The sequence below is a fragment of the Streptomyces sp. 4N124 genome (assembly GCF_052245395.1).
In the GTDB taxonomy this organism is placed as follows: Bacteria; Actinomycetota; Actinomycetes; order Streptomycetales; family Streptomycetaceae; genus Streptomyces.
In genome coordinates this window covers 56187-111918 of record NZ_JBQQBS010000029.1, presented here as the reverse complement: position 1 = coordinate 111918, position 55732 = coordinate 56187, and the positions used below count along the sequence as shown (strand labels likewise).

The 55732-nt window shown below is 71.3% G+C and carries 52 protein-coding genes and 1 riboswitch (2 of these 53 only partly in view); of the genes, 25 read left to right on the top strand and 27 right to left on the bottom strand.

Annotated features, from left to right (window positions below; translation table 11 throughout):
* The 5 genes from ACTWQO_RS27320 to ACTWQO_RS27300 form a co-directional block, all read right to left on the bottom strand.
* Positions 1-1332: the 5' portion of a PhoX family protein gene (locus ACTWQO_RS27320; RefSeq protein WP_443240010.1), read on the bottom strand. 507 nt of this gene lie to the left of the window's left edge; the window shows 1332 of its 1839 coding nt (coding positions 1-1332); the start codon lies at positions 1330-1332; its stop codon lies beyond the left edge, outside the window.
* The gene (locus ACTWQO_RS27315; protein WP_443240009.1) at positions 1332-3497 is read right to left on the bottom strand and encodes a peptidoglycan recognition protein family protein; all 2166 of its coding nucleotides are present in this window, start codon (positions 3495-3497) and stop codon (positions 1332-1334) included. The genes ACTWQO_RS27320 and ACTWQO_RS27315 overlap by 1 nt, the downstream gene beginning before the upstream one ends.
* Before the next feature lie 9 nt (positions 3498-3506).
* A complete protein-coding gene (locus ACTWQO_RS27310) occupies positions 3507-3956 on the bottom strand; it encodes a hypothetical protein (protein ID WP_443240008.1) in 450 nt (149 codons plus the stop codon).
* 119 nt (positions 3957-4075) lie between these two features.
* Entirely contained in the window at positions 4076-4531 is a 456-nt protein-coding gene (locus ACTWQO_RS27305) for a hypothetical protein (protein WP_443240007.1), read from the bottom strand.
* Between the two features lie 98 nt (positions 4532-4629).
* Positions 4630-5523 (bottom strand): hypothetical protein, encoded by an 894-nt coding sequence (locus ACTWQO_RS27300; RefSeq protein ID WP_443240006.1) that lies wholly within the window; start codon positions 5521-5523, stop codon positions 4630-4632.
* A 121-nt stretch (positions 5524-5644) separates the two neighbouring features.
* Between ACTWQO_RS27300 and ACTWQO_RS27295 the strand changes: the two genes are divergently transcribed.
* Positions 5645-6658, top strand: coding sequence for a helix-turn-helix domain-containing protein (locus ACTWQO_RS27295; RefSeq protein WP_443240005.1), 1014 nt, complete (start codon positions 5645-5647; stop codon positions 6656-6658).
* A gap of 292 nt (positions 6659-6950) precedes the next feature.
* Here ACTWQO_RS27295 and ACTWQO_RS27290 read toward each other — a convergent pair whose 3' ends face one another.
* Positions 6951-7292 (bottom strand): hypothetical protein, encoded by a 342-nt coding sequence (locus ACTWQO_RS27290; RefSeq protein ID WP_443240004.1) that lies wholly within the window; start codon positions 7290-7292, stop codon positions 6951-6953.
* 87 nt (positions 7293-7379) lie between these two features.
* Positions 7380-8696: a protein kinase domain-containing protein gene (locus ACTWQO_RS27285; RefSeq protein WP_443240003.1), complete on the bottom strand. Its 1317-nt coding sequence runs from the start codon at positions 8694-8696 to the stop codon at positions 7380-7382.
* Here ACTWQO_RS27285 and ACTWQO_RS27280 point away from each other — a divergent pair.
* Positions 8628-9185: an ArsR/SmtB family transcription factor gene (locus tag ACTWQO_RS27280; RefSeq protein ID WP_443240024.1), complete on the top strand. Its 558-nt coding sequence runs from the start codon at positions 8628-8630 to the stop codon at positions 9183-9185. The two genes, ACTWQO_RS27285 and ACTWQO_RS27280, sit on opposite strands and share 69 nt — an antisense overlap.
* Before the next feature lie 158 nt (positions 9186-9343).
* Here the strand turns inward: ACTWQO_RS27280 and ACTWQO_RS27275 are convergent, their stop codons facing one another.
* The 4 genes from ACTWQO_RS27275 to ACTWQO_RS27260 form a co-directional block, all read right to left on the bottom strand.
* On the bottom strand, positions 9344-9733 hold the full coding sequence (locus ACTWQO_RS27275; protein ID WP_443240002.1) for a peptidase inhibitor family I36 protein: 390 nt from the start codon (positions 9731-9733) through the stop codon (positions 9344-9346).
* A gap of 98 nt (positions 9734-9831) precedes the next feature.
* A complete protein-coding gene (locus ACTWQO_RS27270) occupies positions 9832-11400 on the bottom strand; it encodes a protein kinase domain-containing protein (RefSeq protein WP_443240001.1) in 1569 nt (522 codons plus the stop codon).
* Entirely contained in the window at positions 11397-12143 is a 747-nt protein-coding gene (locus ACTWQO_RS27265) for an FHA domain-containing protein (protein WP_443240000.1), read from the bottom strand. The genes ACTWQO_RS27270 and ACTWQO_RS27265 overlap by 4 nt, the downstream gene beginning before the upstream one ends.
* A gap of 130 nt (positions 12144-12273) precedes the next feature.
* Positions 12274-12999, bottom strand: coding sequence for an RDD family protein (locus ACTWQO_RS27260; RefSeq protein WP_443239999.1), 726 nt, complete (start codon positions 12997-12999; stop codon positions 12274-12276).
* 242 nt (positions 13000-13241) lie between these two features.
* Between ACTWQO_RS27260 and ACTWQO_RS27255 the strand changes: the two genes are divergently transcribed.
* The 5 genes from ACTWQO_RS27255 (at position 13242) to ACTWQO_RS27235 (ending at position 18111) form a co-directional block, all read left to right on the top strand.
* A complete protein-coding gene (locus tag ACTWQO_RS27255) occupies positions 13242-14096 on the top strand; it encodes a bifunctional methylenetetrahydrofolate dehydrogenase/methenyltetrahydrofolate cyclohydrolase (protein ID WP_443239998.1) in 855 nt (284 codons plus the stop codon).
* A 31-nt stretch (positions 14097-14127) separates the two neighbouring features.
* A complete protein-coding gene (locus ACTWQO_RS27250) occupies positions 14128-14607 on the top strand; it encodes a DUF3017 domain-containing protein (RefSeq protein WP_443240023.1) in 480 nt (159 codons plus the stop codon).
* A 139-nt stretch (positions 14608-14746) separates the two neighbouring features.
* Positions 14747-15196: a helix-turn-helix domain-containing protein gene (locus ACTWQO_RS27245; RefSeq protein WP_443239997.1), complete on the top strand. Its 450-nt coding sequence runs from the start codon at positions 14747-14749 to the stop codon at positions 15194-15196.
* Between the two features lie 428 nt (positions 15197-15624).
* Positions 15625-16779, top strand: a complete 1155-nt coding sequence (locus ACTWQO_RS27240; RefSeq protein ID WP_443239996.1) for a DUF2690 domain-containing protein — start codon at positions 15625-15627, stop codon at positions 16777-16779.
* A 342-nt stretch (positions 16780-17121) separates the two neighbouring features.
* Positions 17122-18111, top strand: coding sequence for a malate dehydrogenase (locus ACTWQO_RS27235; RefSeq protein WP_301983426.1), 990 nt, complete (start codon positions 17122-17124; stop codon positions 18109-18111).
* Positions 18112-18169: 58 nt separating this feature from the next.
* On the opposite strand, the gene ACTWQO_RS27230 is transcribed toward ACTWQO_RS27235, so the two are convergent.
* The 5 genes from ACTWQO_RS27230 to ACTWQO_RS27210 all read right to left on the bottom strand — a co-directional run bounded on the left by ACTWQO_RS27230 (position 18170) and on the right by ACTWQO_RS27210 (position 26224).
* Positions 18170-21484, bottom strand: coding sequence for an SAV_2336 N-terminal domain-related protein (locus tag ACTWQO_RS27230; protein ID WP_443240022.1), 3315 nt, complete (start codon positions 21482-21484; stop codon positions 18170-18172).
* A 246-nt stretch (positions 21485-21730) separates the two neighbouring features.
* Positions 21731-22681 (bottom strand): AAA family ATPase, encoded by a 951-nt coding sequence (locus tag ACTWQO_RS27225; protein WP_443239995.1) that lies wholly within the window; start codon positions 22679-22681, stop codon positions 21731-21733.
* Entirely contained in the window at positions 22678-24819 is a 2142-nt protein-coding gene (locus ACTWQO_RS27220) for a VMAP-C domain-containing protein (protein WP_443239994.1), read from the bottom strand. The genes ACTWQO_RS27225 and ACTWQO_RS27220 overlap by 4 nt, the downstream gene beginning before the upstream one ends.
* A gap of 2 nt (positions 24820-24821) precedes the next feature.
* Positions 24822-25226, bottom strand: a complete 405-nt coding sequence (locus ACTWQO_RS27215; protein WP_443239993.1) for a CU044_2847 family protein — start codon at positions 25224-25226, stop codon at positions 24822-24824.
* Positions 25227-25312: 86 nt separating this feature from the next.
* Positions 25313-26224, bottom strand: a complete 912-nt coding sequence (locus ACTWQO_RS27210; protein ID WP_443239992.1) for a bifunctional helix-turn-helix transcriptional regulator/GNAT family N-acetyltransferase — start codon at positions 26222-26224, stop codon at positions 25313-25315.
* Between the two features lie 163 nt (positions 26225-26387).
* On the opposite strand from ACTWQO_RS27210, the gene ACTWQO_RS27205 reads away from it, so the two are divergent.
* The 3 genes from ACTWQO_RS27205 to ACTWQO_RS27195 are packed head-to-tail and all read left to right on the top strand — an operon-like array spanning position 26388 to position 29749.
* Positions 26388-28232 carry a hypothetical protein gene (locus tag ACTWQO_RS27205; RefSeq protein ID WP_443239991.1) on the top strand — a complete coding sequence of 615 codons (1845 nt, stop codon included), beginning with the start codon at positions 26388-26390 and terminating at the stop codon, positions 28230-28232.
* Positions 28219-28581, top strand: a complete 363-nt coding sequence (locus ACTWQO_RS27200) for a hypothetical protein (protein ID WP_443239990.1) — start codon at positions 28219-28221, stop codon at positions 28579-28581. The genes ACTWQO_RS27205 and ACTWQO_RS27200 overlap by 14 nt, the downstream gene beginning before the upstream one ends.
* Positions 28582-28591: 10 nt before the next feature.
* A complete protein-coding gene (locus ACTWQO_RS27195) occupies positions 28592-29749 on the top strand; it encodes a hypothetical protein (RefSeq protein WP_443239989.1) in 1158 nt (385 codons plus the stop codon).
* Positions 29750-29777: 28 nt separating this feature from the next.
* On the opposite strand, the gene ACTWQO_RS27190 is transcribed toward ACTWQO_RS27195, so the two are convergent.
* Positions 29778-30548, bottom strand: coding sequence for a hypothetical protein (locus ACTWQO_RS27190; protein ID WP_443239988.1), 771 nt, complete (start codon positions 30546-30548; stop codon positions 29778-29780).
* A gap of 193 nt (positions 30549-30741) precedes the next feature.
* Here ACTWQO_RS27190 and ACTWQO_RS27185 point away from each other — a divergent pair, with 193 nt between their 5' ends.
* From ACTWQO_RS27185 to ACTWQO_RS27165, 5 genes are all read left to right on the top strand, one after another.
* Positions 30742-32253: an aldehyde dehydrogenase family protein gene (locus ACTWQO_RS27185; RefSeq protein ID WP_443239987.1), complete on the top strand. Its 1512-nt coding sequence runs from the start codon at positions 30742-30744 to the stop codon at positions 32251-32253.
* Between the two features lie 128 nt (positions 32254-32381).
* Entirely contained in the window at positions 32382-33911 is a 1530-nt protein-coding gene (locus ACTWQO_RS27180) for a GMC family oxidoreductase (RefSeq protein WP_443239986.1), read from the top strand.
* Positions 33911-35062 carry a quaternary amine ABC transporter ATP-binding protein gene (locus tag ACTWQO_RS27175; RefSeq protein ID WP_443239985.1) on the top strand — a complete coding sequence of 384 codons (1152 nt, stop codon included), beginning with the start codon at positions 33911-33913 and terminating at the stop codon, positions 35060-35062. Before ACTWQO_RS27180 ends, ACTWQO_RS27175 begins: the two co-directional genes overlap by 1 nt.
* Complete coding sequence (locus tag ACTWQO_RS27170; protein WP_443239984.1) at positions 35062-37011, top strand: ABC transporter permease; 1950 nt, start codon at positions 35062-35064, stop codon at positions 37009-37011. The genes ACTWQO_RS27175 and ACTWQO_RS27170 overlap by 1 nt, the downstream gene beginning before the upstream one ends.
* A 1-nt stretch (position 37012) precedes the next feature.
* Positions 37013-37972 (top strand): ABC transporter substrate-binding protein, encoded by a 960-nt coding sequence (locus ACTWQO_RS27165; protein WP_443239983.1) that lies wholly within the window; start codon positions 37013-37015, stop codon positions 37970-37972.
* A 40-nt stretch (positions 37973-38012) separates the two neighbouring features.
* Here the strand turns inward: ACTWQO_RS27165 and ACTWQO_RS27160 are convergent, their stop codons facing one another.
* Positions 38013-38510, bottom strand: a complete 498-nt coding sequence (locus tag ACTWQO_RS27160; RefSeq protein WP_443239982.1) for a carboxymuconolactone decarboxylase family protein — start codon at positions 38508-38510, stop codon at positions 38013-38015.
* A gap of 47 nt (positions 38511-38557) precedes the next feature.
* Here ACTWQO_RS27160 and pdxR point away from each other — a divergent pair, with 47 nt between their 5' ends.
* Complete coding sequence (gene pdxR, locus ACTWQO_RS27155; RefSeq protein ID WP_443239981.1) at positions 38558-39976, top strand: MocR-like pyridoxine biosynthesis transcription factor PdxR; 1419 nt, start codon at positions 38558-38560, stop codon at positions 39974-39976.
* 49 nt (positions 39977-40025) lie between these two features.
* Here the strand turns inward: pdxR and ACTWQO_RS27150 are convergent, their stop codons facing one another.
* Positions 40026-40898 carry a DMT family transporter gene (locus ACTWQO_RS27150; RefSeq protein WP_443240021.1) on the bottom strand — a complete coding sequence of 291 codons (873 nt, stop codon included), beginning with the start codon at positions 40896-40898 and terminating at the stop codon, positions 40026-40028.
* A gap of 117 nt (positions 40899-41015) precedes the next feature.
* On the opposite strand from ACTWQO_RS27150, the gene ACTWQO_RS27145 reads away from it, so the two are divergent.
* Together ACTWQO_RS27145 and ACTWQO_RS27140 are read left to right on the top strand one after the other, a co-directional pair.
* A complete protein-coding gene (locus ACTWQO_RS27145) occupies positions 41016-41363 on the top strand; it encodes a hypothetical protein (RefSeq protein ID WP_443239980.1) in 348 nt (115 codons plus the stop codon).
* 20 nt (positions 41364-41383) lie between these two features.
* Positions 41384-42583: a glutathionylspermidine synthase family protein gene (locus ACTWQO_RS27140; RefSeq protein WP_443239979.1), complete on the top strand. Its 1200-nt coding sequence runs from the start codon at positions 41384-41386 to the stop codon at positions 42581-42583.
* On the opposite strand, the gene rocD is transcribed toward ACTWQO_RS27140, so the two are convergent.
* Positions 42580-43785, bottom strand: coding sequence for an ornithine--oxo-acid transaminase (gene rocD, locus ACTWQO_RS27135; RefSeq protein ID WP_443239978.1), 1206 nt, complete (start codon positions 43783-43785; stop codon positions 42580-42582). The two genes, ACTWQO_RS27140 and rocD, sit on opposite strands and share 4 nt — an antisense overlap.
* Before the next feature lie 91 nt (positions 43786-43876).
* Positions 43877-43986, top strand: a riboswitch (ZMP/ZTP riboswitch).
* 44 nt (positions 43987-44030) lie between these two features.
* On the opposite strand from rocD, the gene ACTWQO_RS27130 reads away from it, so the two are divergent.
* Positions 44031-45482: a glycine hydroxymethyltransferase gene (locus tag ACTWQO_RS27130; RefSeq protein WP_443239977.1), complete on the top strand. Its 1452-nt coding sequence runs from the start codon at positions 44031-44033 to the stop codon at positions 45480-45482.
* Between the two features lie 71 nt (positions 45483-45553).
* Here the strand turns inward: ACTWQO_RS27130 and ACTWQO_RS27125 are convergent, their stop codons facing one another.
* From ACTWQO_RS27125 to ACTWQO_RS27110, 4 genes are all read right to left on the bottom strand, one after another.
* Entirely contained in the window at positions 45554-46297 is a 744-nt protein-coding gene (locus ACTWQO_RS27125; protein ID WP_443239976.1) for a hypothetical protein, read from the bottom strand.
* Positions 46298-46388: 91 nt separating this feature from the next.
* Positions 46389-47030, bottom strand: coding sequence for a hypothetical protein (locus ACTWQO_RS27120; protein ID WP_443239975.1), 642 nt, complete (start codon positions 47028-47030; stop codon positions 46389-46391).
* Between the two features lie 141 nt (positions 47031-47171).
* Positions 47172-48065 carry a hypothetical protein gene (locus tag ACTWQO_RS27115; RefSeq protein WP_443239974.1) on the bottom strand — a complete coding sequence of 298 codons (894 nt, stop codon included), beginning with the start codon at positions 48063-48065 and terminating at the stop codon, positions 47172-47174.
* The gene (locus ACTWQO_RS27110; RefSeq protein ID WP_443239973.1) at positions 48058-48660 is read right to left on the bottom strand and encodes an RNA polymerase sigma factor; all 603 of its coding nucleotides are present in this window, start codon (positions 48658-48660) and stop codon (positions 48058-48060) included. The genes ACTWQO_RS27115 and ACTWQO_RS27110 overlap by 8 nt, the downstream gene beginning before the upstream one ends.
* A 100-nt stretch (positions 48661-48760) precedes the next feature.
* Here ACTWQO_RS27110 and trpS point away from each other — a divergent pair, with 100 nt between their 5' ends.
* Both trpS and ACTWQO_RS27100 read left to right on the top strand, forming a co-directional pair.
* Positions 48761-49774, top strand: coding sequence for a tryptophan--tRNA ligase (gene trpS, locus ACTWQO_RS27105; protein WP_443239972.1), 1014 nt, complete (start codon positions 48761-48763; stop codon positions 49772-49774).
* A 149-nt stretch (positions 49775-49923) separates the two neighbouring features.
* Positions 49924-50502: a 2'-5' RNA ligase family protein gene (locus ACTWQO_RS27100; protein ID WP_443239971.1), complete on the top strand. Its 579-nt coding sequence runs from the start codon at positions 49924-49926 to the stop codon at positions 50500-50502.
* A gap of 12 nt (positions 50503-50514) precedes the next feature.
* Here the strand turns inward: ACTWQO_RS27100 and ACTWQO_RS27095 are convergent, their stop codons facing one another.
* Together ACTWQO_RS27095 and ACTWQO_RS27090 are read right to left on the bottom strand one after the other, a co-directional pair.
* Positions 50515-51270, bottom strand: a complete 756-nt coding sequence (locus ACTWQO_RS27095; protein ID WP_443239970.1) for a decaprenylphospho-beta-D-erythro-pentofuranosid-2-ulose 2-reductase — start codon at positions 51268-51270, stop codon at positions 50515-50517.
* Positions 51271-51289: 19 nt separating this feature from the next.
* Positions 51290-52639 carry an FAD-binding protein gene (locus tag ACTWQO_RS27090; RefSeq protein ID WP_443239969.1) on the bottom strand — a complete coding sequence of 450 codons (1350 nt, stop codon included), beginning with the start codon at positions 52637-52639 and terminating at the stop codon, positions 51290-51292.
* A gap of 148 nt (positions 52640-52787) precedes the next feature.
* Between ACTWQO_RS27090 and ACTWQO_RS27085 the strand changes: the two genes are divergently transcribed.
* Genes ACTWQO_RS27085 through ACTWQO_RS27070 form a run of 4 tightly spaced genes read left to right on the top strand, consistent with a single transcriptional unit; the run spans position 52788 to position 55588 of the window.
* Positions 52788-53279 carry a phosphatase PAP2 family protein gene (locus tag ACTWQO_RS27085; RefSeq protein WP_443240020.1) on the top strand — a complete coding sequence of 164 codons (492 nt, stop codon included), beginning with the start codon at positions 52788-52790 and terminating at the stop codon, positions 53277-53279.
* Positions 53272-54258, top strand: a complete 987-nt coding sequence (locus ACTWQO_RS27080; protein ID WP_443239968.1) for a decaprenyl-phosphate phosphoribosyltransferase — start codon at positions 53272-53274, stop codon at positions 54256-54258. Before ACTWQO_RS27085 ends, ACTWQO_RS27080 begins: the two co-directional genes overlap by 8 nt.
* On the top strand, positions 54219-54683 hold the full coding sequence (locus tag ACTWQO_RS27075) for a GtrA family protein (RefSeq protein ID WP_443239967.1): 465 nt from the start codon (positions 54219-54221) through the stop codon (positions 54681-54683). Before ACTWQO_RS27080 ends, ACTWQO_RS27075 begins: the two co-directional genes overlap by 40 nt.
* Positions 54671-55588: a YihY/virulence factor BrkB family protein gene (locus tag ACTWQO_RS27070; protein WP_443239966.1), complete on the top strand. Its 918-nt coding sequence runs from the start codon at positions 54671-54673 to the stop codon at positions 55586-55588. Before ACTWQO_RS27075 ends, ACTWQO_RS27070 begins: the two co-directional genes overlap by 13 nt.
* Here the strand turns inward: ACTWQO_RS27070 and ACTWQO_RS27065 are convergent.
* Positions 55536-55732, bottom strand: partial view of a D-alanyl-D-alanine carboxypeptidase family protein gene (locus tag ACTWQO_RS27065; protein WP_443239965.1) — the 3' portion only. The gene runs 1084 nt beyond the window's last position; the window shows 197 of its 1281 coding nt (coding positions 1085-1281); its start codon lies off the right edge, out of view; it ends in the stop codon at positions 55536-55538. The genes ACTWQO_RS27070 and ACTWQO_RS27065 overlap by 53 nt on opposite strands.

Genomic DNA, 55732 nt, shown 5'->3' with positions numbered 1-55732 from the left:
TTCGGCCCTCGCGGCTCCGCCAGTGCAGGATGAGCAGCCGCCCGCGCTGTTGGCGAGAGCCAGATAGACGTCCCCGTCCGGGCCGACGGCGACTCGCTCGGGCCGTCCCAGCGGCGTGGCACCGAGGGCGTCCGCGGCCAGTCGGGTCCGTACGAGGACGTCGGCCTGGTCGCGCCAGCCCGCGGCTCGGGTGAGCGGGCCCTCGCCGTGCCGGAGCGGCAGCCACTCGCCCGTTCCGTCCGGGGCGATTCTGGCCACGTAGAGGGTGCCGTGGTCCAACGGACTCCTGCCCGCCGCCAGCAGTCCGCGCCAACCGCCCGCGCTGACGTACTTGTAGAGATACTCGCCGTCCTCGGCATCGGTGCTGTACACCACCGCCCGCCCGGCGGACTCGGTGACCGTGGCGCTGCCGTGCGTGAAGCGACCGAGGGTGGTGCGCTTGACGGGGACGGACGACGGGTCGTGGGGGTCCAGCTCCACGACCCAGCCGAAGTCGTCCGGCCGCGCCTCGGCGGACGCCAGGTCGAACCGGGGGTCGGTACGGTGCCAAGGGGAGCCGAAGCCGGCGGCGGACAGCCCGTAGCGCACGTCGGCCTCGCGCCGCCGCCAGCCGGGATCGTCGGTGCCGAAGAGGGCGTTGAAGTTCTCCTCCGCCGCCAGGTAGGTGCCCCAGGGGGTGATCCCCTGGCCGCTGCAGGCCAGCACGCCTCGTGACCTGCCCCCGACTGCCACGGGACCGGAGAACCGTACCGGCGAGTCGCCCGTGATCCTCCGGTTGTACGCCGAGTCAACGGCCTTCCACGTACCGCCGGACTCCCGCACCTCCAGGACGGTGAGGCCCTGGGCGGCGATCGCCTTGTCCGCCCCGCCGCCCAGCAGGTCGGGGTCTGTCGCCTCGTGGCTGATCACCAGCAGCCCGCGGCGACTGTCCGCGGCACCTTCGGCCAGGGGGAAGAACTGGACGCCGTGATGGTGGCTGCCGACCTGCATGGCCTGTTCGGCGGCCGTATTGCTCCCGTCCGCCCGCCAGCGTGGCCCGGACGCGCGCACGGCCTGGCCCCAGGGGGCGAGGACGTCGGCGGTGAAGCCCGCGGGGACCGTGACGGCATCGGCCTCGCTCGCCGCCACCGCGGTGAAGGCCGACAGGCCCCGGGCGGCCGTGCCCGGCCGGCCGGCCGACGGGACGGTGGCCGACGGCAGGGGAGCGGCGGTGGCTCTGGACGTGCCCAGGCCCAGCAGCCCGGCGGCGGCAAGGGCCGCGCTCGCGACAACGCCCCGTCGGGACAGTCCGGTTGCCGGGGAGTACGGGGTGTTCGGTGCCTCGTTCCGCATCACAGTCTCCCCTGGTTGAGGGCGTTCTGCAGGGCCTTGGTGGTGGCCGCGCCCCAGTCTCCGTCCACGGTCAGACCGGCGCGGATCATCTTGTTGAGGTGACCTTGCAGCGCCTTCACCGTGGCCTGGCCGACGTCGCCGTCCACGATCAGGCCGGCGTCGGCCCAGGTGTTGAGGTGCTGCTGCAATGCCCGTTTGGACTCCGGCCCCCAGACGCCGTCCGCGGTGACGCCGATCGCCCGCTGTGTCGCGGCGATGGTGGCGGGCCCGAACTCCCCGTCCACCACGAGCTGTTCACCATCGGCGTAGCGGCCGTACGCCGCCTCGGTGGCGGGCCCCCAGAGCCCGTCCACCCCGGTTCCGACCTTGTCCTGCAGCCAGCGCACACCGGCCTCGGTGCGGGGGCCGAAGACGCCGTCCACGTCGAGGGGCGGGGTGTAGCCGAGTGCGTTGACCGCGCTCTGCTGGGAGCTGACCGAGCGTACGGTGGTCAGTCCGCCGCCCATGTGCCCCGGGGAGCCGCCGATGTGGGCGACGTAAGCCGCTTCCGTGGCGGTTCCCCACAGTCCGTCGGCTTCGGTGCCGACCTTGTTCTGCAGCCAGCGGACTCCGGCGTCGGTGAGCGGGCCGAAGTCGCCGTCGACGACGAGGGGCGGGGTGTAGCCGAGTGCGTTCACCGCGTGCTGCTGCGAGGCGATGGAGCGGATCGTGGACAGTCCGCCTCCACTGCCGCCCTCGCCGGTGTAGGCCACGTACGCCGCCTCGGTCAGCGGCCCCCACAGCCCGTCGGCCTGTGCGCCGACCTTGTTCTGGAGCCAGCGGACCCCCGCGTCGGTGAGCGGGCCGAAGACGCCGTCCACGGTCAGCGGCGGAGTGTAGCCGAGCCCGTTGACCGCTCGTTGCTGCGAGGCGATGGACCGTACGGTGGTCAGGCCGCCGCTGGAGCCGTCGTCCGGCGGATCGCCGTCGTAGACCGGTTCACCGCCCACGATGGGATACGTGGTTCCCGGCAACCCGCTCTGTACCCAGGCGCGGAGCGCCGCGCCGGGGCACTGGGTGGAGTTGAGTGCGCCGTGGTAGGTCGCGGCGAGCGCCTTGCCGGTCTTCTCCCTGGCGGCGTGATAGAGGCTCCGGATGGCGTTCTTGGCGGCCGTGGTGGCATCGCCGTCCCGGCCGATGAAACAGACACCGAAGTGGGTGGTGTTGTAACCCTTCGCGTGCGCGCCCTCGTTGGCCCAGCCGCGCCCTTCGAAGATGCGGCCGTGCACGTCGACGAGGAAGTTGTATCCGATGTCCCACCAGCCGTTCGAGTCCATGTGGTAGTTCTGGATCGCCCTCGGCGTCTGGCTGGTGGGCCCCGCGGAGTAGTGGACGGTGAAACCGGTGCGCTGCGAGAGCGGGACCTTCGCCTCACTGACGGGCGGGCGTGCTCCCCACTGGGCACGGGAAATGATCTGAAGCTGCGTCGGGTTGCTCGCGGCGGGAATTCCGGGGTCCATCAAAGAACCGGTCTGCGCATAGGGCAGAAGGTTGCCGGGGCACTCCGTGTCGTAGCCCTTGGAGTGAGGGAACATGTTGGGGCCGGCCTTCTTGCCGGCCGGAACGTCCGTCCGCAGATACGCGATCAGATTCTTGATCGAGGTCCGCATCGCCGAGGTCGGCTCGTCTTCGGACCGGAGGAGACCGCAGATGGAATAGAAGGCGGCGTTCCGGCCGACCGCACCGTGGTCCGCGACCCAGACGTGCCCTTTGGGTACGTTTCCCTGGGCGGGGGCATCGCCGCCGTTCGCCTCTCCCCGTTCGAGGCCACGCCCCTCGTATATCTTTCCGTGCGGGCAGACGAAGTAGTTGTAGCCGATGTCCCCGTCGGCCTTCCCGTACATGTCCGACCAGGCGTCGGCCACGTCCTTCGCGCACTCCTCCTCGGTGTCGAGACCGGACGAACCCGCGCCTCTGTGGTGGATGAACACACCCCCCTGCCAAGGGGACCACGTGCGACTCGACCGCTCCGGTGATGCTCCTACCTCGTCGATCAGTTCCTTGGTCGCCTTCTCGTAATCCCCGTAGAAGTCCGCCCATGCCTTCCGCGCGATGAGGAGACCTCCTGTCGTGGTGGTGGCGGCATACGGGGCCCAGGTTGACCGGGGCCGAATGTCGATGGACATCGAGGACTCCTAATCGAGGAAGGTGCCGCACTCCGAGCTCGGCACCCAGCGGTGGGAGCTGATGTTGTCGTTCGCGGGGGCGCCATTGCTGAACGTCGTTCCGGCGAGACTGTCCACGTAGGCTTCGGACGCCTCCAGGCAGAGATGACCGCCGCTGTAGCCGGCGCCCTCGTAGAACTTGACGGCGAGGCCGGTGGTGCCCTTGTACAGGGCGGAGGTCGCGGCGTTGTCGTCGTTGCGCTGGAATGGACCCGAGCTGTCGCCCCAGTTCGAGTCGTTGCTTGCGGCCCTGCCGAAGAGGCCACTGCAGTTGGTGAGGTCGTAGGCGTAGAGGTAGCCCGACGACGCGTTGCGCCAGGCGGTGTCGCACGCCGTGGACGCCTGTGCACCGGTCGTGGGGACGAGCGCACCGAGCGCCGCGAGGCTGAGCATGGCGGCTGTGGCCAGGGTCTTGTGCATGGTGGATCGCTCCTTGTCCTGTGTGCCTGTCTCGCGTGGCTGGGGGATGACATCGAGCGGGGTTCCCGGGACGCCCGTGGCCCGCCGGGAGGCGGCGGGCCACGGGGTGGGGAGTCGGGTCAGGAGTCCAGGACCGCGCCGCATCCCGACCAGATCCACCGGTGGGAGCTGATCTGGTTGTTCACCTCGATACCGGTGGTGAAGTACTGGTTGTCGAGGCTGCTCATGTACTTCTCGCCCTGTGTGAGGCAGGTGTGGCCCCCCGCCCAGTCGTCCCCCGTCCCGTTGAAGAGCTGGACGCGCATGCCGCTCGTGCCCTTGTTGATGAGGGACGTCGCCTGGTTGGTGTCGCTGCCTTGGAAGACGCCAGTGCTGTTGCCCCAGTCCTGGTCCTGGCCCTCCGTGCTGCCGAGAAGGGTGCCGCAGTTGGTGGCGTTGTATGCGGCGAACTTGCCGGGAGCGAGGGCGTTGTACGCGTTGTCGCAGGGCGTGGCGGCCTGGGCGCCGGTTGCCGGGACGATGGCCCCGAGGGCCGCGAGGCCGAGAGTCGCGGCCGTGGCCAGGATCTTGCGCATGATGCATCACTCCTTGTGTGTGGGTGCGGTGTTGCGGTTCCCGCGGCGGTGGCGCCGCGGAAGTCTGGATGCCTGGCCCCCGGACGGCAGGCGCGGGGTCAGGCCGTCGAGCCGGTGATCTCCTCGGCCCGGGCGAGCGCGTCAAGGCTCATGCGTGCGTAGGTGGCGATGTCGTCGCCGTACAGCGGGAGTTGCTGCTCCCGGTACTCGGTTTCGAGCGTGCGTGCCGTCCTGGCCAACGGCGTCTCGTTGGCGCAGGTGGCCTCGGCGACCGCGAGGTCGACCTCGACGGCGTACGCCTTCTCCTCGCTCAGGCCCCTGGTGAGCTCGGAGAGCTTCTCGCGGGCCTGTGACGGCTCGGCGTAATCGTGGCCCGCCGCCCGCATGCACGCCGACCACTTCTTGACCGCGCCCGTGAAACGCTGGTCCTTGACGAGGTCCGCCGCGTACAGGGGCGTCAGGTTCGCGGCCGTCTTCTCGGCCCGGAACCAGGTCTCGAAGTCCCCGTACAGCCGGCCCTTGGCGTCGGCCAGGCAGCTGTCACGAGGTGTCTGGATGCTGCCGCCGGCGGGCAGATCGGCCGTCAGTATCCCGCTCGACGGCGAGCCCAGGAGCGCGTCGCTGTACCGGACGCGTTCCTGCTGCGAGAGCGTTTCGGCGTACGCGCTGTTCGGGTCGTCGCGCTGGATGTTCTGGGCCTTCGCATGAAGCCGGCTTCCGTAACCGTTTCTCTTCGCCCAGCCGACGTCGGTCAGAAAGGAACCGTTGCCCTTCAGATCGTCGACCGTCGGCAGCGCCCCCACCCAGTACTTGAAGCCCTTCTCCTCCATGCACTCCTTGACGAGCATCTGCTCGGCACGCCGTACCACGACCTCCTCGGCCTCGGTCAACTCCCGTGCCTGGCCGCCGGGTTCGGCTGCCGTGGTGCAGCCGGCGGTCGCGGCGGCGACGATCGCGACACTCGCGCAGGCCGAACTAAACATGCGCCTCATGCCCGTTGAACCCCCGTTTATCGCGTCTTGATCTCCGCGACCTACGATCTCCCAGCTGACAGTGCCGAACCAATGCTGTTGCGCTGTAGAGCAAAAGCCGAGTTCAACGGGGGAGAATGACATGCTCCGCATTCATTTCGGCGAAGTGGATCTGGCGAGAACCCGGATCGCCGTCGCACCTGATCCGCTGTGGGAGATCGCCGCGAGTCTGCACCGAATACAGTCGCGTAGAGGGCGGTGGGCCTACGCCGGCTGGTATCGCTCGGTACGGCAGCGGTTGCGGGAGAAGGGGCTGGAGCGCGTCCTGCGGGGCGTCTTTCTGCCCTTGTATCCAAGGGCCGCCTACTTTCCGGACTTTCTGACTCCCGCCGATGCGGTGGGTGATCTGGACGCGGGAGTCGAATCAATTCTGGCCACGCCTGAGCAACGCGTCCTGAAGGAGATGGCCATCCTCGACCGGACCATCGGGGCCCCTTCGTGGGCCGGGCAGCTGGCCCGGCTGGAGGCGCGCAAGGAGTTCGTGGGGATGCTGCGCGCGTACTACGACGCGGTGGTGGCCCCGTACGAGGAACAGGCACAGGCCCGTATCGAGGCCGAGCGGGCGCAGCGGAGCCGCGGGCTGCTGGACGGCGGAGTGGAGGGCATGCTCGCCGGACTCGGGCCCATGCTGCGCTGGCGCGCTCCCGTCCTGGAGGTCACCTACCCCAAGCAGGCCGACGACCGGGACCTGCATCTGAACGGCCGTGGGCTCACGCTCGTCCCTTCGTACTTCAACTGGGGTGAGCCGGTAGCCTTCGCCGACCCGGAACTGCCGCCCGTGCTCTGGTACTCGCTGCTCCACGAGCAGAGCCCGCCGCCGGAGACCCCGCAGGGCGCCGGCGCCCCCGACGCACCCCTGATCACCCTGCTCGGGCGTGCCCGCGCACTCGCTCTGAGCGCAACGTCCGCCGGCGCCACGACCGGCGAGATCGCCCGCGCCGCCGGGGTCTCGGCATCGTCCGCCAGCAGGCACGCCACCGCGCTGCGCGACGCGGGGCTCGTCACCACCATCCGCAACGGCCCGGCCGTGCTGCACACGCTCACACCGGCGGGGGCGTCCCTGCTCCGCGCCGCCACACAGCGGACGCCTGGCTGATCTCGGGCTGCCCGGGCGAGCCGGTAACCGGTCTGCGCAGGGCCTCCTGCGGACCTGCTGAGGGGCGCACCGCGCGAACGGTGCGCCCCTCGCCCCCCGTCCCCCCATCCAGGGCGTCAGCAGTTCTTGCTGGTCACGTCCTTCCAGGTCTTGCCGGCGCCGGTGTACTTCTTGCCGTTGAAGTGCACCGGCTTGCGGTGGTCCTCGGTCGGGATGCCGGTCGTCCGGTAGCGCTGCTCGTAGTGCAGGTGCGCCCAGTCGGTGGAGCTGCCCGAGGCGCCGATATGGCCGATCAGCGTCTTCGCGGTGACGCTGTCGCCCCTCTGGAGCCGCGGTCCCAGAAGGTCTGGGCCACCTTGCCCTTGAAACCGGGGTGTACCGGCTTTCCGCTGGACCCGGTGTTGCCCTTCACCACGATGTCCAGCGCGGGGTCGTGGCCGCTGTCGTAGGTGTCGAGCCGCCAGTGGGTGTCGCACTTGAACGGCATCTGGAACTCGGGCTTGGTGACCGCCACCGCGTGCGCCCCTCCGGCATACGACGTCCCTGTGCCGAGCCCCGCACCCACCGCCAGGGTCAGTGCTGTGGCGGTGAGTGCCTTTGTCGCTCTGCGGTAGACGAACACCCGTGCCTCCATTGGTGGTTCCCCCGTTCTGACGTCTCTCGCCACGCATCGATCCTGCGTGGCACGACGACGCCCGGGAACCTGGAGATGTGTAGGGCATCAGCAGGCCGGAACCCACTCGTGGGCCCGGACGGGCAGGCCGTCGCCCGGGAAGTCGACCTTGGCGTTGGACTGGATACAGCCGATCGTTTCCTCGTTCCCGGCCCGGGCGAACAGCTGGACGTCCTCGAGCGGGTCGCCGTCCGCGAGGTCGTAGCCGTTGTTGAAGGCGGACTTGGGGCTGGTTTCCTTCGCCCAGTCACAAGTGATGGCCCCGCGGAACCAGTTGTCGTCGTACTCGTACCAGGCGCACATCTCGCCCTGTCCCTCCGCCTCCGTGAAGAAGCAGACGTGACCGCGGTCGCAGCGGGCGTACCCCTGCGGGGCGGGCTCGCGCAGGGCGAGGACACCGGCTGTGGCCAGGGAACCGGCCGCGACCAGGGCGAGGCCGCCGAGCAGGGCCGGGTGGGGGCCGCGCCGCGGTTGCAGCCGGGGCAGGCGTGGAGAGCGGGCGGCGCCGGCTGCGGCCTCGACCCGGCGCAACAGGGACGGGGCGGTGTGCGGGGCGCGGGCGGTGTGCGTGGGGGCGAGGCAGTCGGTGACTATCTGCCGCCAGACGAGCGGGAGTTCGGGTGAGAGACGCAGCTCCGCGCGGCCGTCGGCGTAGCGCAGGGCGGCGTCCCGGCGGGCGCCCGGCGTTGCTCCGGGCAGCGGCAGGCTCCCGGTCAGAACGAGATGGGCGAGGACGCCGAAGGCCCAGACGTCGGCTGTGGGCCGGATCCGGTGGCCCTGCTCGCCGACCTCGGCCCACAGCAGTTCCGGCGGGGAGTAGTCGGAGCTCGCGAACGCGGGCGCGTAGGCGTGGGTGCCCGCCAGTTCCGCCGCCATGTTGAAGTCCGCGAGCCGGACCGAACCGTCCGCCATCAGCAGGACGTTGGCCGGCTTGAGGTCGCCGTGCACCCAGCCCGCGTGATGGAGGTGGGCGACGCCCTCGCAGATCTGGGCGAGCAGCGAGGGCCCGCCGGGGACGGCGACAGCCCGGCGACCGGATGTCGGACGCTCGCCCAGTCGGTCGAGCAGCAGGTCGAGGGAGCCCTCCGCCCTTTCCAGTACGAGGACGGTGGCGCCGTCGAGGTGCGGATGGTCGGGGTCGTCGACCGTCAGGGTGTCGTACATGCGGATGAGGCGAGGGCGCTGGAGCCGACGCAGCAACTCGGTCTCGCGCCGGGTGAGTTCCTGGAGGTGGCGGAGTTGGCGTGGGGTGCGGGTGCCGGTGGGCAGGAACTTCAGGGCGGCCTCGGCGGGGAGATCGGGGCCGATCGCGACGGACACGTACAGCGCCTGCTCGACCAGGGCAGCGAAGCACTCCTTGCCCACCTCGGCCCCACCCTGCGCTGGAGACCGCCGGTCCTGGAAGCCGACTACCCGGTCGACCGTGACCTGTACCTGCAGGGCCGGGGCCTCACCATCATCCCCAGCCTGTACGCCATCCACCTACCCGTCACTCTCGCCGACACCGACCTCCAGCCCGTTCTGGTCTACCCCGTCACCCGGGACCCGCTGTGGCTGCCCGACACACCCGGCAACCCGGCGTCCACAGCCCTGGACGAGCTGCTGGGCCCAACGCGCGCCGCCGCACTGCGCCACCTCGACACCCCGCACACCACCACCTCCCTCGCCGCCCGCCTGAACACCTCACCCTCCACCGTCAGCCGTCACACGGCAGTCCTGCGCCGCGCGGGACTGGTGACGACCGAGCGGATGGGCACGAGCGTCCTGCACAGCCGCACCCTGCTCGGCACCGCCCTCGTCCACGACCGGCGGGCCAACTGGTGCTGCGGGCGGGCGTCAGACGGGTACGCATGACGCAAAAACGGCCTCCGGCCCTCCCCCGAGGGGACCGGAGGCCGCGGGCGAAGTCCGCTACGGTTCGGCCGCGCCCCATAGGGGCGCGGGGAACTGCGCGACCAGCCACGACGGAGCCGCAGACAGCCCACGACCCATCACGGCACCCCTAGCGGCGCTTACGTGGTGACGCGGTACGCGCTCACCCACGGCCCGATGTCGCCGTACCCCGTGTCGTCGATCGTGATCGACCACCCCGTGCAGTTGGCGTGCTCCCACAGCTCCACCCTGGCGCTGCTCTCGGTGCGGGCGGATCGGATGCTGTCGTTCCAGTTGTCGCCGACGTAGGTGCACGCCCCCGTGTCTCCGGAGAACCAACCGTCCAGGCCCTCGAAGCTCTCCTCGGCGAAGGCGTGCCAGCTGGCGGCCGCCAGACGGGCATCGCCGGTGGCGGAGTCGGACGACGGCGCGGCGGCCGCGGTGCTGGTGGCGGCGACTGACAGCAGCCCGACCGTGGCGAGCGCGGCGGCAGCGGCGGTCACCCGCTTGAACCTGATGGACTTCTTCATGGTGCGTCCCTTCCTTGAGACGTTCACCCACCCCCGTAGGCGGACGTCCTCACCCTCGCGTGGAAGGGGCAGGGAGAAGTACCTCGGAACTCTCAGGGTCACTTCTTGCCCGGCGGCGTGTACTCCTTGAGGTAGTGGGCGACGCGGGCGGCGTAGTCGCGGTACTTCGGGGGAACACCGCCCGCGTTGTTCACCACCTTGGTCGACGTCCGGTAGGCGGCGGCCAGCAGGACCTGGCGGTCGCCGGACAGACCGGACGGCTTCAGGCGAGGTTCCATGAAGCAGAGGTAGCGGCCGACGGCCGGGATGGATTCGGCGGGGGTGAGGGGAGGCTTGGGGGTTTCCTTCGGTGCGACGCCGTCCGCGCGGATCCACCAGCGCAGGATGCTGGGCGTCCAGCGGGCGATGCCGTACTCGCCCTCCTCGCCCGCGCCCGGATCGGAGAGGTTCGGGTCGAAGTTGCTCTCCGCCTTCAGCAGGGCGGCGATCAGCGCCGGGGTGACCTCCGGCTGGACGCAGTCGTGGGCGGAGTCGACGATCAGGCGGCGGTAGGCGACCGGGACGCCTTTGTCCGTACGGAGTTCCGCGGCGCCGTAGGTGGCGGCCGTGACCTTCTGGGGCTTGTCGTCCGGGGTCCCGCCCCCGTCCGCCCAGGTGCTGATGCCGTAACCGAGCGCCGCCACGCCGACGGTGGCGATCGCGGCGGCCAGGGCGGTCGTACGGCGGGAGCGGCGGCCGGGGAGGAGAGCGCGGGGGAGGCGGGGGGAGCGGGCGGTTCCTGCCGCGGTCTCCACTCTCCGCAGCAGAGCCTCCGTGCCGATCCGGTCGGCATGCGTCCGGGTCAGGCAGTCCCGCACGATCTCCCGCCAGCTGTCCGGGAGTTCGGGCGACAGACGTAGCTCGTCGGTGCCGCGGGCGTAGGCGGCGGCCGCGTCGCGGCGGGCCGTCGGGGTGCCGCCGGGCAACGGGAAGGAGCCGGTCAGTACCAGATGTGCCAGCACACCGAAGGCCCAGACGTCGGCCGACGGGCGGATACGGCGGCCCCGTTCGCCGATCTCCGACCACAGCAGCTCCGGCGGTGTGTAGTCGGGCGTCGAGAAGGCGGGCGTGTACGCGTGCGTGCCCTCCAGCTCGGCTGCCATGTTGAAGTCGGCGAGCCGGGCCGAACCGTCCCGCATCAGCAGGACGTTGGCCGGCTTCAGATCTCCGTGCACCCAGCCGGCGTGGTGCAGCTGCGCCAGGCCCTCGCAGATCTGCGCGAGCAGGGCGGGCCCGGCGGCCGGGCGGGGGTCCGCGGCGAGCAGGGCCGACAGCGATCCCTCCGCCTTCTCCAGTACGAGGACGGTGGCGCCGTCGAGCGCGGGTACGGCCGGATCGTCGACGGTGAAGGTGTCGTACATCCGGATCAGCCGCGGCTGCTTCAGCCTGCGGTGCAACTCGACCTCGCGCTCGATCAGTTCGCGCAGATGGGCGAGTTGGCGCGGGGTGCCGGTGCCGGTGGGCAGGAACTTCAGGGCGGCCGTGCGGGGCAGGTCGGCACCGGTGTCGGGGCCGGCCCGCCGCGCCTCGTAGACACTCCCGAACGCCCCCGTCGCGATCGGCGCCCGCACCTCCCACAAGCCCACCCGGTAGCCCTTCGGTACCGGCACGGCGTACGGCTCGGTCACGGAGCCACCCGGCCGGGGGAAGGGTCGGACAGGACCACGAGGTCGTCCTCGCGGACGAGGTCGAAGCGGAGGGCGAGGGAGACCAGGGACTCCTTCTTGCCGTTGAGGCGCGGGCCCGTGTCCGCCGTGTCCGGGCCGGGCTTGAGGCGCAGCTTCACGGCCAGGTAGTCGATGTTCCACTGCACCGAAGTGCGGGACGCGGCGGGCCAGTTGGGGCGCAGGCGCTCGACGACCTGGTCCATGGTGGGCAGCGCGGCGTGCGGTTCGCCGCGCAGGCGTGGTTCGCACAGGGCCGCGAGGACGGCGAAGTAGCGCTTGGTGCGGTCGACGGAGAACGCCGGGGCGGTGGTCGCGCCGTCCAGGCCTCCCGCGGTGCTGAGGTAGTCGTGGCGCGGCGCCCAGACGTCGACCGGCAGCAGGTCGCCGGCCGCGGGCAGCACGATGCGCGAGAACTCGAAGGGGACGGGCGCGTCCAGCCGCCCGGGTCCCACCTTGATGTGCTCGCCTGCGCCTTCCGGGTTCTCCACGACGTACGTCTGACTCGAACTGAGGTTGCTCAGTACCCAGAAGGCGCCCTGCGCGGCGATGGCGCCCGCTCTGCGCGAGACGCCGTCGTGGGCGATCTCCAGGTCGTTGTCGGCGCCGCGCCCGAAGGTGAGCCGTTCACCCGGGGCGAGTCGGATCTGAGGGCGGTCGAGCTGGTCCTCCGCGCTCGGCGGCGGTACCACGATGATGCTGTACAAGGTGCGTCTCCCCGTGCCTGGCGGCTACGGGTTCAGATTAGGGCGACGCGGCAGGGCCGTGCCTTCCCCTGCACGGGTGAGACACGGCCCTGCCACATGATTGGCGCGAAAGCGTCAGTTCTGGACGACGTCAGTTCTGGACGACCATCGTGCCGGCCGCCTTGTCGTGCCAGCCCTGCTGGCGGCCCGACTTGTCCCAGAACGGGGACAGGTAGACCACGAGCTGGCCGATACCGCAGGCGAAGCTGCCGACGAGCGGGATGATCCAGCGGATGAAGGAGGAGCCAAGGCCGGGCTTCTGGCCGGTGTCGGCCTTCAGCACGCGGATGCCGACGGCGAGCTTGCCCAGGGTGGCGCCCATCAGGCCGACCATCAGCCACTCGTAGAGCAGGCTCGCGATCGCCAGCACGCCGAACACCGCGCCCAGCGAAGCCACGATGTCGGAGGAGGCGTCGTTGATGCAGCTGTTGTAGTCGGCCGCGTTCGGGTCGCAGTCCTGGGCCGCGCCGATGGAACCGGCGATACCCGCGAACGTGAGGACGCCGTAGAGCACGCCGATGATCAGGGCGTCGAGCAGCCGCGCACCGAACCGGCGGCCCATCGACGCGACCTGCGGATAACCCGGACCGCCGGGAGCACCCGGAACACCGGGACCGCCCGGGTACTGCGGGTAGCCGTAACCGCCCTGCGGAGGGACGCCGCCTTGCGGTGCCTGCGGGTAGCCCTGCGGCGCCTGCGGATAGCCGTAGCCGGGCTGGCCCTGCTGGGGGTAGCCGTACCCGGGCTGTTGCGGCTGTTGCGGCTGCTGTGGGTTCTGTGGCTGACCGTAGGGGTTGTTGGGCGAGCCGAAACTCATACTGGGTTCCTCCGTTGCGCGGGTGGGGACGGTGCGGAGGCGCGGAGGAACATCAGATCTGAGCGGCTTGCCCCCCAACACGGACCGCGATATGGCGCCGCTCATCGTTCTTTATGGATGACTTATTTGTCCAGCCGCGTTCGCTGTGTGTTGTGCAAGTGCAACATCCACGAGCGGCCCGGACCGGCGGCGGCCGGGACCCGGATTGGAACCAGGGCCCGGTCATCCGGGAGGATGGACCCATGACCGCCCAGATTCTCGATGGCAAGGCCACCGCAGCCGCGATCAAGTCCGATCTGACCGCCCGCGTGGCGGCGCTGAAGGAGAAGGGCATCACGCCCGGCCTCGGCACGATCCTGGTCGGGGAAGACCCCGGCAGCCAGAAGTACGTCGCCGGCAAGCACCGCGACTGTGCCCAGGTCGGCATCGCCTCCATCCAGCGCGAGTTGCCCGCGACGGCGACGCAGGAGGAGATCGAGGCGGTGGTGCGCGAGCTGAACGAGGACCCCGCCTGCACCGGTTACATCGTCCAGCTGCCCCTCCCCAGAGGCATCGACGAGAACCGCATCCTGGAACTGATGGACCCGGACAAGGACGCGGACGGACTGCACCCGATGAACCTCGGCAGGCTGGTGCTCAACGAGCCCGCGCCGCTGCCCTGCACCCCGAACGGCGTGCTCACCCTGCTGCGCCGCTACGGCGTGGAGATCAAGGGCGCCGAGGTCGTGGTCGTCGGCCGCGGTGTCACCATCGGCCGCCCGATGCCGCTGCTGCTGACCCGGCGCAGCGAGAACGCGACCGTGACCCAGTGCCACACGGGCACGCGGGACCTCTCGGCGCATCTGCGGAACGCCGACATCATCATCGCCGCCGCCGGTTCCGCCCATCTGATCCGCCCCGAGGACGTCAAGCCCGGCGCCGCCGTCCTCGACGTCGGTGTCTCGCGCAGCGCCGAGGGCAAGATCGTCGGCGATGTCCACCCGGACGTCGCGAAGGTCGCCGGCTGGATCTCCCCCAACCCCGGCGGCGTCGGCCCGATGACCCGGGCGCAGCTGCTGGTCAACGTGGTCGAGGCGGCGGAGCGCAGTGTCGGCTGACGGCAGCGGCGTGTCGGCTGACGGCAGCGACGTGGAGAAGGTGACGCCCGCCGGCGAGGCGGCCGAGGAACTCGAGGTGCGGGACGCGGTCAGCGCGCCCGATGCCGAGGGCAGGGCGCGGCGGGTCACTCGCCGCTTTCCGCTGTTCACGAGGGACACGGCGCGTCCGGAGGGCGGGGGGCGCGCCGCGGGCGGTGACGCTCCGGCGCCGGCCCGGCAGTGGCCGATGCTGGCGGTGCTGTCGCTGGTGGGGGTGGGGCTGCTGGTGACCGCGCTGGATGCGTTCCGTATCGGCACGTTGCTGATCGGCGTTGCTCTGGTGGGTGGGGCGGTGCTGCGGTTTGTGCTGCCGGGTGTGGGGATGCTTGCGGTTCGGTCGCGGTTTACGGATATCGCCACGTATGGGGTGTTGGGGCTGGCGATCGTGATGTTGGCGCTGATGGTGCAGCCGGATCCTTGGCTGGAGATTCCGTTCTTGAAGGACACGCTGCACTTCACTGTCGACACGTAGATTGTCGGTTTTCTGCGGCGCCGTCGTGGCTTGTCGCGCCCACGCGGCGGAGCCGCATATCGATACAGCCCCGCGCCCCTTCGGGGCGCGGCCGGAACCGGTCTGGCTCTGACGTCGTCATGTGCAGCGGAGGTGAGCGATGGGCGGGTGGCAGCCGTTGCCTGACGATCTGCCGCCGGAGGTACGGCACTTCGTGGAGCAGCTGCGGCAGGTGAAGGACCAGACCGGCCTCAGCCTGGTCGCGCTCGGCGCGCGTACCGCGTACAGCAAGTCCTCCTGGCACCGCTACCTCAACGCCACGCAGCCGCCGCCCCGGCAGGCCGTGGTCGCGCTGTGCCGGGTCGCGGGTGTGGACGCGGAACGCCTGGGCGTGCGCTGGGAGATGGCGGTGGAGGCGTGGCCGCGACCGGCGGGGCCGCAGAAGGGGGACGAGGGCGAGGAGTACGAGGACGACCCCACGCGTCCGTGGTGGGACACGCCGGACGAGGTGCCGGCCGCGGATCCGTCCCGTCGGCTGCTGGTGGTGGCCGTCGTGCTCGTACTGGTTCTGCTGGCGTTGACGGTGATCGGCGTCGTCGTCTTCGGATAGGGCCATGCGCGCCCGCAGGTGCTGGGGGTTGTGGGACCTGTGCGCTTTCGGTGACCGCATATGTGCGTTCTGTGTGTCGATGTGTTGACAAGTTCGGGGATTTACGACGAAGTCGCTCAACAATCGGGCTAGCGTGGTCAATCGGGACGGTCCGGGACGTCTCGAGTGTCTGCCAGGAGTACTGCCGGGTGGGGTCGGGGAGAGGGCGCCACCGGTGGGAGACTGGACCACGGTCCGGTGGGCGTGCGACGGTGCATGCCCGCGGCCCCGACGCACCCGTGCGCCCCCACCCCGGGAACTGAGATCCTGACTGGGCGCATCCCTGTGGGTAGCCAGAACGGGGACTCGGCAGAGGGCACCATGCGCGGGGGCAGGAAACAGCACGAACCGGGGGGAAGAGGGGGGACGTAATGCCTCGTTGGAGGGCCTTGCCGGATGAACTCGATCCGCAGGTCAGGGAGTTCGCGAGCCAGTTGCGGAGGCTGGTGGACCGCAGCGGCCTGAGCGTCGCCGCGGTGGCCGACCGCACGGGCTACAGCAAGACGTCCTGGGAGCGTTATCTCAATGGCCGGCTGCTCGCGCCCAAGGGTGCGATCGTCGCGCTGGCCGAGGTGACCGGGACCAATCCCATCCATCTGACGACCATGTGGGAGCTGGCCGAGCGTGCGTGGAGCCGTTCGGAGATGCGCCACGACATGACCATGGAGGCGATCCGGATCTCCCAGGCGCGTGCCGCGCTCGGGGAGTTCGGGGCGCCGCCTGCCAACGGGAAGAGCGGCAAGACGGCCCGTAAGAGCGGCAGCGCGACGGCGACGCCGGGGATTGCGGGACCGGCGGGGGTGGCACCGACGGTGCCGCCGCAGCCGACGGGGCCGGATGTGCAGGACGCGGTGCCCGGGGCGCCCGGTCGCTCCGGTGGGGGCAACTCGTGGGGGATGGCCGGGTATGCGGGGCCTTCGCAGGCTGGGGGGTCGAGAGCGGCGGGTGTGGGCGCGGGTGTGGGTGCGCCTGCGGGTGCTGCCGTGCCGGGGGCGTTCGGTGAACCGCCGCAGGGGCCTCGTCCGGGGGACGGTTCGCCGTCCGGCGGGGCTTCGGGGAAGCGCAAGGCGACGATGTTCCTCGCGGGGGTCGTCGGGGTGCTCGTCGTGGCCGCCGCCGCGTTCTTCTTCATGGAGCGCGGCGACGACAAGCCCAAGGACACCGCCAAGTCGCCCTCGCCGTCCGCCAGCTCCGATCCCGCGCTGCCCGCCGGGGTCAAGTGCAGTGGCGCCGACTGCACGGGCAAGGACGCGGAGGCCATGGGGTGCAGTGGGGACCTGGTGACCACCGCGAAGACGGCGACTGTCGGTACGACCGTCGTGGAGGTGCGGTACAGCGAGACCTGTGGCGCGGCGTGGGGGCGTATCACCGCGGCCGCGCAGGGCGACGAGGTGCAGGTGACGGTGGGGAAGGCCGAGCAGACGGGGTCCATCACCGCCGCCGGGGACACGATCGCGTACACGCCGATGGTGGCCGTGAAGGATGCGGGTGAGGCGGAGGCGTGCGTGACGTTGGCCTCCGGGGAGCAGGGCTGTACGGAGTAGTTGGGCAGTCGTGCCGCTGGGGCGGCACGACTGCCCGCAGGCTGAGCCAAAAGAATTCCCGTACGGCAGGAATGGCCACCCGCATCGGGGGCAGGCGGGAACTACCCCCACGGGAGTCCGGCTGTGTCGGTACCCCCACCTGGCGGCCGCTGTTGTCCCCCCTCTCCCGGGCATGGCGGCCGCCTTCTTTTGGGGGCTGTGGGGTGGGCCACAGGGGGCCGGACGTCCGGGATTGCGGATGCGCGATAGCCTGACCGGTGATCTCTCTTGACGCCAAGAGATCGATCATTCGGACCCCCGGGGCAGGGACGCCCCACCGCCAGCTGTCATACGGAGAACGCCATGACCCGCACTCCCGTGAACGTCACCGTCACCGGCGCGGCCGGCCAGATCGGTTACGCCCTGCTCTTCCGCATCGCCTCCGGCCAGCTGCTCGGCGCGGACGTGCCGGTCAAGCTGCGGCTCCTGGAGATCACCCCGGCGCTGAAGGCCGCCGAGGGCACCGCCATGGAGCTGGACGACTGCGCGTTCCCCCTCCTCCAGGGCATCGAGATCACCGACGACCCCAACGTCGCCTTCGACGGCGCCAACGTCGCGCTGCTCGTGGGTGCCCGCCCCCGCACCAAGGGCATGGAGCGCGGTGACCTCCTGGAGGCCAACGGCGGCATCTTCAAGCCGCAGGGCCAGGCCATCAACGCCCACGCCGCGGACGACATCAAGGTCCTGGTCGTCGGCAACCCGGCCAACACCAACGCGCTCATCGCGCAGGCCGCCGCCCCGGACGTACCGGCCGAGCGGTTCACCGCGATGACCCGCCTCGACCACAACCGCGCGCTGACCCAGCTCGCGAAGAAGACGGGCTCGACGGTCGCCGACATCAAGCGGCTGACCATCTGGGGCAACCACTCCGCCACCCAGTACCCGGACATCTTCCACGCCACGGTCGCCGGCAAGAACGCCGCCGAGGTCGTCAACGACGAGAAGTGGCTGGCCGAGGACTTCATCCCGACCGTCGCCAAGCGCGGCGCCGCCATCATCGAGGCCCGCGGCGCGTCCTCCGCGGCCTCCGCCGCCAACGCCGCCATCGACCACGTCCACACCTGGGTCAACGGCACCGCCGACGGCGACTGGGTGTCGATGGGTATTCCGTCCGACGGTTCGTACGGCGTCCCGGAGGGCCTCATCTCCTCCTTCCCGGTCACCACCAAGGACGGCAAGTACGAGATCGTCCAGGGCCTGGACATCAACGAGTTCTCCCGCGCCCGTATCGACGCCTCCGTCAAGGAGCTCGAGGAGGAGCGCGAGGCGGTCCGCGGTCTCGGCCTCATCTGAGCCGACGTTGTCTTTCGATCCCCGGGCCGCGGTGCGCGTGGCCCGGGGATCAGTGCGTTCAGGTCGGGACGACGAGTTCCGCGAGCTTCAGGAACGCGTGTGCGGTCGCGGGGCGCAGCTTGGCCAGGCTCTGGAAGCCGTAGTACCGCAGATTCGTGTCGTACGGGATGTGGGCCACCTGCGACGGGCTGATCCGCAGGCGTTCGGCCAGGTCGGAGGAGGGGGTGGGGCGTCGGCCGTCCATGTCGGTGACGACCACCAGCACGTTGTCGGCGAGGTCGGCGTGCGGGGAGTCGCGCAACCCGGCCAGCATGTTCTCCGCGATCCGGACGTCCCACGGTGAGGGGCCGCAGCACAGCAGCAGCCGGTCCGTCAGATCCAGTACCACCTCGGCGGAGCGGTCCGGCCAGGGCCCGTCCCAGTCGGTGAGCACGAACGCGTAGTAGGGCGCCGTCTGTTCCAGCACCCGCGCGTATTCCTGCGGGTGTGCGGGATTGGGCCCGGACCTGCCTTCGTGGTGCGCGGCCACCTCCAGGCCGGAGTCGAGGCGGACGGTGCGGTGGCGGATGTTCGGGTACGAGGCATCGCCCGGCAGCCGCGCGAGATCGCGCAGCGTGCCCGGGTCGCCGTACTCCAGGAAGCTGTGGAGCGCCCCCGTGGTCGGTGCCCCGTCCAGGGCGAGCGCGGGCTCGCCGCGGACCGCGGCGAGGAGTGAGCCGAGGGTGATCGTCGTGGTGGCGCGTCCGCAGCGTGCGTGGACGGAGAGCAGGGTCAGCCGCACGCCGTGACGCAGGGGCACACGCAGCCGTTGCGCGCGTTCCTCGCTCTCCCGCCGGGCGGAGCCGAAGCGGGGCAGCCGCAGGGGGAGTTCGTCCGGGGTCCAGCTGTTGAGGATCAGCTTCAGGGGCGCCCGCTCCGTGGGAGGGGCCGGGGGTGGGGGCGGCAGTGGGGCGTCCTGCTTGGCCCGCTTCTGGTCGATGTAGCGGGCCAGCACGTCCGCCACCTCGCCCGCCGCCGGGCGCTCGAAGGGATCGTCGTCGAGGCAGCGCAGGACCAGGTGCCGTAGCTGCCCCCAGGTGTCTCCCTGCCACAGGTGCATGCCCTCCGGCAGGCCGGGCAGGTGCACGCCGGCCTTGCTGCTGATCAGTTGCAGCAGCTCGCCCAGCGCGCGCACGCTGTCCGCCTTCGTCGGCACCGGGCCCGTGCCCGCGTAGCGGCCGTCGATGGCGCAGTCCGACAGATCGGCGAGCACCACCGAGCGGCGCAGCACGATCACGCTGTCGGCGCCGAGGTCCGCGGGCACGATGTCGTTGGTGTGGCACACGCTGAGGGCGCTCGCCAGATGCCAGGCGACGAGCAGCCCGGCGAGCACGTCGAAGGGTGCGGTGCCGTCCGCGACGGACCGCTCGACCAGGTCCGCGAGGCGCGGCGGCTGCCGGGCGGGCGCGTCGGCGTCGGCGACCGGAGTCATCGCCAGCCAGGGCGGGTTGTCGTCGAGTCCGGTACTGAGCAGGCTGGGCGCGTACCGTCCGTGCAGCCGCGCCAGCACCTTGGCCTCGACCTCCAGCAACCGGGCGTTCGCGGCGGGCAGATCGGGCCGCGGGGTGCGCAGGACCGCCCATCGGCCGTGCTCGTCGACGGCCCGGTAGGCCACGGTCCGCCGCCCGCGGCGCCGCCCGCGCAGCTCGTACGGGCCGAGGCGGCGCGGGTCGGTGTCGGTGAGCGGGCTCCAGTCGTCGTCGGTGGGTGGCTGCGGGTCGGGCGGTGTCGGTCCGCCGGTCCTCCGTCCCACCGGCACCCCGAACCGCTCCAGCAGCCGTCGCTCCACGCTGGTGAACGGCCGGTGCGAGACGGGGAGTTCGGCGGAGCCGTCCGGGTGGGCGAGCCAGGCCGGGAAGTCGGGGGAGTTGCCCGCCAGTTGCTCCAGGTGGCGGCCGATGCTGCGGCTGGTGCTGAGGAGTTCGGCCTGCGGCACGGCGTCAAGCAGCACCGACTTGGCGTCCTCGCTGAAGTCGAAGACCCGGTGCTTGGCGGGCAGCGGGCCCGGCACCGGTGCCGGATGCGGCCGGACCAGGCCGCCCAGGAACACCTCCGCGAGATGCGAGGTCCGGGCCGGCCACGGCACCGCCGTCTGCACCAGCCGCATCACCGGCACCGACAGTGGTGACACGGCGGCGAGATGGGCGGCGAGCCGGTACGCCTCCGGGGTGGCCGCGTCCCGGAAGTGCTGCGCGCTGTGCAGATCGCCGGCGGCGGTGACGGCGGCGTACGGGCTGGGCCGGGACAGCAGCGGCAGCTCCATGGTCGTGCCCGGCGAGGCGAGCAGCCGCGCCCAGTCGCCGAGCGCGCGGGCGGTGGGCTCCAGGACCGGTACCGGTACGCCCTCGAAGCGGGCGAGGCCGGGCAGGACCGGGTCGGCGATCTGCCAGGAGGTGTTGGCGCCGCCGATGTGCCGGGTCGTGGCCTGCCAGCGCTCGGCGCGGACGCCGGACGCCTCCCACATGTCGGGCGGCAGGGTGTGCAGCAGGGCGACGGGACCGCGGTCGGCCCACGTCCGCAGCAGCTCGTACAGCGCGGGGTGACGCCAGGCCGCGCCCATGCCGTCGCTGACGACGAGGACGAGGGTGCGGCCCGTCGGGTCGTTGACCGTGGTCGTCGGCAGGGGCGTGCTGCGCTGCTCGAACGGCCGGGCGTGCAGCCGGGGTTCGCGAGCGGAGCGGGTGTCCAGGCCGAGGACGCGGGTGGTCGCGAAGGCGCCGAGGCGTTCCAGCAGGACGCGCAGTTCGGCGCCGAGTCGGTGCCACAGCAGCATCGACAGGCCGTCGTCGACGAGGAGTACGAGGTGCAGCCAGCGTTCCTGCACGGGCCGCTGCACCACGTCCGGCAGCCGGGTCTCGGCGAGCTCGGACGCGGTGCGCTCCTCGTCGATCTCCCGCCTGTGCCGGCTGGCGTGCCGGCGGCGCAACGGCCGTAGCGCGCGGCCGAGTTCCAGCTCGTTGCCCAGCGCCTTGCTCTCCGGGACGCGCACCGGCATCGCCGATCGCGGCCGGGGCTCGGGTCGCCGCTCGGGGGGCGGGATCCGCGTCGGCGCGGAGCGGGCCGACGCGTACAGCGAGGGGGCGGTGAGGTCGGGCAGGTCGTCACCCTCCGGACGCGGCGTGGGCGTCGGCGGCGTCTCGGCGTCCGGCTCGGTGGCGGAGGATTCGGGCGGGCCGGGCCGGGGGACGTGCAGATCCCGGGTGAGCGGGGCGACCTCCCCCGCGGGCAGCCGACGGGCCAGCCAGAGCACGTCGAGGACCTGATCGGCGTCCAGATCATGACCGCACGCGCGAAGCACCCGCAACACCTCGCCGAGCCGCTCACCTCCGGCCATGGTCACCGCGCCCTCAGTCCACACGGGGCGGCGCCGGGGCCGGCTTCCTCGGCCACCTCACCGCTCCCCGGAAGGCCCATGGCGGCGTCGAATCCGACCCCCTCGGTACGAGCCTTCTCGCCGGCGCTACGAGGCTGTCCCTCGGCCATCTCACCGCTTCCCGGAGGGCTGATGGCGACGGCGTCGAATCCGACCCCCTCGGTACGAGCCTTCTCGCCGGCGCTACGAGGCTGTCCCCCGGCCATCTCACAGCGCCCCGGTGAGCTGGTGCAGTACCGCGTCGAGCAGGCCCTCCGCGTCGAGGTCGACCCCGCCGGCCCGCAGGAAGACGGCGTTGAGGAGTTGGTCGGTGGCCAGTTCGCGGGGGGCGCGGCGGCGCAGGAATGCCTCCAGGAGGTCGTCGGCCTCGCGCAGCGCTTCCTCGCCGAGGTGCGCGGCGACGATCGCGCGCAGCCGCTCCTCGTCGGGCACGGGCAGGTCGAGGCGGATACAGCGGCGCAGGAACGCGGGCGGGAAGTCGCGCTCGCCGTTGCTGGTGATGACGACGACCGGGAACTCCTCGCACTGGATCCGGCCCTTGTGCACAGCGACCGTGCCCTGGTGGTCGGCGGTCTGCACCTCCACCTCGGTGACGTCCTCGGGCAGCCGGGTCAGCTCGGGTATCTCGAAGACGCCCTCCTCGAAGACCGTCAGCAGATCGTTGGGCAGGTCCACATCGCCCTTGTCCATCTCGTCGATCAGCAGCGCACGCGGCGTGGGACTCGGCACCAGCGCCGTGCCGAGCGGCCCCAGCCGGATGAACGTGCCGATGGACGGCTCGTGTTCGTCCCGGTCACGGCTGAGCGTGGTCTCGCGCAGCCGGCCGATCGCGTCGTACTGGTAGAGCGCCTCCCGCACGGTGGAGCGGCTGTTGATCGGCCAGCGCAGCAGGGCGCCGAGGCTCAGCTCATGAGCGACGGCCCGCGCCAGCGAGGACTTGCCGGTGCCGGCGGGGCCGGTGACCAGCAGCGGGCGACGCAGATGCAGCGCGGCGTTGACGACGTCCGCATGCTTGGGCTCGATCAGATAGGGCAGCTCCGGCCGGCCGCCCGCGCCGGGAGCGAAGCGGCGCCACGGCGGGGCCTGCGGAAGGGCGACGGCACGGGGCACGCCGTCGCCGCGGAAGAGGCGCCAGTCGGCCTCGGCAGCGGGAGTCATGCGCTCTCCTGGGGTTCGGTCAGGTGCAGTCGGGGCACGGTACGGTCGGCGTCGGCCCAGGCGAGGACGGGTCGCCCGGGGTATTCCCGCGGGTGGAGCACGGTGTTGGCGCGGTAGGAGCGGACCTTGTCGGGCAGCTCCCGGGTGGCGGCCTCGGCCAGCCGCTCGACGGCGTGCGAGTCCGTGTCCCGGGCGCGGTCCCACACCACCACCGGTATGCCCATGGCGAGACAGATCTGCACGATGCGGTCCCGGTGTTCCGCGGGCACGTCGACGGAGACGCGGACCGCGTCGAGACGGTCCATCAGCTCGGCGTAGAGGGTCTTCGGGTCGAGGGACGCGCCCGAGACGACGAGGGTTGCTCCGGTGTCCAGCAGCCGCCAGCGGCGCCGCCAGTCGGGCTGGAAGCGCTCGTGCCTGCGCAGCAGATCCGGGCAGTGCACGACCAGCGGATACTCGACCCCGAGCACGCCCGGCACGATCTGGCCGGGGGCCTGCGCCTCCCATTCGTCGACGGGCAGGTTGAGGCTCTTGTCATCCACGAGGACCTCGACGAGCGGGCGTTCGGCGTCCTCGGTGGCCGGGGTGAGGGTCTCCAGGACCTGGATCAGCTCGCGGGCGGCCTCCGGAGCCGTGTACGACACGGAGGTGTCCGTCGAGACCTGGCGCGGGCCGGTGCCCTCGTCGCACCAGATCCGCAGCCGGTGCCGCCCGGGCTCCGCCGCTCTCACCTGCACCAGGACCCGTACCCGCGACCGGCTGCGGACGGCGCGGGCCCACTCCAGGCCGTCCGAGCGCCGTTCGGCGAGCGCGGAGCGGGGGATGCCGAGCCGTTTCGCCACCCCGTCCGACCAGATGCGCAGCCGCGCGCGATGCTCCTGGGCGCAGAGCGCACCGACGTACTCCAGCACCCGCAGCAGTGCGGGGACCCGGGGTTCGCCGTCCTCGGAGCGGCCGTCTCCGGGCAGGGTCTCCAGGTGGTCGATGAGCGCGTCGAGCGTGTCCCCGCCGGGGAACGCGGCGGCCAGCGGCAGTGCGGCGCGCACCGCCTCGGCGAACCGTGCGAGCACGCCCGGGTCCAGGTCGCGCAGCCGGGCGTGCAGGTGGTGGTGCTCCCGCGGGGAGAGCAGCCGCGGCACCCGGGAGAGCTGTCCGGCGGCCAGGATCCGGTCCGCCGCCTCGGGGTGGTTGTTCCGCAGCAGTCCGGACAGCACGGGTAACGCCCGCGGGTGCTGGAGGAGGAACGCCGCGAACTCCTCGACGGTCGGCGGTGTCACATCACCGCCGTGTCCGACGCCGCACTCCGTGGCCAGCCGCCTGGCCACGTCGCCGAGTTCGGACCCGGTGGGCAGCGCGTCGCCGATCGCCTCGGTGAGCAGCCCGAAGGCGGCGTCGTCGGGGCCGGCGGACGCGGGCCCGGTGAGGTCGGGGACGCCCGCGGTGCGCAGTTCGGCCTCGATGCGCTGCCAGGGGATGCCCCAGCTGCGGCGGATCAGATGCTGGGGGTCGGGCGGGACCGGCTGCCCGTTCGTGGCGTCGCGGGGCGGCATGAAGTGGGCGGCGACCAGGCCGACGACCGCCTTCTCGTGCAGGCACCACAGCGGGCCGCCGCTGTAGCCGGGCCCGACGGCCATGCCGGTGGCCTCCCCGTCGAGGTAGGCGATCGGCCCGTCGTCGGTCTTGACCTTCAGGTCGGCGAACGTGGCGTCGTGCCCGCTCGCATGCCAGGCGCGCACCTCCTGCCCGGCCCGCAGCGCGCTCCGGTGGGGCGGCGCCGGGGTGCTGCCGGGCGGTGCGTCGACCCGCAGCACGGCGAGGTCGCCGAGCCATTCGTCGGCGCTGTGGTGCACCGGGCCGCCCTCCTTGGCGCGCGGCGGGATCCAGTGGGCGACGCGCGCGGGGCAGCGCTCGTATCTGCCGTACGGCATCCGGATGGCGACGTGCAGCTCACCCGGGCCCGGTGTGCGCACCTCGAAGGGATGCCGGCCGAGCGCGTCGTTGACGACATGGGCGCAGGTCAGCACGGTGTCCGCGGCGAGCACGAGACCGGCCCCGGCCCATCGGTCCGGGCCACCGACGGACACCGAGTACGGGGCCGGATCGTGGAACGCGGGCAGCGGGGCTCGGAACCACCCCACGCTCACTCCAGGCCCGGAGCCGGCGCGGGGGCCGTGGCTCCCGTCGGGTTCCAGGTGGCCGTCACGGTGAGGTGCGCCTGCCCCTTGGCGCCGACGATGCCGAGCTTGAGATCCTGCCCGACCTGGACCCCGAGGGTCACGCTCAGCTCGGTCGGCGGCTCGGGCGCGGCCCGTACGGCGTCGTGGACTTCCTGCAGCAGCGGCCCGAGCGGCCGGAGCGCCGCCCGCAGTGTGCCCGCCGCCAGCGAAGCCACGGCCCCGCCGCCGGTGGACACCGGCACCGCCCGTCCCATGCCCTCGGGAAGTGCCCCGCCCGGCTCGGGCGGCCCCTCCTGAGAGGCGGCGGGCGCCAGCAGGAACCTGACCGGTGTGCCGTCGTCGAACTGCAACTCCGCTGAGGTGGACATGGTCACATTGTGACCGACAGCGGGGACCATGACAGGAGCACGTGTCATCAACTCCGCTGAGAATCAGGATCGTTGGCGGGAGTTCGTCAGTCCCGTAGCCGCTTCTCGAACCAGTGGTTGGCGTAGACGTGGTCGACGTACGCCGGGATCTCCCGGTATCCGCACGCCCGGTACATCGCCTGCGCCTCCGTGAGCACCGCGTGCGTGTCCAGTCGTACGACGTCGAAGGCGCGGCGTCGGCCCTCCCGCTCCAGGGCATCGAGGATCCGGCGGGCGAGCCCCAGGCGCCGGGCGTCCGGGTGTACCCACACATGCCGGATCTCGCCGACGCCGTCTTCCAGCCGTCGTAGCGCCCCGCACCCCACCGGCCTGTCCTCCTCGTACGCCACGAAGAACGCCCCGGCGTCCCCGGACACCTCCTCGGGCCGTACGAGGTCGGACTTGTCGAACCCTTCCGGGAAGCGGTCGTCGATGTCGGCGGCGTAGGCGTCGAGGCAGGCCCGGGCGTCCTGGGAGGCGCCGTCGACGAGGTCGACGGTGATGGCGGCCAGGCGCAGCAGGCGGCGGGTGGTGGTCATCGCCTCCGTGAGGTCGGCGCGCTGCCGGTCGGTGAGGCCGCCGAGGAGGTGGGCCACGAGGGCGTTGGCCCGGCGCTGCTGTTCCTTCAGCTCCACGTGCCCGGCCGGGGTCAGCTCGACCATCCGCAGCCGGTTGTCGTCGGGGTGCACCGCGATACGGACCATGCCCTGCGCCTCCAGGGCCTTCGCCATCCGGCTCAGGTACCCGGCGTCCAGGCCGAGCCGGCTCCTCAGCTCCCGCAGGGACACCCCGGCCGCGCTCTCGGAGATCTCGAACAGCAGCCGGGCCTCGCCGAGCGGACGGTCCTGGCCCAGGTAGTGGTCGTCGAGCGCGCCGATACGGCGCGTGAAGTAGCGGTTGAACCGGCGGAAGGCCGTCACGTGCTCCGTCGAGACTGGCTCAATACTGACTGGCTCCATACTTCTTTGACTTTAGTCAAAGGATGCGGGCGCGTCCACCGCGAACCGGTGACCGCGTCGGCCTCTCGACATTCCGGTTCCCCTGGTCCCACCTGCCCCTCTATGCTGATGGTTCGTCAATAACACTGCGAGTAAAGGCGTTTACACGCATCGGGGGAGCAGCGTGAGCACCGCACACGTGCCTCAGCAACCGCAGCCGACACCGGCCGGCGCACCACCATCGGCACCCGCACCGCCCCACCCGCCCACACCGCCGCACGCCAGCGAGGCGACCCGGCTGCTGTGCGCGGGCGCCTATCTGGATTCCGGTTACCGGGACCGGGTCATCGAGCAGCTGCACCTCCACGAGCAGCGGATCGTGGCCCCGTCGCTCGGCTTCGACGCGGCCCGGGTGCTCGCCCACGCCCTGCGCGCCCGGCGCCAGGAACTGCTGTGGGCCGGGCTGATCGTCGGCCTGTGGGTGGTGGGGCTGCCGCTGACCGGCGGACTGCTGGCCGGGTTCCTCGTCCCCAGCCTGCTGCTCGCGGTCGCCTCCTGGCTCCGCGGCAAGGACGCGCAGCCGCCGCTGTACCGACGGCTGCCCGCCTTCATGTTCCGCTGGTGGGGCCGCGTCCTCTTCGCGATGTTCCTGATCATCACCCTGGTCGCGGCGTTCGGCGGCGGGGACGACGAGTCGTCCTCCTACTACGGCTCCTCCTACGACGACGTGTACTACTCCAGCGACTCCTCCGGCTGGACCGACCTGCTGGCCCCGGACTTCTCCGACGCCGGCGGCATCCTGGAGCCCTGGCAGGCCTGGCTCACGCTCGGCTTGTTCGCGCTGATCGCGCTGTGCGTGGCCGGTCAGCGCGGCCAGTTCGCCAAGGTGCTGGCCGCCGAGCTGTCCCCGCAGCGCTTCCCGGACGCGGCCGGCGACCCCGCCGAGCCTGCCGAGGGGCAGCGCTTCCAGCGGCTCAAGGAGCGCATCCGTGTCGAACAGCACGCGCCGCTGATCATGTACCACGAGAAGCGGCCGTTCTGCGGGGCCGGACTCGCCTACCAGACGTGGGTGCTCGCCGTCGAACTGCGCCCTGACGCCACGAAGGGCGAGCAACTGCCGCTCAGCAACCGCACCGTCCTGGAGAAGATCCGCCCACTGCTCGAACAGCTGCGGCTGCCCTCCGAGTTCGCCGGCCACACGGTCCGCGACCGGCTGCGCTGGCTGGAGATCGACGAGTGCGTGTTCCTGCCGGCCGAGGGGCTCGGGCGGCGCGAGGACGCGCCGTACAACGTGCCCGCCTTCGAGGAGCACCGGGCGCGGGCCGTCGAGGAAGGGGCCGAGAAGCGGCGGCACTTCCTGCGCATCCGGGTCGGCGGCTGGGAGGAGGAGCTGGTCGTCACGGTCTTCGTGCGCATCCACACCCAGGGCCGCATGCTCATGCTGGAGATCGCCCCGCATGTGCTGCTGCCGGTGCGCGCGGACTTCAAGGACGCCGACCGCACGGCGCACACCTTCCGGCACAACAACGCGCTCGGCAAGGCGGCATGGGCGGTGGCCCGGGTACCCGGTTCCGCGGCCCGCTCGCTGGCGACGCTGGGCAGGGGCCTGGTGTACGCGTGGAAGCTGCTCACCGGCGGACACTCGGGCGCGCTGCCCGACGGTCCGGCCCTGTCGGTGCGCGAGCTGGGCCAGGCGTCCGAGGGCTCGCTCTTCCAGGAGATGGACGTCTCCCGCTACCTCAAGAGCGTGCAGGACCGTGTCGCCCACGGCGTGCTGACCGCGCTGGCTGAATCCGGTTACCAGACCGGGGAGTTCGTCCAGAAGATCGTGAACATCAGCAATGGGGGCGTGAACATCGAGGGCGGCTTCCATGGGGGCACGTTCGCTGTGGGCGACAACGCCAGGGCGTCGTCCTCCACGTTCACTTCTTCCTCTCCCTCCCCTTTCTCCTCTCCTTCCTCTTCTTCCTCTACGACAACCGGCGGCGTCGCGCCGCAGAAGGGCACCGGCAGCGATGGCAACGGATGAGCCGAGCGTCAACATCAGTGGCGGGGTCCACGGCGGCACCTTCGCCATCGGCAATCAGGCGCACGCCGAGAGCCACCACCACGCTGCGGCCGCGCCCCGTGACCAGGCCGCCGAGGAACTGCTGAAGGCCGTGCGGGAACTGCGTGCCGACCTCACCCGGGTGCGCGCGAGCGACGAGACGGCCGCACTGGCCGCCGCGCTCGCCGAGACGGAGGAGGAGATCGTCACCACCGGCCAGGCCGGTCCGACCCGCCTCGAACGCCTGCGGCAGCTGCTCAACGACTCCCAGGCACTGGTCGGTCTCATCGCCTCCGCCGGGGCCGTGGCCGGTCTGCTGGGGATGGGGTGAAGGGGACGCCATGAGCGGGGGAGCGCGGTACTGGAACGAGGAGACGCAGCGCTGGGAGGACGGCGACGGCAGCGGTACCCCGGCGACACCCGTTACGCCTCCACCGGCTCGCCCGGGGTTCGCGCCGGAGTGGCCGCCGTTGGGCCCGGCATCCGCTGGACCCCCCTCCGGCTCGCCGCCCGCCCCGCCGGTCTCCACCCCCGATGCCCCGTCCGCCCCGCCACCCCTACCCCCGGTCGGCTGGCCCGCAGCAGGTGAGGGGAGTGCCTGGCACGGGCAGGGGGCCGCCGAGGGTGCGGCGGGGGCGTGGTCCGTGCCCGAGCACGTGGGCGAAGGCGCGGGAGCGGTGCCGTCGGGTGAGTGGCCGGGTGGGGCGACGGTCACGTCCTGGCCCGCCGTCGACCCTCAGCCCGCCCCGCCCGCTCCCGCCGGCGGGATGAGCCGTCGGCTCGTGTGGTCCGTGGTGGTGGGGGCTGCCGTCGTCGGGGTCGCCGTAAGCCTTGTGCTGACGTTGGTGGTCGGGGGTGGGGACGAGAGGGACGCGCCGTCGGCTGCCACGAGCCCGTCCGCGGAGGCGGAGGCGGAGGCCGGTGGGTCGCAGCCGAGCGATCCGTACGCGTCGTCGCCGGAGCCGTCGTTCACCGAGGAGACGGCGTCGCCGTCCCCCTCGGTCCCTGAACTCCCCGTCGGGTACGAGCTGTACGAGGACGAGGAGGGCTTCCGGATAGCGAGGCCCGCCGGGTGGACGCGCAGCTCGGTGGACTCGCAGTACGGCATGGCGGTCGTCAACTACCGCAGTGCGGACGGCGAACGCCGGCTGCAGGTGTACCAGGTGGCGGAGGGGTCACCGGAGGAGTCCTTCGAGCTGTTCCTGTCCGACGAGACCCCGAAGGCGCCCGGCTTCAAGGAACTGGACCTCCAGACCCTCGACGACGGCGAGTTCACGGGCTCCCGGCTGGAGTATCTGGCCGACTCCATCAGGGGCGAGCCCGATGTCGGCCCCTGGCACGTCTACGACGAGCGTTTCGTCGCCGAGGACGGCAACATCTACGCGATCGCCGCGTACGGCCTCGACTCGGACGGCCGCGAGGACGAACTCCAGCTCCTGACCACCGCGTTGGAAGGGTTCTGCCCGCCCTACGCCTGTGAAGCGGCGTCGATCGACTGAGGCGACCGAGAGGACTGAAGGGACCGAGTCACAAGCTCTGCAGCTCCTCCTGGAGCTTGCCGATGTCGACCGTCTCGTCCGGTGACGGTGTCTTCGACGGGACCGGCTTGCCGTAGTCCGTGAAGGCCAGGGTCGTGTCCGCACCGTCGCCCTGCTGTGTGGCCTCGACCAGTCGGTGCGGGGAGTCGGCGGTGACGTAGAGGGTGGCCCGCATGCCGTCCTCCTCGCCCTGGAGCGGGATCACCTTGGTGCCGTCGCGGGTCGTCTCCTCGCCCTTCGTCAGGGAGACGGCGTCGGCCGTGGAGCCGGAATCCGTGCCGATGTCCTTCTGGAAGTTGTTCAGGTCGCAGGTGCCGGCCATGCCCTTGAGCAGGGCGTCGTCGGTGGAGCCGTGGATGTAGCGGTTCTTGAAGAGTTCGGCGACCGCGTCGCCCTGGCTGCCGGGCACCTGCGCCTTCCAGAACGCGGTGTCGGGCTTCATCCACACCTCGTCGCCCTGCTTGACGATCTCGACACTGCCGCCGCCCTTGCCCATCCGCATCGTGCCGACGCAGTTGCCCTCGCGGTCGAGGGACAGGTCCATCGAGGTCGGCTGCGTCTTGCTGGCGCTCGCCTCCTTGCCGCGGTCCGTCAGTTTCAGATGGACGGACTTCGCGTCGAGGAGGTTGTCCTTCGCCTGCTCGGCGAGTTGCTGTGCGGTGAGGTCGTCGCCGTCCGACGCCACGGCCGTCGAAGCCACGGCGGGGGAGAGGACCAGGGCCGCGCTCGCCGCCACGCAGGTCAGCGTCCTCCTGGCCATGGCGTCACCTCCGGGTCCGCTACCACCCCAGGCTACGTTTCGCCCTATTTGCCCGCATGTTCAGTGACGCGGCCCACTTTCGGCCACGAATTGCGCATGCATCAGCGGGGCCGGGGGCATGCGCTCACGGTCCCCGAGGGTGACACGTATGTGACTCAGGGGCACTGAACAGGAACGGAAGGCTATACCGATCATGGCAAGGCAGCAGGCGCAACGGACGATCCATGTCGACGGCCAGTGGCTGGAAGCGGTCTCCGGTGCCACCCGAGAGATCCTCGACCCGGCAGACGCTCTGCCCTTCGCCGTGGTCGCGGAGGGTGACGAGAAGGACACCGATCTGGCGGTCGCCGCGGCCCGCCGCGCCTTCGACGAGGGCGACTGGCCGAACACCCCCGTCGCCGAGCGCGCCGCGCTGCTGCGCCGCGTCGCCGACCTCCTCGTCCGCGACCGCGAGCCGCTCGGGCTCCTGGAGAGCCGTGACGCGGGCAAGACCGTCGAAGAGGGCCGGATCGACATCGACTGCGTCGCCGACGCCTTCCGCTACTTCGCCGAGCTGGTGGCGGCGGAGGGCGCGGGCCGGGTGGTCGACGCGGGCTCGCCCGACATCCACAGCGTCGTGGTGCACGAGCCGGTCGGCGTCTGCGCGCTGATCACGCCCTGGAACTACCCCCTGCTGCAGGCCAGCTGGAAGATCGCCCCGGCACTCGCGGCCGGCAACACCTTCGTGATCAAGCCGAGCGAGATCACGCCGCTGACGACGATCGCCGTGATCGACCTGCTCGCGGAGGCCGGTCTGCCCGCCGGAGTCGCGAACATCGTCACCGGACCCGGCCATTCGGTCGGCGCGCGCCTCGCCGAGCACCCCGACGTCGACCTCGTCTCCTTCACCGGAGGCCTGATCAGCGGCACGAAGGTCGCCCAGGCCGCCGCCGTGACCGTCAAGAAGGTCGCCCTCGAACTCGGCGGCAAGAACCCCAACGTCGTCTTCGCCGACGCCTGCGCCACCGACGAGGACTTCGACACGGCCGTCGACCAGGCCCTCAACGCGGCGTTCATCCACAGCGGTCAGGTGTGCTCCGCGGGCGCCCGGCTCATCGTCGAGGAGTCGGTCCGCGAGCGCTTCGTCGCCGAACTCGCCCGCCGGGCCTCGAAGATCCGCCTCGGCCGCGGCACCGAGGACGGCGTGGAGTGCGGCCCGCTGGTCTCCGAGCAGCAGCGCGCGAAGACCGAGTCGTACGTCGCCTCCGCGCTGGAAGAGGGCGCGGTGCTGCGCTCCGGCGGCAAGCGCCCCGAGCCGAGCGCGGAACGCCCGGCCGCCGGCTACTTCTACGAGCCGACGGTGCTCGACCAGTGCCACCGCGAGATGAAGGTCGTACGCGAAGAGGTCTTCGGGCCGGTCCTCACCGTCGAGACGTTCCGCACGGAGGACGAGGCGGTCGCCCTCGCCAACGACACCGAGTACGGGCTCGCGGGTGCCGTCTGGACCACCGACGCGGGACGGGCCCGCCGGGTCGCCGCGCGGCTGCGGCACGGCACGGTCTGGATCAACGACTTCCACCCCTACCTGCCGCAGGCGGAGTGGGGCGGGTTCGGCAAGAGCGGGGTGGGGCGAGAGCTCGGTCCGGCCGGACTTGCGGAGTACCGCGAGAGCAAGCATGTGTACCAGAACCTGGCGCCGAAGCCGGTGCGTTGGTTCGCCGGATGACACGACTGTGAGTGCCGCGATGTGTCGTCGGTCGACCGCGGCGCCGTCGTGGCTGGTCGCGCAGTTCCCCGCGCCCCTGTGGGGCGCGTCCAGTCACGCCCCTTGATCCCTTTTGGAGTAGCTGTCCCATGTCCGAAAACCCCCACCTCTACGACTACGTCGTCATCGGCGGCGGCACCGCGGGCTCCGTCATCGCGTCCCGCCTCACCGAGAATCCGGATGTCACCGTCGCTGTCATCGAGGGCGGCCCGAGCGATGTCGGACGGGACGACGTGCTGACGCTGCGTCGTTGGATGGGTCTGCTCGGTGGTGAGCTGGACTATGACTACCCGACCACCGAGCAGCCCCGCGGCAACTCGCACATCCGGCACAGCCGCGCCCGGGTTCTCGGGGGGTGTTCGAGCCACAACACGCTCATCGCCTTCAAGCCGCTGCCGTCCGACTGGGACGAGTGGGAGGCGGCCGGTGCCCAGGGGTGGGGTGCGGTGCCGATGGAGGCGTACTACGCGCGGCTGCTGAACAACATCGTCCCGGTCGACGAGAAGGACCGGAACGCCATCGCGCGCGACTTCGTCGACGCCGCCCAGGCCGCACTCGGCGTTCCGCGCGTCGAGGGCTTCAACAAGAAGCCGTTCACCGAGGGCGTCGGCTTCTTCGACCTCGCCTACCACCCGGAGAACAACAAGCGGTCGAGCGCGTCGGTGGCGTACCTCCACCCCGTGATGGACGAGCGCCCGAACCTGACGATCCTGCTGGAGACGTGGGCGCACCGGCTGGAGCTGAACGGCACGCGGGCGGAAGGCGTGCACGTACGGGACAAGGACGGCGCGGAGTTCGTCGTACGAGCCCGCAACGAGGTCCTGCTCTGCGCCGGCGCCGTGGACTCGCCGCGCCTGCTGCTCCACTCGGGCATCGGGCCCCGCAAGGACCTGGAAGCCCTCGGTATCCCGGTCGTCCACGATCTGCCCGGCGTCGGTGAGAACCTGCTCGACCACCCCGAGTCGGTGATCGTCTGGGAGACCGACGGCCCCATCCCGGAGAACTCCGCGATGGACTCCGACGCGGGCCTGTTCGTGCGCCGCGACCCCGAACACGCGGGCCCGGACCTGATGTTCCACTTCTACCAGATCCCCTTCACGGACAACCCGGAGCGACTGGGCTACGAGCGCCCGGAGTTCGGCGTCTCGATGACCCCGAACATCCCCAAGCCGAAGTCCCGTGGCCGCCTGTACCTGACCAGCCCCGACCCCGCCGTGAAGCCCGCCCTCGACTTCCGCTACTTCACGGACGAGGACGACTACGACGGTCAGACCCTGGTCGACGGCATCCGCATCGCCCGCGAGATCGCCAAGACCGAGCCCCTCGCGGGCTGGCTCAAGCGTGAGGTGTGCCCGGGCCCGGAGATCCTCGGCGACGCGGAACTCAGCGAGTACGCCCGTAAGGTCGCGCACACCGTGTACCACCCGGCGGGCACCTGCCGTATGGGCGCGGAGACGGACGAACAGGCCGTCGTGGACCCGCAGTTGAGGATCCGTGGCCTGGACGGCATCCGGATCGCCGACGCGTCCGTGTTCCCGACGATGCCCGCCGTGAACCCGATGATCGGGGTGCTCATGGTCGGGGAGAAGGCCGTCGACCTGATCGGTGGTGGTGCGTGATGAGTACGACCCCGAACACGCCCGTCTTCTCCGTCCAGGGCCTGTGGAAGGTCTTCGGCCCGAAAGCGGACCGCGTCCCCGCCGACCCGGAACTGGCGGCCCTCGAACCCGCCGACCTCCGCGCCCGCACCGGCTGCACGGCCGCCGTCCGTGACGTCTCCTTCGACGTCCGCAAGGGCGAGGTCTTCGTCGTCATGGGCCTGTCCGGCTCCGGCAAGTCCACCCTGGTCCGCTGTCTGACCCGCCTCATCGAGCCGACGTCCGGCACGATAGCCATCGACGGCGAGGACGTCCGCGCGATGGACAAACCCCGCCTCCGCGAACTCCGCCGCCACCGCGCCGCGATGGTCTTCCAGCACTTCGGCCTCCTCCCGCACCGCACCGTCCTCGACAACGTCGCCTACGGCCTGGAGATCCAGGGCGTGGGCAAGGCGGAACGCCGCGCGCGGGCGGCTGAGGTGGTGGCCAAGGTCGGCCTGGAGGGCATGGAGCAGCGCAAGCCGAGCCAGCTGTCGGGCGGCCAGCGTCAGCGCGTGGGCCTGGCCCGGGCGCTGGCGGTAGACCCTGAAGTCCTCCTCTTCGACGAGCCGTTCAGCGCGCTCGACCCCCTCATCCGCCGCGACATGCAGGAGGAGGTGATCCGCCTCCACCGCGAGGAGGGCCGCACGATGGTCTTCATCACCCATGACCTCAGCGAGGCACTGAAGCTGGGCGACCGCATCGCCCTCATGCGCGACGGCCGCGTGGTGCAGCTGGGCACACCGGAGGAGATCGTGGGCTCTCCGGCCGACGAGTACGTGCGGGAGTTCGTACGGGATGTGCCGCGGGAACAGGTGATGACGGTGCGGACGGCGATGCGGGCCGGGGAGTGCGGGGGTCCGGATCACCCAGGCGCCATAGCCGCCGACGCCGTGGTCGCCGAAGCGATCAAGGTGGTCGCCGACCTCGGCACACCCGCTTGCGTAGTGGATGACGGCCGTTGTCGGGGCACCGTGGACGCGGACGCCCTGCTCGGCGTGGTAGCCGGCGCAGCCGCCGCCGCTGCGGGCAGTCGTGCCGCTGGGGCGGCACCCGGCCCACAGAAAGCGGCACCCGCCCAGCGCGGCCAAGCGTCCCAACCTGACGCCAGCCCTCACGCGGAGTCCGTCTGATGGCAACGATCACCGCACCGACCTCTCGCACGGCACTACCCGGCGTCCTCAAGCACCAGGCGGCGGCCAAGCTCACCCTCCTCACCCTCGCCGCAGCGATCCTCGTCCCCCTCGCCAACGCCCGCTGGGCCGGCGGCGCCTGGCCCGACGCGCTCACCGTCGACGTATCCGCGCCCCTCACCAAGACCAGCGACTGGATCATCGACAACCGGGACAGCCACCCCCTGTTCCTCTACTTCTTCGGCCACGTCAGCAACGCCGTCGTCGTCTCCGTACGCGCCGTCTACCTCCTCCTGCTGGCCGCCGGCTGGGCAGGCGTCACCGCGTTCGGCGCACTGATCGCCTGGCGAGTGGCCGGCGTGCGCCTGGCCCTCGGCACGGCCGCCGCGTTCCTCACCTGCGGCCTGCTCGGCATGTGGATCCCGACGATGCAGACCCTCGCCCTCATGGTCGTGGCGGTCCTCGCGTCGGTCGTGGTCGGCGCGCTGCTCGGTCTCGCCGCGGGCCTGTCTCCTCGTACGGACCGCGCCCTGCGCCCGGTCCTGGACACGATGCAGGTGCTGCCCGCCTTCGCGTACCTCCTCCCCGTCGTCCTGGTCTTCGGCATCGGCGTCCCGGCGGCCGTCCTCGCCACCGTCGTCTACGCCGCCCCGCCGATGGCCCGTCTCACCGCGCTCGGCCTGCGCGGCGCCGACAAGGAGGTGCTGGAGGCGGTCGAGTCGCTCGGCACCACCGCACGCCAGCGCCTGCTGACCGCCCGTATCCCGCTGGCCCGCAGGGAACTCCTCCTCGGCCTCAACCAGACGATCATGATGGCGCTGTCGATGGCGGTCATCGCGTCGGTGATCGGCGGCGGCGGTCTAGGTGACCGCGTCTACCAGGCGCTGGCCTCGGTCGACGTGGGCGTCGCGCTCGCGGCCGGGATTCCGATCGTGCTGCTCGCGGTCGTGCTGGACCGCGTGACCGGGGCGGCAGGCGAGCAGCGGGGCGGGGACGGCCCTGAGACCCGTAAGACGCTGTGGGCGTACGGGGCCGGCGCCGCCCTCGTCATCGCCCTCGCCGCCCGGTTCGCGGGCCGTGCCGACTGGCCGGACGCCTGGACGGTCGCCATCGCCGAACCGGTCAACCGGGCCGTCGACTGGATGACCGCGCACCTCTACTCCGGCGTCCCCGTCATCGGCGGCACCGCCGACTGGGCGGCGCACTTCACCACCTGGGTCCTGGACCCGGTCCGGGACGGACTGCAGTGGCTGCCGTGGTGGTCGGTGCTGCTCATCGTCGCCGCCCTGGCCTGGCTGATCGGCACCTGGCGCACCGCGCTGACCGCCGTACTCGCCATGGCCGCGATCGGCGTACTCGGTGTCTGGGACTCCTCGCTCGACACTCTCTCCCAGGTCCTCGCGGCGGTGGCCGTCACCCTCGTCCTCGGCTTCGCGACCGGCATCGCGGCGGCCCGCAGCGACCGCGTCGAGCGGCTGCTCCGTCCCGTCCTGGACGTCTTCCAGACGATGCCGCAGTTCGTGTACCTGATCCCGGTCGTCGCGCTGTTCGGCGTGGGCCGTGCCCCGGCCGTCGCCGCGGCCGTCGTCTACGCGCTTCCGGCCGTCGTCCGCATCACCGCGCAGGGCCTGCGCCAGGTCGACCCGGCCGCGCTGGAGTCCTCGAGTTCGCTCGGCGCGACGACCTGGCAGCAGCTGCGCCAGGTCCAACTCCCCCTCGCCCGCCCGGCATTGCTGCTCGCGCTCAACCAGGGCGTGGTCCTCGTCCTCGCTGTCGTCATCATCGGCGGCCTGGTCGGCGGCGGAGCCCTCGGCTACGACGTCGTGTTCGGGCTCGCGCAGGGCGACCTGGCGACCGGCCTGGTCGCGGGCGCCGCGATCGTGTGCCTCGGCCTGATGCTCGACCGGGTGACCCAGCCGACCGAACGCCGCGCGAAGAAGGGAGCGTGACATGCGACTTCGTACGACAACAGCGGTGGCCGGCGTGTCGGCACTCCTGCTGCTGACCGGCTGCGGCGCCGCCGACATGACCAAGCAGGCCTCGCCCTTCGCGGGCGCGCAGGGTGCCAAGACCGTCACCCTGTCCGTGCAGTCCTGGGTCGGCGCGCAGGCCAACGTCGCCGTCGCCCAGTACCTGCTCGAACACGAACTGGGCTACCGCGTCGACACCGTCCAGATCGACGAGGTGCCCGCCTGGGACGCGCTCAGCCAGGGCCGCGTCGACGCGCTCCTGGAGGACTGGGGCCACCCGGAGGAGGAGCAGCGCTACGTCGCCGACAAGAAGACGATCGTGAACGGCGGCGGACTCGGCGTCACCGGGCACATCGGCTGGTACGTCCCGACGTACTTCGCCAAGCAGCACCCCGACGTCACGGACTGGAAGAACCTCAACAAGTACGCCTCCCAGCTGCGCACCGCCGAGAGCGGCGGCAAGGGCCAGCTGATGGACGGCTCCCCGTCCTACGTCACCAACGACAAGGCGCTGGTCAAGAATCTGAAGCTGAACTACCAGGTGGTCTTCGCCGGTTCGGAGGCCGCGCAGATCACCCAGATCAAGCAGTTCGCCAAGGAGAAGAAGCCCTTCCTCACCTACTGGTACGCCCCCCAGTGGCTCTTCAAGAAGGTCCCCATGACCGAGGTGAAGCTCCCGGCGTACAAGGAGGGCTGTGACGCCGACCCGGAGAAGGTCGCCTGCGCCTATCCGCACACCCCGCTGCAGAAGTACCTCAACGCCGACTTCGCGAAGAACGGCGGTGAGGCGGCCCGGTTCCTGAAGAACTTCAAGTGGACCACCGAGGACCAGAACGAGGTCTCCCTGATGATCGCCGACCAGAAGCTCAGCCCGGAGGAGGCGGCGAAGAAGTGGGTGGACAGCCACGAGTCGACGTGGCGCGCGTGGCTGTCCCGGTAATTAATGCCCCGGGCGCCCTTGCGGAGGGCGCCCGGTGTCCTCACCCGTGGTCTCCCGGCGTGTAGTGCCCCGGCACCATCCGGCAGGTCACGCCGAACCGGTTCCAGGCGTTGATCACCGTGATCGCGGCGATCAGCTGCGCCAGCTCGGCCTCCTCGAACTGCTTCGCGGCCGTCTCGTAGACCTCGTCCGGCACGAAGCCGTCGGTCAGGACGGTCACGGCGTCCGTCAGCTCCAGCGCCGCCAGCTCCTTCTCCGTGTAGAAGTGCCGGGACTCCTCCCAGGCGCCCAGCTGGATGATCCGCTCGACGCTCTCGCCCGCGGCCAGCGCGTCCTTGCTGTGCATGTCGAGGCAGAGCGCGCAGCGGTTGAGCTGCGAGGCGCGCACCTTCACCAGCTCCAGGAGCCCCGGGTCGAGGCCCTTCCGGGAGGCCGCGTCGAGCCGGACCATCGCCTTGTAGACCTCGGGGGCGTGCTCGGCCCAGGCCAGCCGGGGGGTGTGCTCGGGGGCGTACTGAACGGTTTCGTGTGTGGTCATGCCCTCGACCCTAGGAGCGAAGCAGCCCAGGAGTATGGTCCATTTCCATGGCGGAATCCTGGGCCACTCTGGGCGTCGACCTGCATCTGGAACCGACCGGCTCCGGCCTGCGCCGGGGCCTGACCGACGCCCTACGGGAAGCGGTCCGCACCGGCCGCCTCGCCCCCGGCACCCGGCTGCCCTCCTCCCGCACCCTCGCCGCCGACCTGGGCATCGCCCGCAACACGGTCGCCGACGCCTACGCCGACCTCGTCGCGGAGGGCTGGCTCACCGCCCGCCAGGGTTCGGGCACGCGCGTCGGCATGGGGGCACCTCCCACGCCTTTCGGGCAGTGGGGGAGTACGGTCGTCCCGCCGGCCGACCCGTCCCTCTCCCGCCGGGAGCAGCACCGTCCGACGTACGATCTCCGCCCCGGCACCCCCGACCTCGCCTCCTTCCCCCGCGCCGAATGGCTCAAGGCCGCCCGCCGCGCCTTCACCGCCGCCCCGAACGACGCCCTCGGCTACGGCGACCCCCGCGGCAGTGTCGAACTGCGCACCGCACTCGCCGGCTACCTCGCCCGAGCCCGCGGCGTGCGCACCGACCCCGAGCGGATCCTGATCTGCTCCGGCTTCGCCCACGCCCTGGGGCTCCTCAGTGCGATCCTGCGGTCGCGCGGCACACGGACGGCCGCCGTGGAGTCGTACGGCCTTCCCCCGCACTGGAACCTGCTCACGGCCGCCGGCCTGCGCACCCGCCCCCTGCCCTTCGACGAACTCGGCACCGATCCGGGCGGGTTGGGCGGCGTCGGTGCCGTACTCCTCACCCCCGCCCACCAGTTCCCCATGGGCGTGCCCCTGCACCGCGACCGACGGACGGCCGTGGTGGACTGGGCGCGGCGCACCTGCGGCCTGGTGCTGGAGGACGACTACGATGGCGAGTTCCGCTACGACCGCCAGCCCGTCGGCGCCCTCCAGGATCTCGACCCGGACCGCGTCGTCTACCTCGGCACGGCCAGCAAGTCCCTCGCCCCCGCGCTACGCCTGGCGTGGATGGTCCTGCCGCCCGGGCTGACGGACGAGGCGGTCGCGGCGAAGGGCGGCCACGACACCTGCGGGGTGCTGGACCAGCTGACGCTGGCCGAGTTCATCACGTCCGGGGCCTACGACCGCCACGTCCGCGCCGCCCGGCTGCGCTACCGGCGCCGCCGGGACGCCCTGGTCGCGGCCCTGGCGTCGCGGGCGCCGGAGGTGCGGGTCACCGGCATCGCGGCCGGCCTGCACGCCGTCCTGCGCCTGCCGCCCGGCACCGAGAAGTCGGTGCTCCAGGCCGCCACCTGGCAGGGCCTCGCCCTGCACGGACTGACCTACTTCCGCCACCAGGAGGCCGTGGCCGAGCCCTTGGACGCCCTGGCCGTGGGCTACGGCACACCGCCGGACCACGCGTGGGCGGGGGCGCTGGACGCGCTGTGCAGGGTGCTGCCGTAGGACGGGCCCCGTGTCGGCCGACGATCCGCGCGGAACGTCAGGGTGCCCCTCACGCCCCGGACCTCCGGGAAGGACTCGGGACATTCCCGGGACCGGCCGGCTCAGGCGCCTCCTCCGTCACCTCCCCGAACCGCGCCAGCGCCAACGCCCCCGCCACAGCCACCAGGAACCCCAGCACGGCGAGCCACGCCAGCCCTTCCCGCGTACGGTCGCCCAGCCACACCACACCCACCAGCGCGGGCCCGACGGTCTCCCCGATCACCATCCCGGCGGTGGCGGTGGTCACCGACCCGCGCTGCAGGGCCGAGGTCAGCGACAGGAACGCGGCCCCGCCACCCAGCAGCAGCGCGTACGGCGCCGGATTCGCGAGGAGGTCCGAGGGCGCGAGCGAGTCGATCAGCCGCACCGCCACCTCGACCACCCCGAATCCGAACCCGGCGCCCAGACCGAGCAGCAGCGCACGCCCCCGCTCCGGCAGCCGCCTGCCGCCCAGCCCGAGCAGCAGCACCGCCACGGCCACAGCGAGCATCGCGTACTCCAACGCCGCCGGCCCGCTCCGGTCGCCCTCCGTCCCCGACGCCACCCCCAGCATCGCGAGTCCGGCACACACGACCCCCACCGCGCCCCACTCGCTCCCGGTGAGCCGTACCCGCAGCAGCCGCGCCGCGACCACCGCCGTCACGGCGAGGCTGGAGGCCAGCGCCGCGCCGACCGCGTAGATCGGCACCGACCGCAGCGCCGCGACCTGGAACAAGAACCCCAGCCCGTCGAGCGCCAGTCCGGCCAGATACCGCCACTGCCGGACCGCCCGCAGGAACAGCGCGGCCTCCCCGCCCCGGCCGGTGTCCGCCGTCCGGGTCGCCATCGCCTGCAACACCGTCGCCGTACCGAAGCAGACCGCGGCACCAAGGGCGCACACCATTCCAAAGAGCACAAAGTGACTGTAGGGGAGGGGGCGAGGGGCGGCCCGACTGCGGGGCCTCTCTTACCGATCTCTAAGCTGTCCGCCGAAGATCCACACCAACGGGGAGACATGAACATGGCGGACACACGCCGGCAACTGCGCTCGGGCACGGTCGTACTGGGCGGCATGGGACTGCTCGCCGCGGCCCTGACCTCCTGCTCCTCCGACCCAGACAAGCGCTGCGTGGACCGCGACAGCTACCGGCTCGGCAAGGGCTACAACGTCGTCGCCGACAAGAACTGCAAGTCGGCCACGACCGTCGACGGCGCCTACTACTACGGCGGCAAGAAGAAGGGCGACTGGGTCAAGGGCGGTTCCTTCACCAAGTCCGGCAAGGGATCCGGCAGTTCGTCGGGCAGTGGCGGGAGCAGCGGAGTCGACCGGGGCGGCTTCGGCAGCGACAAGGGCAGCTCCGGCGGCTGAACGGGAACGTACCGACACCCATGGAACGCCGCACCATCGAGCCCCGTCCCGGCTGGCAGCAGACCGTCGAGGAACAGGGCCTCATCTATCCCCTCACCCGCCACCCCGACAACTCCCTGCGCCCCTACTGGGACGAGAGCGCCTACTACGTCTTCTCCCTCCCGGAAGTGGAGGCGCTGGAGGAGGTCGTCGAGGAACTGCACGGCATGTGCCTGGCAGCGGCCGAGCACATCGTGCGCGAGGACCGCTTCGCCGACCTCGGCATCACCGACCCACGCATTGTCGAGGCGGTCACCGAGGCGTGGCACCGCCGCACCGAACTCCCTTCCGTCTACGGCCGTTTCGACCTCCGCTACGACGGCACGGGCCCGGCGAAGCTCCTCGAGTACAACGCCGACACCCCCACCTCCCTGGTGGAGGCGGCCTCGCCCCAGTGGTTCTGGATGGAGGAACGCTTCCCGGGCGCCGACCAGTGGAACTCCCTCCACGAACGCCTCATCGACGCCTGGAAACAGCAGTCCGCGCTGCTCCCGCCCGGCAGCCCGCTCTACTTCGCGCACTCCTCGGCCGACGAACTCGGCGAGGACCTGATGACGGTCGCCTATCTGAAGGAGACGGCGGAACAGGCGGGTCTGGACACCGCCTGGATCTCCATGGAGGAGATCGGCTGGGACCGCCTCTCCGGCCGCTTCGTCGACCACCAACTCCGCTTCATCCGCAGCTGCTTCAAGCTCTATCCCTGGGAATGGCTCACCACCGACCGCTTCGCCGGCCATGTCCTCGACACCCTCGACAACGGCGGCGGCACCGGCAGCACCCTGTGGATCGAACCGGCCTGGAAGATGCTCCTCAGCAACAAGGCCCTGCTGGCCATCCTCTGGGAGCTCCATCCGGGCCACCCCAACCTGCTCCCCGCCTACCTCGACGGCCCCCGCGACCTGGCCACGACCACGGGGTACGTCGCCAAGCCACTGCTGGGCCGGGAGGGCGCGGGCGTGACGATTCACGAGCCGAGCCCCTCGGACACCGGCGCCGATCCCGCCGTACGCGAAGAGCCCTGCTGCTACCAGGAGTTGGCACCCCTTCCCGACTTCGACGGCAACCGCGTCGTCCTCGGCGCCTGGACCGTCGGGAACGAGTCGGCGGGCCTCGGCATCCGGGAGTCGTCCGGCCTGATCACAGACGAGTACGCACGCTTTCTGCCGCACGTGATCCTCTAGACCCCCAACACGGCCCGCAACTGCGCCAGCCCCCAGTCCAGGTCCTCCTTCCCGATCACCAGGGGCGGCGCGACGCGGATCGTCGCCCCATGGGTGTCCTTCACCAGGACACCCCGGTCCATCAGCTTCTCGGACACCTCCCGCCCCGTCCCGTGCGTCCGGGCGATGTCGATGCCCGCCCACAGTCCGCGCCCCCGCACCTCCGTCACCTGTCCCGTGCCGACCAGCGCCGCCAGCTCCCGCTGCAGATGCTCGCCCAGTTCCGTGGCCCGCGCCTGGAACTCGCCCGTCCGCAGCATCGCCAGCACCTCCAGCGCCACCGCACAGGCCAGCGGATTCCCGCCGAACGTCGACCCGTGCTCCCCGGGCCGGAACACCCCCAGCACCTCGGCACTCGACACCACGGCCGACACCGGCACAACGCCACCGCCGAGGGCCTTGCCCAGCACATACATGTCGGGCACCACCCCCTCGTGCTCGCACGCGAAGGTACGTCCCGTCCGCCCCAGCCCCGACTGGATCTCGTCGGCGACGAAGAGAACATTCCGCTCCCGCGCCAGCTCCCGCACCGCCGGCAGATAACCGGGCGGCGGCACGATCACCCCCGACTCGCCCTGGATCGGCTCCAGCAGCACCGCCACGGTGTTCTCGGTCATCGCCTCCCGCATCGCCGTCAGATCCCCGTACGGCACGATCGCGAAGCCCGGCGTGTACGGCCCGAAGTCCGCGCGCGCCTCCGGGTCCGTGGAGAAGCTGATGACCGTCGTCGTACGGCCGTGGAAATTGCCGCCCGCGACCACGATCTTCGCCATCTCCGCCGGCACGCCCTTGACCCGGTAGCCCCACTTCCGGGCGGTCTTCACGGCCGTCTCCACCGCCTCGGTGCCCGTGTTCATCGGCAGCACCATCTCCATGCCGCACAGCTCGGCCAGCTCCGTGCAGAACGCGGCGAACCGGTCGTGATGAAACGCCCGCGACGTCAGCGTCACCCGCTCCAGCTGCGCCTTCGCCGCATCGATCAGCCGCCGGTTGCGGTGACCGAAGTTGAGCGCCGAATACCCGGCCAGCAGATCCAGATACCGCCGCCCCTCGACATCCGTCATCCAGGCCCCGTCCGCCGTCGCCACGACGACCGGCAGCGGGTGGTAGTTGTGCGCGCTGTGGGCGTCGGCGGCTTCGATGAGGCTTTCCGTAGCGGTCACGGCAACTCCCGAACATGAGGCGGACCCCCTTCCTATCGTCGCTCGGATGCCGGACGCGGGAGCCAAGCCGACTCATGCGCCCGGTAGGCTGATCGCGGGCCGTGACTGGCGCGCTGGGATGGGACCGACCATCGGGGAGCGGCCCTCGGCGGCCTGACCCTCGGGCCCGACGAGCGAGTGCCGTGCGCCTGGGCCGAACCGTGAACCGTGACCGCTTCAAGCCACGCCGCCCGGAGGCCGACCACATGTCAGACCAGCAGCCCCTCTCCACCGAGTCCACCGCCTTCCGCGCCGCCCTCGACGTGATCCGCGCCGTCGAGCCGCGCGTCGCCGACGCCATCGGCCAGGAGGTCCACGATCAGCGCGAGATGCTCAAGCTGATCGCCTCCGAGAACTACGCCTCCCCGGCCACCCTGCTCGCCATGGGCAACTGGTTCAGCGACAAGTACGCCGAGGGCACCATCGGCCGCCGCTTCTACGCCGGCTGCCGCAACGTCGACACCGTCGAGTCCCTCGCCGCCGAGCACGCCCGCGAACTCTTCGGCGCCCGCCACGCCTACGTCCAGCCGCACTCCGGCATCGACGCCAACCTCGTCGCCTTCTGGTCCGTCCTCGCCGCCCGCGTCGAGGCCCCCGCCCTGGAGAAGGCCGGCGTCCGCCAGGTCAACGACCTCTCCGAGGCCGACTGGGCCGAGCTCCGCCAGGCCTTCGGCAACCAGCGCATGCTCGGCATGTCCCTGGATGCCGGCGGCCACCTCACCCACGGCTTCCGCCCGAACATCTCCGGCAAGATGTTCGACCAGCGCTCCTACGGCACCGACCCGCAGACCGGACTGGTGGACTACGAGGCCCTGCGCGCCTCCGCCCGCGAGTTCAAGCCGCTGATCATCGTCGCCGGCTACTCCGCCTACCCCCGTCTCGTGAACTTCCGGATCATGCGGGAGATCGCCGACGAGGTCGGGGCGACCCTGATGGTGGACATGGCGCACTTCGCGGGCCTGGTGGCCGGCAAGGTCCTCACCGGTGACTTCGACCCGGTCCCGCACGCCCAGATCGTCACCACGACCACCCACAAGTCCCTCCGCGGCCCCCGCGGCGGCATGGTCCTGTGCGACGACTCCCTCAAGGACCAGGTCGACCGCGGCTGCCCGATGGTCCTCGGCGGCCCGCTCCCGCATGTCATGGCCGCCAAGGCCGTCGCCCTCGCCGAGGCCCGTCAGCCCTCCTTCCGTGACTACGCCCAGCGCATCGTCGACAACTCCCGCGCCCTCGCCGACGGCCTGATGCGCCGGGGCGCGACCCTGGTGACCGGCGGCACCGACAACCACCTCAACCTGATCGACGTCGCCTCCTCCTACGGCCTCACCGGCCGCCAGGCCGAGGCCGCCCTGCTCGAATCCGGCATCGTCACCAACCGCAACTCCATCCCGGCCGACCCCAACGGCGCCTGGTACACCTCCGGTATCCGCATCGGCACCCCCGCCCTGACCACCCGCGGCCTGGGCACCGCCGAGATGGACGAGGTCGCCGCCCTCATCGACCGCGTCCTCACCGCCACGGAACCCGGCACCACCAAGTCGGGGGCTCCCTCCAAGGCCGCCCACATCCTCGACCCCAAGGTCGCCGACGAGATCTCGCACCGCGCGACCGACCTGGTCGCCGGTTTCCCGCTGTACCCGGAGATCGACCTGGGCTGACGCCTGGCCCGACGTTCACGGCCGAGGACCCGGACCGGTCCCCTCGCTCGACGAACTTCAAAGATCCGTACTCAAAGATCGATCAGCTCCTGTCGTGGCTCCTCCCGCGGCGGCCCGGCCCCGTGCCCGGCCGCCGCGCGGCGTATCAGCAGCGTGCCGGCGACACCGGCAGCGAACCCGACGGCCAGCCCCGGCAGCGCCCACCAGACATCGCCCGACCCCTGTACGGGCGTGTCACCGGCGCCGTCCGTGCCGTCCTCCGCCGCACCCGCGGCTGCCCCGGCACCCTCCTCCTCTCCTGCCACTCCGAGCAGCCCCCTCCGGTCCAGCTCCGCGAAGACGGAGCGTGGCGCCCGGTGCCAGCGGATGTCGTCGTCCTGCACATCCGGTGCCGGATCCGAGCGGACCCAAGGAGTGCCGTCCCCGTCCACGAACAGCTGGTCCTGGCGCTGCAAGGCCACATCACCGCCCGGCGGACGATGGGACTGGGGCCAGCCGCCGATCCCCGTCATCCCCCACACCACGATGATCCGCACTGGCGGATACCGGCCCTCGAACCAGTCGTCCGGCACCTGCTCCGTCCCGGTGTAGGTGGGCTGCAGCAGCTGCCAGAGACGGGCGAAGTCCTGCTCGCCGGAGCGCAGCACCGTCGTCCGCCCCGTGCCGCCCGCCGTCACGATCGCCAGATCGGGGATGTCCCCGCCCGGCCCCGGTGCGGCCACCGCGGGCGCAGCGAACAGCGCCGTCACCATCGCCAGCGGCACCGGCGTCAGCACGGCGAGTCGCCTCATCGTGCGTCTGCGACGGTGTGCCATGCCTCCCCCTCCCGATCTCACAGCGGTCCCCCTCCCTACTGATCTCCGGCCTCTCTTCTGATCCACCGACCGCAGATGACCGCAGATGACCTCAGAGGTCGCGCAGTTCCTGCCGCGGCCCTCGCTCCGCGCCGCGTAGATGCGGCAGGGGCAGCTTCCGCGCGGCGAACGGTCGCAGCACCAGCGCCAGCACGGCTCCGGCCGCCGCACCCGGGAGCGCCCACCACCAGTCGGTGTTGTCGGAGGCGCCCGTGGTGGCTGCCCGAGTCGTGGTGGCAGCGTTGTCCGCCGTGCCGCCCTTGTCCGCAGCACCGGCGGATCCCGGGTTCGGGACCTTGTCGATCACGCCGAGCTTGGCGAGCAGGGTGTGCAGCTGCGCCGGCTGCTCAGCCTTCTTCCACTGATCGTTTCCTTTGGGCGGTGTGCCCATTGCCGTGTTGATCCATATGTCATCGACGTCGCTCACGATCACGGAGTCCTGCCGCCAGGGCGTCGCATCGTGGATCATCCACGTGATGTTGATGGACTCGCCCGCGTCGGCGATCAGTTCACTGGGCCGCTTGTCCCCGTCGAGACCAGGGCCCGTCTGATCGAGCAGTGTCTGCAGCCGGGTGTACTCCGGAGCTGTGGAGTAGAGCCCCGTGGCCTGCTGGGTGGTCGGCGAGGCGAGGAGCACGCTCGTCGGCCCGCCGGCGGACGCGGGAGGCGCGCCCAGGAGAGCCAGAGCCAGCATCGCGGCCAATGTCCCTGCGATAGCGATCAGTTGACGAATCCTCACCATGAGGTCCCCCACCGGTCCGGTGCGGCCCGTCCGTGAGCCGCGTGTCACTTCTGGTACACCGCCCGACCCGCCGGGGTTCCCACCTTTCCCGCACTATTCGGATCCGGATGCCGAGGATTTCTCGAGCGACTTCGCGATCTCCACCGCCCGCTCCCTCGACGGCACTCCCTCCAGCCGCAGCGTCATGTCCTCGCCGTCCGTCGTCCGGTGCATCCACAGCAGCGTCGGCCCCGCTGTCCGTTCCTTGCGGGTGTAGCGGTCCCCGTTCTCGTCCACCAGCCAGAAGCTGAGCAGGTGTGGCCGGCGGAACCACAGGGCCGTGTCAGAGACCGACGTGCGGCCATCGCCCAGTTGCAGCCACTCCGGCTGTTCGCGCACGGTCTTGGCGAAGGAGACGTCGAGGCGGGCCGGGTACTCGTCCAGCCGGATCGTGTGCCCGTCCTCCTGACGGCACAACGTCACCAGGAACCGCCCCCGCGGCTCGGCCGTCACCGCCACGGCCTCCGGCGTGCCGAACGCCGTGGGCACGAGCGGCGCGAACCCGGCCCGCCGCTCCGCCTGCGCCAGCGACACCGACTTCCCGCAGCCGGGCACCTCGGCACCCGGAGAAGGCTCCGCCGACGGGTCGTACCGCACCTCGACCCCGCCGAAGTCGAACCAGTCGAAGACCGTGGCCCGCACCGGAGGCGTGAGCACCAGCACCGTCAGCAGACCGCACAGGGCCGCGGTCAGTGAACGCCATCGCACCCGCGTCCACCGCCGGACCGCCCGCAGCCGCTCACCGGTGCCCGGCGGCTCGGCCACCGGCACGGGCGCATGCTCGGCGAGTATCCGCTGCAGCACCCGCTCGACCATCGTCTCGGAACCGTCGGCCCCGGGCCGGTCCAGCGACCGGCCCAGCGCCCTCAGCTCCTCCGGCAGCCGCGAGGCCTCGCCGTGCCGCCGGTCGCCGTCCTGGTCGTCGTACGACTCCTGGCCGTCACTCATGCTCATCACCCCCTTCCCGAGGCTGGAAATCCGGCAGCAGCCTGCCCAGCTTCCGCAGGGCGCGGTTGAGCCGGGACTTCACCGTGCCCCTGGGCCAGCCCAGGGCCTGGGCCGTCTCGGACTCGTCCATCTCCAGCAGATAGCGGTAGGTGACGACCAGCCGGTGCTCCTCGCTGAGCTTCTCCAGGGCGGCCTGCAGCGCGACCCGGCGCTCTATCTCCAGGGCCGCGACCGCCGGATCCGCCGCATCCGGTATCAGCGGCTCCGCCTCCACGAACGCCGCCTCACGGCCGGCGAGCGTGCGCTGGCGGGCCGCTGTGCGCACTGTGTTCCTCGTCTCATTGGCGACGATCGACAGCAGCCAGGGCTTGAACGCCGCGCCGTCCTTGAACCGGCCCAGCGCGCAGTACGCCTTCACGAAGGCCTGCTGCACCACGTCTTCCGCGTCCGCACCCGCCCCGAGCGCCGCGGCCGCGCGCAGCGCGATGCCCGTATGGGCCCGCACCAGCTCCGCATACGCCTCCGGCTCTCCGGCGCGTACGCGTGCGATCACCGCGGCCTCATCGACGATGCGGCCCCCCTCCCGCGTCCTCACAGTCTTGTTACACCGCCGGGGCCAGATCGGTTCCCACCTGTTCCCGGCCAGTTCTCAACCCGTTCCGGATCGCCCCCTGGGACCTGAGAGAATGGTGAACATGGCCCTTGATCGTCCCCGCGTGCTCTCCGGAATCCAGCCCACCGCCGGCTCGTTCCACCTCGGCAACTACCTCGGCGCCGTCCGTCAGTGGGTGGCGCTGCAGGAGACCCACGACGCGTTCTACATGGTCGTCGACCTGCACGCGATCACGGTTCCGCAGGACCCGAAGGAGCTGCGGGCCAACACCCGCCTCGCCGCGGCCCAGCTGCTGGCCGCGGGACTCGACGCGGAGCGCTGCACGCTCTTCGTCCAGAGCCATGTCCCCGAGCACGCCCAGCTCGCCTGGATCATGAACTGCCTCACCGGCTTCGGTGAGGCGTCCCGCATGACCCAGTTCAAGGACAAGTCCGCCAAGCAGGGCGCCGACCGCGCGAGCGTCGGCCTCTTCACGTACCCGGTCCTCCAGGTCGCGGACATCCTGCTCTACCAGGCGAACGAGGTCCCGGTCGGTGAGGACCAGCGCCAGCACATCGAGCTCACCCGTGACCTCGCCGAGCGCTTCAACGGCCGCTTCGGCGAGACCTTCACGATCCCGAAGCCGTACATCCTCAGGGAGACGGCGAAGATCTACGACCTCCAGGAACCGTCGATCAAGATGAGCAAGTCGGCGTCCACGCCGAAGGGCCTCATCAACCTCCTCGACGACCCCAAGGCGACCGCCAAGAAGGTCAGGAGCGCGGTGACCGACACGGACACCGTGATCCGCTTCGACACGGAGAACAAGCCGGGCGTCAGCAACCTGCTCACCATCTACTCGACCCTCACGGGCGAGGGGATCGCGGACCTGGAGCAGAAGTACGACGGCAAGGGCTACGGCGCGCTCAAGACCGACCTCGCCGAGATCATGGTCGGGTTCGTGACGCCGTTCCGCGAGCGCACCCAGCAGTACCTGGACGACCCGGAGACGCTGGACTCGATCCTCGCCAAGGGCGCGGAGAAAGCGCGTGCCGTCGCCGCGGAGACCCTGTCCCAGGCGTACGACAGAGTGGGCTTCCTGCCCGCGAAGCACTGACAGGCACTCAGGCGTACCACCGCACAGACGTACCACTGGGCAGAGCGCTGCACATCACTACGGTTGCGCCTGCCCACAACACACCCGTGGCCGTACAGTCGATAGCCGGACGGCCGGGAACGCACCCGAAGAAGACGACAGGAGACGACGTGGGGACCGTAACGATCGGTGTGTCGATCGCGGTCCCGGAGCCTCACGGCAGCCTGCTCCAGGAGCGGCGCGCGGGCTTCGGCGACGCCGCGGCGCACGGCATCCCCACGCACGTCACCCTGCTGCCGCCAACAGAGGTCGACGACAGCGAGTTGCCCGCGATCGAGGCCCACCTCGTCCAGGTCGCGGCGGCCTTGCGCCCCTTCCCGATGCGGCTGTCCGGCACGGGCACCTTCCGCCCCCTGTCCCCGGTCGTGTTCGTCCAGGTCGTCGAGGGCGCGGCGGCCTGCACCTGGCTGCAGAAGCAGGTCCGCGACGCGTCCGGCCCGGTGGCGCGCGAACTGCAGTTCCCGTACCACCCGCATGTCACCGTGGCGCACGGCATCGACGACGAGGCGATGGACCGCGCCTTCGAGGAACTCGCCGACTACACCGCCGCCTGGCCCTGCACCGGCTTCGCGCTCTACGAACAGGGCGCCGACGGCGTCTGGCGCAAGCTGCGCGAGTTCACCTTCGGCAGCGCCGTCGTACCACCGCAGCCGGGCCACGTGGAGCGGGGCTCCCTGCCGACTCGCTAGGCCTGTCCGGTCCTAGACCGGCAGTCGCCGGAACACCGCTCGCGGCAGATGCCGCAGCGCCGTCATCACCAGCCGCAGTGCGCCCGGCACCCACACCGTCTCCGAGCGCCGCCTCAGGCCCAGCTCGATGGCCGTCGCGACCGCCTCCGGAGTCGTGGTGAGCGGTGCCTCTTCCAGGCCGGCGGTCATCTTCGACCGCACGAACCCGGGGCGTACGACCATGACGTGCACGCCGGTGCCGTGGAGCGCGTCGCCCAGGCCCTGGGTGAAGGCGTCGAGGCCGGCCTTGCTGGAGCCGTAGATGAAGTTGACGCGGCGGGCGCGCTCGCCGGCGACGGAGGAGAGCACGACCAGGGAGCCGTGGCCCTGGGTCTGCAACGCGCGCGCGGCGACGAGTGCCGAGGACACCGCGCCCGTGTAGTTGGTCTGCGCGACCCGTACCGCGGCGGCCGGTTCGCGCTCGTCGTGCGCCTGGTCGCCGAGGATGCCGAAGGCGAGCAGCACCATGTCGATGTCGCCCTCCGCGAAGACCTTGCCGAGCACCGTCTCGTGGGAGTCGGGGTCGAGCGCGTCGAAGGGGACGGTGTGCACCTCGGCCCCCAGGGCGCGCAGTTCGGCGGCGGCTCCGTCGAGCGCGGGTGTCGGGCGGCCCGCCAGCCACACCGTGCGGGTGCGGCGGGCGATCATGCGGCGCGTGGTGGCCAGCGCGATCTCGGACGTACCGCCGAGGACGAGCAGGGACTGGGGGAGGCCGAAGGCGTCCTTCACGACAGCTCCTAGAGGTTGCCTAGAGGGTGAGGCGGCGCGACAGGTCCGACACGAACACCCCGCGCGGGTCCAACTGCGCACGCAGGGCGCGGAATTCGTCGAGCCGGGGGTACATCGAGGTGAGCACTTCCGGACGCAGCCGGGAGTCCTTGGCCAGGTAGACGCGCCCGCCCGCCGCGGCCACCTCCTCGTCCAGTTCGTCGAGGAAGGCGCCGAGGCCGGGCAGTCCGGCCGGGATGTCCAGGGCCAGCGTCCAGCCGGGCACGGGGAAGGAGAGCCAGCCCGGGTCGGCGTCCCCGAAGCGCTTGAGCACGCCGAGGAACGACGGGCAGCGGTGCTCGCGGATGCGCCGCACGATCCGGCGCAGGGCGTCCTCCTGGCCGTATCCGACGACGAACTGGTACTGCACGAAACCGCCGCGGCCGTAGACGCGGTTCCAGTGGGGGACGCCGTCGAGGGGGTGGAAGAAGGTGGAGAGCTTCTGCAGCTGTCCGGTACGCGCGCGTGGCGCCTTCCGGTACCAGAGCTCGTTGAACAGGCCCACGGTGGTACGGGTGAGCAGCCCCTCCGGGAGGAAGGCGGGGGCGGGCGGCAACTGGGCGGGGCGGAACGAAAGCGGGGCTCTACGCGCGCGTGCGGGCAGCTTGTCGAGTGGTGCGTGGTCGCCGCGGGTCAGCACCGCGCGGCCCGTCGCGGTGCCGCGTGCCAGGAGGTCGATCCAGGCGACCGAGTAGCGGTAGAGGTGGTCGGTCGCGGTCAGACGGGCCATCAGGTCGTCCAGGTCCGTGGCGCGTTCGGTGTCGACGGACATGAGGGAGGTCTGTACGGGCTGGAGCTGGACCGTCGCGGTCAGGATGACGCCGGTCAGGCCCATGCCGCCGGCCGTCGCGTCGAAGAGGGGGGTGTCGCGGCCGACGGTGCGGATCTCGCCGTCAGCGGTGAGGAGTTCCAGCGACAGGACGTGCCGGGTGAAGGAGCCGGACACATGGTGGTTCTTGCCGTGGATGTCGGCGCCGATCGCGCCGCCGACCGTCACCTGGCGGGTGCCGGGCGTGACGGGGACGAACCAGCCGAGCGGCAGCAGGACTTCCATCAGGCGGTGCAGTGAGACACCCGCGTCGCACAGGACGGTGCCGCCGTCGGCGTCGATGGCGTGGATGCGGTCCAGGCCCGTCATGTCGAGCACGGTCCCGCCGGCGTTCTGCGCCGCGTCCCCGTACGCCCGTCCCAGCCCCCTGGGGATGCCGCCGCGGGCCCCGCAGTCCCGGACGGCCGCCGCGGCCTCCTCGTACGTCCGTGGGCGGATCAGCCGGGCGGCGGTGGGAGCGGTGCGGCCCCATCCCGTGACGGAAACGGTGTCGGCAGACATGCGGTGACCGTATAGCCGAGGCTTATCACCCTGTTTCGTAACATTCCGTCACTCGCCGAAATGGGTGATTAATGGGATGTCGCTCTATATTGCCGTAATTCCGGCAGGGGTGGCGTGAACAGTGAGTCCAGTGGACGACTTCGACACCATGGACGACCGAATCCTTTCCGCATTCCACGCCTGCGGTGCGGACCCGCGCGTCGCGGGCGCCGCGCGGGCCCTGTCGTGGGCGGGTGAGCACGGTGCGCTGTGGATCGCGGCGGGTCTCGCCGGTGCGGCCGTGGACGGAGCGCGGCGCGGTGCCTGGTTGCGAGGCACAGCGCTCACCGCGGGCGCGCACGTCGCCAGCATGGGCGTGAAGCGCGTCGTACGCCGTGCGCGTCCCACGCGTCTCGCGCCCCGCGTGCGCACCGCCGGCCGCCACTCCTTCCCGAGCTCGCACGCCACCTCGGCAGCCGCGGCGGCCGTCGCCTACGGCGCACTCGGCGCCCCCCTCGTCCCCCCGCTCGCCGTCGCCATGTGCCTCTCCCGCCTGGTGGTCGGCGTGCACTACCCCTCCGACGTTGCGGCGGGGGCCGCCCTCGGGGCGCTGACGGCGCGTCTCGGGGCGCGCTGGATGCGGGGGAGCAGACATGACTGAGACGGCACCTCTCAGGACCCCCGCCGACGGCACACGCCCCACCAAAGCCGCGCACTACCCGGACGGCGCGCGCCCCACCCCCAACGCGCCCCCCACACGCACCCTCCTCCGCGGCCTCCTCAAGACCGCACGCCCCAAGCAGTGGGTCAAGAACGTTCTGGTCGTCGCCGCCCCCGCTGCCGCCGGGCAGTTGCTCGTGCCGGGCGCACTCACCCGCATCGCGCTGGTCTTCGCGCTGTTCACGGCCTGCGCCGCCGCCGTCTACCTGATCAACGACGCCCGCGACGCCGAGGCCGACCGCGCCCACCCCACCAAGTGCCACCGCCCCGTCGCCGCCGGCCAGGTCCCCGTACCGGTCGCGTACGCCGTCGGCGGCGTCCTCGCCCTTCTCGCGCCGGTCGCGGCGGCCTGCCTCACCACGCCCGCCGTCGCGGCGCTGCTGACCGCGTACATCGGTATGCAACTGGCGTACTGCGTCAGCCTCAAGCACGTCCTGGTCGTCGACCTCGTCGTCGTCACCACCGGGTTCCTGATGCGCGCGATGGTCGGCGGGCTCGCGCTCGACATCCCGCTGTCGCGCTGGTTCCTGATCACCACCGGCTTCGGCGCGCTGTTCATGGTGTCCGCCAAGCGCTACTCCGAAGCCGTCCAGATGGCCGGCACAGCGGGCTCCACGCGCGCGTTGCTCACCGAATACACCACCGGCTACCTGCGTTTCGTATGGCAGCTGGCGGCCGGCGTCGCCGTCCTCGGCTACTGCCTGTGGGCCCTCGAGGAGGGCGGCGTCCCCAACACCAGCGTCCTGCCGTGGCGGCAGCTGTCCATGGTCGCCTTCATCGTGGCGATCCTCCGCTACGCCGTCTTCGCCGACCGCGGCACCGCGGGCGAACCCGAGGACGTCGTCCTCCACGACCGCGCCCTCGCACTCATCGCGCTGGCATGGCTGGCGATGTACGGCTTGGCGGTGGCCAACTGGTGAACCTCCCGCGCGGCCGTGAACTGCTGGGCTTCGGCGGAGTGGGCCTCCTCGCCTACGCCGTCGACCTCGCGCTCTTCACCTGGCTGCGCGGCCCCGCCGGACTGGAACCGCTCACCGCCAAGACGATCTCCTTCGTGGCGGGCGGCTCCGTGGCGTACGTGGGCAACGCGTTCGGCACCTACCGCGCCACCAGACCGCGCGGCCTGCGCCCGTACGCCGTCTTCTTCGCGGTGAACGCCGCAGGGGCGCTCGTCCAGCTCCTGTGCCTCACCATCAGCCACTACGGCCTCGGCTTCACCTCGCAGCGCGCGGACACCGTATCCGGCGCGGGAATCGGCATGGCGATCGCCACTGTCCTGCGGTTTTGGGGCACTCGGACATTGGTCTTCCACAACGAGGGCAGAGTCGGATCATGGACTGGCTGAAAAAGCTCCCTGTCGTCGGGCCGCTGGTGGCCCGACTGATGACCACGCACGCGTGGCGGTCGTACGAGCGTCTGGACCGGGTGAAGTGGACGCGGCTGGCCGCCGCGATGACGTTCATCAGCTTCGTGGCGCTCTTCCCGCTGCTGACGGTGGCCGCCGCCATCGCGGCGGCGACCCTCAGCTCATCCCGGCAGAACGAGCTGGAGGACAAGATCGCCGAGCAGGTGCCCGGCATCTCCGAGCAGCTCAACATCGACGGCCTCGTCGCCAATGCCGGCACCGTCGGCCTCATCGCCGGCGCCCTGCTGCTGGTCACCGGCATCGGCTGGGTCGGCTCGATGCGCGACTGTCTGCGCGCGGTGTGGGAGCTGCCCGACAGCGAGGAGAACCCGGTCCTGAGCAAGGCCAAGGACGCGGGCATCCTCGTAGGCCTCGGCGGCGCGCTCCTCGTGACGCTGGCCGCCTCCACCGTCGCCTCAGCGATGGTCGGCTGGATCACCGAGCAGATCGGCATCAAGGAGGGCGGCTGGGGCGGGGTCCTGCTGTACATCGCCGCGTTCGCCGTCGCCGTACTCGCGAATTTCCTCGTGCTCCTGTACGTCCTCACCCTGCTGCCCGGCGTCGAACCGCCGCGCCGCCGGCTGATGGTGGCCGCGCTGATCGGCGCGATCGGGTTCGAGGTGCTCAAGCTGCTGCTCAGCGGCTATATGCAGGGCGTGGCCTCGAAGAGCATGTACGGCGCGTTCGGCGTCCCCGTCGCCCTGCTGCTGTGGATCAACTTCACCTCGAAGCTGGTCCTGTTCTGTGCCGCGTGGACGGCGACGGGGAGCAAGGAGACCGAGATCACCGAGGTCACGGACGAGTCCGGCGACGTACCAGATCAGGCAGCGGCCACCGGCGGTTGACCAGGAACGCGCCCGCCGCGAGCAGCACCAGCACCCCGCCGGTGATCGCGAACGCGACCCCGACCCCGCCGGAGCCGCTCTCGGCCGCCGCGCCCGTCACCGGCTTCGCGGACGCCTCGCTGTCCCCGGCGCCACCGGCCTCAC

Excerpts from the sequence above, each read along its gene's own strand:
- ACTWQO_RS27315 (WP_443240009.1), bottom strand. The coding sequence starts at position 3,497 with ATGTCCATCGACATTCGGCCCCGGTCAACCTGGGCCCCGTATGCCGCC.
- ACTWQO_RS27310 (WP_443240008.1), bottom strand. The coding sequence starts at position 3,956 with ATGCACAAGACCCTGGCCACAGCCGCCATGCTCAGCCTCGCGGCGCTC.
- ACTWQO_RS27305 (WP_443240007.1), bottom strand. The coding sequence starts at position 4,531 with ATGCGCAAGATCCTGGCCACGGCCGCGACTCTCGGCCTCGCGGCCCTC.
- ACTWQO_RS27300 (WP_443240006.1), bottom strand. The coding sequence starts at position 5,523 with ATGAGGCGCATGTTTAGTTCGGCCTGCGCGAGTGTCGCGATCGTCGCC.
- ACTWQO_RS27295 (WP_443240005.1), top strand. The coding sequence starts at position 5,645 with ATGCTCCGCATTCATTTCGGCGAAGTGGATCTGGCGAGAACCCGGATC.
- ACTWQO_RS27290 (WP_443240004.1), bottom strand. The coding sequence starts at position 7,292 with ATGGAGGCACGGGTGTTCGTCTACCGCAGAGCGACAAAGGCACTCACC.
- ACTWQO_RS27275 (WP_443240002.1), bottom strand. The coding sequence starts at position 9,733 with ATGAAGAAGTCCATCAGGTTCAAGCGGGTGACCGCCGCTGCCGCCGCG.
- ACTWQO_RS27260 (WP_443239999.1), bottom strand. The coding sequence starts at position 12,999 with ATGAGTTTCGGCTCGCCCAACAACCCCTACGGTCAGCCACAGAACCCA.
- ACTWQO_RS27255 (WP_443239998.1), top strand. The coding sequence starts at position 13,242 with ATGACCGCCCAGATTCTCGATGGCAAGGCCACCGCAGCCGCGATCAAG.
- ACTWQO_RS27245 (WP_443239997.1), top strand. The coding sequence starts at position 14,747 with ATGGGCGGGTGGCAGCCGTTGCCTGACGATCTGCCGCCGGAGGTACGG.
- ACTWQO_RS27235 (WP_301983426.1), top strand. The coding sequence starts at position 17,122 with ATGACCCGCACTCCCGTGAACGTCACCGTCACCGGCGCGGCCGGCCAG.
- ACTWQO_RS27230 (WP_443240022.1), bottom strand. The coding sequence starts at position 21,484 with ATGGCCGGAGGTGAGCGGCTCGGCGAGGTGTTGCGGGTGCTTCGCGCG.
- ACTWQO_RS27225 (WP_443239995.1), bottom strand. The coding sequence starts at position 22,681 with ATGACTCCCGCTGCCGAGGCCGACTGGCGCCTCTTCCGCGGCGACGGC.
- ACTWQO_RS27215 (WP_443239993.1), bottom strand. The coding sequence starts at position 25,226 with ATGTCCACCTCAGCGGAGTTGCAGTTCGACGACGGCACACCGGTCAGG.
- ACTWQO_RS27210 (WP_443239992.1), bottom strand. The coding sequence starts at position 26,224 with ATGGAGCCAGTCAGTATTGAGCCAGTCTCGACGGAGCACGTGACGGCC.
- ACTWQO_RS27200 (WP_443239990.1), top strand. The coding sequence starts at position 28,219 with ATGGCAACGGATGAGCCGAGCGTCAACATCAGTGGCGGGGTCCACGGC.
- ACTWQO_RS27195 (WP_443239989.1), top strand. The coding sequence starts at position 28,592 with ATGAGCGGGGGAGCGCGGTACTGGAACGAGGAGACGCAGCGCTGGGAG.
- ACTWQO_RS27190 (WP_443239988.1), bottom strand. The coding sequence starts at position 30,548 with ATGGCCAGGAGGACGCTGACCTGCGTGGCGGCGAGCGCGGCCCTGGTC.
- ACTWQO_RS27185 (WP_443239987.1), top strand. The coding sequence starts at position 30,742 with ATGGCAAGGCAGCAGGCGCAACGGACGATCCATGTCGACGGCCAGTGG.
- ACTWQO_RS27180 (WP_443239986.1), top strand. The coding sequence starts at position 32,382 with ATGTCCGAAAACCCCCACCTCTACGACTACGTCGTCATCGGCGGCGGC.
- ACTWQO_RS27175 (WP_443239985.1), top strand. The coding sequence starts at position 33,911 with ATGAGTACGACCCCGAACACGCCCGTCTTCTCCGTCCAGGGCCTGTGG.
- ACTWQO_RS27170 (WP_443239984.1), top strand. The coding sequence starts at position 35,062 with ATGGCAACGATCACCGCACCGACCTCTCGCACGGCACTACCCGGCGTC.
- ACTWQO_RS27165 (WP_443239983.1), top strand. The coding sequence starts at position 37,013 with ATGCGACTTCGTACGACAACAGCGGTGGCCGGCGTGTCGGCACTCCTG.
- ACTWQO_RS27160 (WP_443239982.1), bottom strand. The coding sequence starts at position 38,510 with ATGACCACACACGAAACCGTTCAGTACGCCCCCGAGCACACCCCCCGG.
- pdxR (WP_443239981.1), top strand. The coding sequence starts at position 38,558 with ATGGCGGAATCCTGGGCCACTCTGGGCGTCGACCTGCATCTGGAACCG.
- ACTWQO_RS27150 (WP_443240021.1), bottom strand. The coding sequence starts at position 40,898 with ATGGTGTGCGCCCTTGGTGCCGCGGTCTGCTTCGGTACGGCGACGGTG.
- ACTWQO_RS27145 (WP_443239980.1), top strand. The coding sequence starts at position 41,016 with ATGGCGGACACACGCCGGCAACTGCGCTCGGGCACGGTCGTACTGGGC.
- ACTWQO_RS27140 (WP_443239979.1), top strand. The coding sequence starts at position 41,384 with ATGGAACGCCGCACCATCGAGCCCCGTCCCGGCTGGCAGCAGACCGTC.
- ACTWQO_RS27130 (WP_443239977.1), top strand. The coding sequence starts at position 44,031 with ATGTCAGACCAGCAGCCCCTCTCCACCGAGTCCACCGCCTTCCGCGCC.
- ACTWQO_RS27125 (WP_443239976.1), bottom strand. The coding sequence starts at position 46,297 with ATGGCACACCGTCGCAGACGCACGATGAGGCGACTCGCCGTGCTGACG.
- ACTWQO_RS27120 (WP_443239975.1), bottom strand. The coding sequence starts at position 47,030 with ATGCTGGCTCTGGCTCTCCTGGGCGCGCCTCCCGCGTCCGCCGGCGGG.
- ACTWQO_RS27115 (WP_443239974.1), bottom strand. The coding sequence starts at position 48,065 with ATGAGTGACGGCCAGGAGTCGTACGACGACCAGGACGGCGACCGGCGG.
- trpS (WP_443239972.1), top strand. The coding sequence starts at position 48,761 with ATGGCCCTTGATCGTCCCCGCGTGCTCTCCGGAATCCAGCCCACCGCC.
- ACTWQO_RS27090 (WP_443239969.1), bottom strand. The coding sequence starts at position 52,639 with ATGTCTGCCGACACCGTTTCCGTCACGGGATGGGGCCGCACCGCTCCC.
- ACTWQO_RS27085 (WP_443240020.1), top strand. The coding sequence starts at position 52,788 with ATGGACGACCGAATCCTTTCCGCATTCCACGCCTGCGGTGCGGACCCG.
- ACTWQO_RS27080 (WP_443239968.1), top strand. The coding sequence starts at position 53,272 with ATGACTGAGACGGCACCTCTCAGGACCCCCGCCGACGGCACACGCCCC.
- ACTWQO_RS27075 (WP_443239967.1), top strand. The coding sequence starts at position 54,219 with ATGGCTGGCGATGTACGGCTTGGCGGTGGCCAACTGGTGAACCTCCCG.
- ACTWQO_RS27070 (WP_443239966.1), top strand. The coding sequence starts at position 54,671 with ATGGACTGGCTGAAAAAGCTCCCTGTCGTCGGGCCGCTGGTGGCCCGA.